The organism is Nonomuraea sp. NPDC001636 (assembly GCF_040298265.1).
In the GTDB taxonomy this organism is placed as follows: Bacteria; Actinomycetota; Actinomycetes; order Streptosporangiales; family Streptosporangiaceae; genus Nonomuraea.
This window is the reverse complement of sequence record NZ_JBEOZT010000040.1, coordinates 1-57,671: the sequence shown is the minus strand read 5'-3', so window position 1 is coordinate 57,671 and position 57,671 is coordinate 1. Positions and strand designations below refer to the sequence as shown.

Annotated in this window: 26 protein-coding genes and 1 pseudogene (1 of these 27 running past the window's edge); 21 read left to right on the top strand and 6 right to left on the bottom strand. The window is 74.0% G+C overall.

Annotated elements, in window-relative coordinates; all coding sequences use genetic code 11:
* Positions 1-676: the beginning of a carbamoyltransferase family protein gene (locus tag ABT158_RS45865; RefSeq protein WP_352364848.1), read on the bottom strand. Its footprint begins 1,121 nt before the window's first position; the window shows 676 of its 1,797 coding nt (coding positions 1-676); its start codon is at positions 674-676; its stop codon lies beyond the left edge, outside the window.
* A gap of 199 nt (positions 677-875) precedes the next feature.
* On the opposite strand from ABT158_RS45865, the gene ABT158_RS45860 reads away from it, so the two are divergent.
* The 5 genes from ABT158_RS45860 to ABT158_RS45840 are packed head-to-tail and all read left to right on the top strand — an operon-like array spanning position 876 to position 6,799.
* A complete protein-coding gene (locus ABT158_RS45860; RefSeq protein WP_352364846.1) occupies positions 876-1,817 on the top strand; it encodes a glycosyltransferase family 2 protein in 942 nt (313 codons plus the stop codon).
* Positions 1,814-3,016, top strand: coding sequence for an ATP-grasp domain-containing protein (locus ABT158_RS45855; protein ID WP_352364844.1), 1,203 nt, complete (start codon positions 1,814-1,816; stop codon positions 3,014-3,016). The genes ABT158_RS45860 and ABT158_RS45855 overlap by 4 nt, the downstream gene beginning before the upstream one ends.
* Positions 3,013-4,296: a phenylacetate--CoA ligase family protein gene (locus tag ABT158_RS45850; protein ID WP_352364843.1), complete on the top strand. Its 1,284-nt coding sequence runs from the start codon at positions 3,013-3,015 to the stop codon at positions 4,294-4,296. The genes ABT158_RS45855 and ABT158_RS45850 overlap by 4 nt, the downstream gene beginning before the upstream one ends.
* The gene (locus ABT158_RS45845; RefSeq protein ID WP_352364841.1) at positions 4,293-5,504 is read left to right on the top strand and encodes a polysaccharide biosynthesis protein; all 1,212 of its coding nucleotides are present in this window, start codon (positions 4,293-4,295) and stop codon (positions 5,502-5,504) included. Before ABT158_RS45850 ends, ABT158_RS45845 begins: the two co-directional genes overlap by 4 nt.
* Positions 5,501-6,799, top strand: a complete 1,299-nt coding sequence (locus ABT158_RS45840; protein WP_352364839.1) for a phenylacetate--CoA ligase family protein — start codon at positions 5,501-5,503, stop codon at positions 6,797-6,799. Before ABT158_RS45845 ends, ABT158_RS45840 begins: the two co-directional genes overlap by 4 nt.
* 137 nt (positions 6,800-6,936) lie before the next feature.
* Here the strand turns inward: ABT158_RS45840 and ABT158_RS51370 are convergent.
* From ABT158_RS51370 to ABT158_RS45830, 3 genes and pseudogenes are all read right to left on the bottom strand, one after another.
* A pseudogene (locus tag ABT158_RS51370) lies at positions 6,937-7,248 on the bottom strand (DUF8817 family protein); the annotation flags it as partial.
* A 499-nt stretch (positions 7,249-7,747) separates the two neighbouring features.
* Positions 7,748-8,809, bottom strand: coding sequence for an alkene reductase (locus ABT158_RS45835; protein WP_352364838.1), 1,062 nt, complete (start codon positions 8,807-8,809; stop codon positions 7,748-7,750).
* A 27-nt stretch (positions 8,810-8,836) separates the two neighbouring features.
* On the bottom strand, positions 8,837-10,234 hold the full coding sequence (locus tag ABT158_RS45830) for an MFS transporter (RefSeq protein WP_352364836.1): 1,398 nt from the start codon (positions 10,232-10,234) through the stop codon (positions 8,837-8,839).
* Positions 10,235-10,391: 157 nt separating this feature from the next.
* On the opposite strand from ABT158_RS45830, the gene ABT158_RS45825 reads away from it, so the two are divergent.
* Positions 10,392-11,309, top strand: coding sequence for a nitroreductase/quinone reductase family protein (locus ABT158_RS45825; RefSeq protein WP_352364834.1), 918 nt, complete (start codon positions 10,392-10,394; stop codon positions 11,307-11,309).
* 59 nt (positions 11,310-11,368) lie between these two features.
* A complete protein-coding gene (locus ABT158_RS45820) occupies positions 11,369-12,007 on the top strand; it encodes a 4'-phosphopantetheinyl transferase family protein (RefSeq protein ID WP_352364832.1) in 639 nt (212 codons plus the stop codon).
* 1 nt (position 12,008) lies between these two features.
* On the opposite strand, the gene ABT158_RS45815 is transcribed toward ABT158_RS45820, so the two are convergent.
* Positions 12,009-13,292, bottom strand: a complete 1,284-nt coding sequence (locus tag ABT158_RS45815; protein WP_352364830.1) for a cation:proton antiporter — start codon at positions 13,290-13,292, stop codon at positions 12,009-12,011.
* A gap of 134 nt (positions 13,293-13,426) precedes the next feature.
* Here ABT158_RS45815 and ABT158_RS45810 point away from each other — a divergent pair, with 134 nt between their 5' ends.
* Genes ABT158_RS45810 through fabD form a run of 4 tightly spaced genes read left to right on the top strand, consistent with a single transcriptional unit; the run spans position 13,427 to position 18,459 of the window.
* A complete protein-coding gene (locus ABT158_RS45810) occupies positions 13,427-14,260 on the top strand; it encodes a DUF6039 family protein (protein WP_352364828.1) in 834 nt (277 codons plus the stop codon).
* Between the two features lie 3 nt (positions 14,261-14,263).
* Entirely contained in the window at positions 14,264-15,481 is a 1,218-nt protein-coding gene (locus tag ABT158_RS45805) for a hydroxymethylglutaryl-CoA synthase family protein (protein ID WP_352364826.1), read from the top strand.
* Positions 15,472-16,194 (top strand): enoyl-CoA hydratase-related protein, encoded by a 723-nt coding sequence (locus ABT158_RS45800; RefSeq protein ID WP_352364824.1) that lies wholly within the window; start codon positions 15,472-15,474, stop codon positions 16,192-16,194. Before ABT158_RS45805 ends, ABT158_RS45800 begins: the two co-directional genes overlap by 10 nt.
* A gap of 15 nt (positions 16,195-16,209) precedes the next feature.
* The gene (gene fabD, locus ABT158_RS45795; RefSeq protein WP_352364822.1) at positions 16,210-18,459 is read left to right on the top strand and encodes an ACP S-malonyltransferase; all 2,250 of its coding nucleotides are present in this window, start codon (positions 16,210-16,212) and stop codon (positions 18,457-18,459) included.
* Here the strand turns inward: fabD and ABT158_RS45790 are convergent.
* On the bottom strand, positions 18,456-19,190 hold the full coding sequence (locus ABT158_RS45790) for a thioesterase II family protein (protein ID WP_352364820.1): 735 nt from the start codon (positions 19,188-19,190) through the stop codon (positions 18,456-18,458). The genes fabD and ABT158_RS45790 overlap by 4 nt on opposite strands.
* A gap of 98 nt (positions 19,191-19,288) precedes the next feature.
* On the opposite strand from ABT158_RS45790, the gene ABT158_RS45785 reads away from it, so the two are divergent.
* From ABT158_RS45785 to ABT158_RS45740, 10 genes are all read left to right on the top strand, one after another.
* Complete coding sequence (locus ABT158_RS45785) at positions 19,289-31,486, top strand: amino acid adenylation domain-containing protein (RefSeq protein WP_352364818.1); 12,198 nt, start codon at positions 19,289-19,291, stop codon at positions 31,484-31,486.
* A gap of 4 nt (positions 31,487-31,490) precedes the next feature.
* A complete protein-coding gene (locus tag ABT158_RS45780) occupies positions 31,491-51,569 on the top strand; it encodes an SDR family NAD(P)-dependent oxidoreductase (RefSeq protein ID WP_352364816.1) in 20,079 nt (6,692 codons plus the stop codon).
* Positions 51,553-52,476, top strand: a complete 924-nt coding sequence (locus ABT158_RS45775; RefSeq protein WP_352364814.1) for an LnmK family bifunctional acyltransferase/decarboxylase — start codon at positions 51,553-51,555, stop codon at positions 52,474-52,476. The genes ABT158_RS45780 and ABT158_RS45775 overlap by 17 nt, the downstream gene beginning before the upstream one ends.
* On the top strand, positions 52,463-52,699 hold the full coding sequence (locus ABT158_RS45770; RefSeq protein ID WP_352327369.1) for a phosphopantetheine-binding protein: 237 nt from the start codon (positions 52,463-52,465) through the stop codon (positions 52,697-52,699). Before ABT158_RS45775 ends, ABT158_RS45770 begins: the two co-directional genes overlap by 14 nt.
* Positions 52,696-53,913, top strand: a complete 1,218-nt coding sequence (locus tag ABT158_RS45765) for a hydroxymethylglutaryl-CoA synthase family protein (RefSeq protein WP_352364812.1) — start codon at positions 52,696-52,698, stop codon at positions 53,911-53,913. Before ABT158_RS45770 ends, ABT158_RS45765 begins: the two co-directional genes overlap by 4 nt.
* Positions 53,910-54,149 carry a phosphopantetheine-binding protein gene (locus ABT158_RS45760; RefSeq protein WP_352364810.1) on the top strand — a complete coding sequence of 80 codons (240 nt, stop codon included), beginning with the start codon at positions 53,910-53,912 and terminating at the stop codon, positions 54,147-54,149. The genes ABT158_RS45765 and ABT158_RS45760 overlap by 4 nt, the downstream gene beginning before the upstream one ends.
* On the top strand, positions 54,146-55,399 hold the full coding sequence (locus ABT158_RS45755; protein WP_352364808.1) for a beta-ketoacyl synthase N-terminal-like domain-containing protein: 1,254 nt from the start codon (positions 54,146-54,148) through the stop codon (positions 55,397-55,399). The genes ABT158_RS45760 and ABT158_RS45755 overlap by 4 nt, the downstream gene beginning before the upstream one ends.
* A gap of 66 nt (positions 55,400-55,465) precedes the next feature.
* Positions 55,466-55,864 carry a DUF3224 domain-containing protein gene (locus ABT158_RS45750; RefSeq protein ID WP_352364806.1) on the top strand — a complete coding sequence of 133 codons (399 nt, stop codon included), beginning with the start codon at positions 55,466-55,468 and terminating at the stop codon, positions 55,862-55,864.
* A 108-nt stretch (positions 55,865-55,972) separates the two neighbouring features.
* Positions 55,973-57,034 carry a flavin-containing monooxygenase gene (locus tag ABT158_RS45745; RefSeq protein ID WP_352364804.1) on the top strand — a complete coding sequence of 354 codons (1,062 nt, stop codon included), beginning with the start codon at positions 55,973-55,975 and terminating at the stop codon, positions 57,032-57,034.
* 5 nt (positions 57,035-57,039) lie between these two features.
* Positions 57,040-57,579: a DUF1697 domain-containing protein gene (locus tag ABT158_RS45740; protein ID WP_352364802.1), complete on the top strand. Its 540-nt coding sequence runs from the start codon at positions 57,040-57,042 to the stop codon at positions 57,577-57,579.
* Positions 57,580-57,671: the final 92 nt, after the last annotated feature.

Sequence of the window (57,671 nt, the reverse complement as noted above, 5' to 3'; positions counted from 1 at the left end):
AGCCGAGGTAGCCGGTGACGCCGGCGTACATGGCGCCCAGCGAGTGCGGGAACTTGACCCGGCGGATGTCGTGGATCCGGCCGCCCTTGCCCAGCCCGAGGTAGGTGGAGGTGCCGTCGCTGCCGATGCCGTCCCAGGTGATGATCGCCGACTCCTGGTACGGCGAGATGAAGAAGGCGCTGGCGGCGTGGGCGCGGTGGTGGTCCATCAGGTGGACCTTGAACTTCGTCGGGCCCCGGAAGTTCTGCGACTCGCGCAGGATCTTCTCCAGCGTGAACCCGCGCCGCAGGTGCAGCAGCAGCGCGCCGCCGACGTTGTAGTCGTCCGGGTGGGCCTGGCCCTTCTGGTCGGACAGCGTCTCCAGCAGGCCGCTGGCCTTGTCGCCGTAGTCGCCGGCGTCGTTGCGGAAGACGGCCAGCGTGTGGGGCAGGTGCCGGGCGAAGTGGCCGAGCGCGTGCAACGTCTCGCGGGGCGCCTGCCAGTAGTAGGCGACGTGGTCGACGTCGGCCAGCGTGATGCCGGCCTCCTCCAGGCAGTAGCGCACGGCCTGCGCGGGAAACCGGCCGTCGTGCTTGACCCTGGTGAACCGCTCCTCCTCGGCGAAGGCCACGATCTTCCCGTCGGCCACCAGGGCCGCCGCCGAGTCGTGGACCTGGCTGATGCCGAGCACATACATGAATGCCCCCTGACAATGCGCATGACCCAGCGGCCCCGCGTCGGAGATCTTCCTAACAAACCGTCCGGAAAGAAATCAATACCTAGCTTTTGTCTGACGCGTATGGATATATTCCGCAACCGGGGTCGTAGCCGGGTGGGAATGCCCGGGCCCTGTCACAGGGTGAACCGGGGTTGATACACGTGGTGAAGACCGTTCCATGAATGAACATCCGCTTCCGGTTCCGCCGGACGGCCTGGCACTCACCGTGGTCGTTCCGTGCCTGAACGAGGCCGACAACATCCCTGACACCTATCGCGAAATCGCAGACGCGCTGGGTGACCAGGGCGAACTCGAAATTCTCTTCGTCGATGACGGCAGTACGGACGACACGCTCGCGCGCATTCGCCTGCTCGCCGAGAGTGACAATCGCGTGTCGTTCATATCGTTGTCGAAGAATTTCGGCGTGGAGGCCGCCTTCTCGGCCGGTTATCGGTACGCCCGAAACCCATGGGTGCTGCACCTGGACGCCGACCTGCAGTTCCCGCCCACCGAGGCCAAGCGGCTGATCGAGCGGGCGGCCGACGGGTACGACGCGGTGTTCGGCATCCGGGTGGACCGCAAGGACCCCTGGCCGCGGCGGACCGCGTCGATCGTGCACGACTGGCTGGCGCGGCGGCTGCTGGGCATCGAGATCCCGCCGCGCGCCACGACGTTCCGCCTGGTCCGCACGGAGATCGCACGCCGGATCGTGGACCTGCGGCTCGGCACGCCGTACTTCCTGGCCACGCTGCCGCGCCTGACGCGCGCCTGGACGACCGTGCCCACCGCGCACCGGCCGCGGGTGCACGGCTCGTCCAAGGTGACCGTGCGCGGGCTGGCCAGGCACTCGCTGGACCTGTTCTTCGGCTTCTCGTCGCGGCCCATCTCGGCCGCGGTGTGGGCGGGCCTGATCGGCCTGCCCGTGGCGCTGCTGGCCGGGATCACCGGCAGCGCAATGCTGTTCGGGCTGGCGCTGGCCGCCGCCCTGTTCGGGCTGAGCATGATGGCCCGCACGCTTCTGCACATCTCTCGCGGTCAGGCCCGTCCGCCGCTGTTCCTCGTACGGGAGGCCAACGTGCCGGTCGATTCCGCTGACCTGCTCGCCGGGAGGCTCACGTGACCCGCGCCCGCCGCACCATCGCGGTCCTCGGCGGCGCGGACGGCGCCATCAGCACCATCCGCGCCGCGGCCCGCCTCGGCGTGCGCACGATCTGCGTGGACATGCGGGCCGACGCCCCCGGCGTCGCGCACGCCGACGAGTTCCTCGACCTCAGCACCCGCGACGTGCCGCGGGTCGCGCGGGCCCTGGCCGAGCGCGACGACCTGGCCGGCGTGGTCTCCCCGGCCAGCGACGTCAACCTGCCCTCGCAGCTCGCCCTGGCCGCCCGGCTGGGCCTGCCGTGCGGGCTGTCGGAGGGCGCGGTGCGCGGCTCGGTCGACAAGGGCTGGTTCCGCGCGATGTGCGCCCGGCTCGGCCTGCCCGGCCCCCGCCACGTCAGCGGCGCCGCGGAGGAGGTGCTGCGCGACGCCCCCGACCTGGGCTTCCCGCTCATGGTCAAGCCGGTGGACTCCTCCGGCAGCCGCGGCGTGTCGCTGTGCCGCGCGCCGGACGAGCTGCCCGAGGCCGTGGGGCTGGCCAGGGAGTGGTCGCTGTCCGGCCGCGTCGTGGCCGAGGAGTTCCTGGAGGGCGCCCACTACACGGCCGAGGCGTTCGTGATCGGCGGCAAGGTGGCGCTGATCGGCCTGGCCGAACGGGAGCTGACCCCGCCGCCGCTGTTCATCACCGTCCAGCACACCATGCCGGGCCCCGGCCACGTCACCGACGCCGTGCGCCCGATGCTCGACGCGATCTGCGCCGAGACCGGGCTGCGCGAAGGACCGCTCAGCGCCGACGTGCTGGTCACCGGGACGGGCGAGGTCGTGCTCGTCGAGATGGGCGCCCGCCTGGGCGGCAACGGCCTGGCCGAGCTGCTGGGCCTGGTGCACGGCGTGGACGTGGTCGAGCAGTACGTGCTGTCGGCCATGGGCGAGACGCCGTCCCTGACCCCGGCGGCGACCCGGTACGGCGCGGTCCGCGTGCTCAACGCCGAACGCGACGGGAAGCTGGTCAGGGTGGACGGCGAGGAGCAGGTCAGGGCGCTGCCCGGCGTCGTCGACCTGGTGCTGGCCGCCGCCCCCGGCGACCACGTGGAGCGCTACACGCGGGCGGGCGCCAAGCTCGGCTACCTGACCGTCGCCGCCTCCGGCCGGGACGCCCTGGCCGGCGTGCTGGCCGAGGCCACCGGGCTGCTCCGCTTCGAGATCGGGGACGGCCTGTGAGCCATGGACTGGGCGTCGCCGTGCGGGAGGTGCGGCACGTCGTGGACGCCTTCCGCGCCATCCGCCGCCCGCGCGCCGAGACCGACCGGCTCACCCTCGACGGCCTGCGCGACCTGCTGGCCTTCGCCCGCGCGCACGTGCCGCACTACGCCGACCCGCGCTACGACGTGCCCCTGCACAGCCTGGCCGACCTGGCGAAACTGCCGATCCTGGACAAGGCCACCGTGCTGGACGGCGACCTGTCCCGCTTCCACACGCCCGGCCTGAGCACCAAGGACTACCGGCTGGACCGTACGAGCGGGACCACGGGCCGCGTCCTGGAGGTGCGGCACGACGTGGCCGCCTACGGCTACCACGGCGCGACCATCTTCCGCCGCTTCCTGCTGTCGGGCTACCGGCCGTGGTGGCGGATCGCGCACATCAAGCCGTTCCCCCGCCCGCTGCGCTGGTTCCAGCGGCTCGGCCTGTTCCCGCGCACGGTCATCGGCGCCGGGCAGGGCGACGCGAAGATCCTGGCCGACGTGCTGAAGGTGCGCCCGCACCTGATCATGGGCTACCCGGTGGTGCTGCGCGGGCTGCTGCGCGCCGCCTCCCCCGCCGACGTGGCCCGGCTGCGGCGCACGCTGCGCATGGTCATGACCGACTCCGAACTGCTCACCGACGAGGTGCGCGAGCTGCTGCAGAACGGCTTCGGCGTCCCGGTGTTCGACGAGTACTCGGCCTACGAGGTGCTGACCGTCTCCACCCAGTGCGACCGGGGCGCGATGCACGTGGACGAGGACCGCGTCCGCCTGGAGATCGTGGGCGACGACGGCAGGCCGGTGCCCGACGGCCAGGACGGCGCGGTCGTGGTGACCCACTTCAGGGAACGGGCGATGCCGCTGATCCGCTACCGCCTGGGCGACCGCGGCATGATCGTGCCGGGGGAGTGCGGCTGCGGCAACCGGTTCATGCGCATGCGGGTGACCGGCGGCCGGTCCGACGACTACATCACCTTCCCCGGCGGCCACCGCGTCTACACGGCCACGTTCCTGTCGCTGGCCATGTGGACGCCGGGCGTGGCCGAGAGCATGGTCCGCCAGGACGCCGACGGCAACGTCACCGTCCACCTGGTCCCCGAGGCGGGCCGGGACTTCGACGAGGTGGCCGCGGCCTACCGGGACGGGCTGGCCAAGCAGGTGGGCGGCCCGGTCGAGGTGCGCTTCGAGCAGGCCGAACGGGTCACGCTCACCCCCGGCGGCAAGGGCAGGTTCGTCGAGTCGGCACAGGCCGGCCCGTGACCGTGAGCCTGCGCCGCAGGCCCCCGCCACGCCTCGTGGCGGTGACGGCGGCCCTGTTCGCCGGGCGCGGCGCGTTCCGCGCCGCCCTGTGGACCGCCAACCTGGTGCTGCTCGGCCTCTGGGGCGCCGAGGAGTTCGCCCTGTACGCCACCGCCAACGGCGTGTCCGGCTGGCTGCTGGCGCTGACGTCCAGCGGCATCGAGAAGGCGGCGCTCGCGCTGGTGCCGCGGCGCGGCGGGCAGACGCTGCGGCCGCTGTTCATGCTGCTGGCGGCCACGCCGTTCGCGCTGGCCGTGCCCGTGTGGCTGGCTTTGGTGGCGGCCGACCCCGGCGGCGCGCCCGCCCGGTACGCGGCCGCCGCCGCCTACGCCTGCGGGCTGGGCTGCTGCGCGGTCATGGCGGCGCTGAACCGGCTGCGCGGGCGAGCGCGGGCCGACGTGTTCGCCTACCTGACGCTCGCCGTCGCGCAGGCGTCCGGCGTGGGGCTGGTGGCCCTGACCGGGATGCGGGCCAATGCGCTGCTGGCCCTGCACGTCGGCGTGCTGGCCGTGCTGAACGCCGTGCTGGCGGCTGGGCTGATCCGCGGGCGCTCCGGCAAGGCGGACAAGGGCGCCTACCGGCCGGCCGTACGCGCGGCGGCGCTGCTCAGCGTCGGCGAGGTGACCGCGGTCGCGGCCACCTCGGTGACGTTCGCGTACTTCGCGCACCTGGACGACGCGCACAAGACCAGCGTCTTCTACGTGTGGTCGGTGGCGCTGTCGGTGGTCGTGATGGGCGTGTCGTACCTGCTGCGCATCCTCCAGCCGCGGGTGGCGGTCTGGATCGAGGGCACGGGCGAGGCCGGCGCCCGCCGGATGGCGCGGCGCATCCTCGCGCCCGCCGTGCCGGCCGGCGCCCTGGCGGTGGTCGTGCTCGGGGTGGTGCTGGCGGGCGGCCAGCGGGGCATGGTGGCGACCGGCGCGGCGCTGCTGGCCGAGGCGGCCCTGACGGTGGCCGTGCTGCCCGCGTTCCTGCTGGTGGAGAACACCGACGACCGGGGACGGCGGCTGGCCGCGGTGGCCGCGTGCCTGCAGTTCGCGGTGGTCGCCGCCGCCGGATGGTTCCTGGTGCCCGCCGCGGCGGCGTTCGGCGCGCTGCTGGCGTACTGCGCGGGCGAGGTGGTCAAGGGCGGCGTCATGCTGGCCACGCTGAAGAAGGAGACCTCATGAAGGGCTTGCCCAGCACGATCCCGGTGGTGCCGGTGGTGCGGAACCTGTACCTGGCGCGCTCGCGGGACCGGATGGACCCGGCCCGGCTCCAGGTCGTGCAGGACCGGCTGCTGACGGGGCTCGTCCGCCACGCGCACGCCAACGTGCCGTACTACCGCCGCGTGTTCCCGGCCGACGCCGTGGCGGCGCTGTCCACCGCCGCCGACCTGGCCGCCCTGCCGATGCTGAACCGGACGACGCTGCGGGACCTGCCGCCCGCCGAGCTGATGGCCACCGGGTTCACCCCCGACAACACCCGCGAGGCGCCCACCAGCGGCTCCTCCGGCGTGCCCATCCGTCCCTTCTACTCCGAGGGCGACCTCGGCTACCTGCGCGCCACCTACCTCCAGGACCTGCTGGCCTCGGGCCTGCGCCCCTGGGACCGGATCGGCTACTTCCGGGTGGGCGAGTTCCGGCCGCACCGGCTGCAGCGGCTCGGCCTGGCCCGCACGGTCCACGTCAACACCAGCCGGAGCCTGGACGAGCAGGTCGAGGCGTTCCTGCGCGGACGGCCGACGTTCCTGTGGGGCTTCCCCGGCTGCATCGTCACCCTGGTGGACGAGCTGCGCCGCAGGAAGATCGCCTACCGTCGCGTGCACACCGTCATCTTCGCCGGCGAGACGCTCACCCCCGAGGCCCGCGAGCACGTGCTGAACTACTTCGGGGCGCGCGGTCACGAGGTGTACGCCTCGGTGGAGGCGTACACGATCGGCCGCACCTGCCCCGAGGGCGCGATGCACCTGCGCTCGGCCGACGTGGTGGTGGAGGTGCTGCACGACGACGGCAGCGTGTCGCTGGCCGACGGCGAGGGCGAGGTGCTGGTGACCCGGCTGCACGCCGAGGCGATGCCGCTGATCCGCTACCGGCTCGGCGACCGCGTGCTCATCGAGCCGGACGACTGCCCGTGCCGCGCCTTCCACACCCCGATCATCCGCCGGATCCAGGGACGGACCGAGGACCGCGTCGTGGCCGCCGACGGGCGTACGGTGCACGCCAACTTCCTCACCAACCCGGCCGTGATGCCGACGGCGGGGGTGCGCGGCGTGCAGGTGCTCCAGTACCGGCCGGGCGCGGTGGAGATCCTGCTGGTGCCCTCGCCGTCGGCCCCCGCCGACCTGGCCGGGCGGGTCCGCGACGCCGTGGCCGCCGTCGCCACGGACTTCGAGGTGACCGCGCGCACGGTGGACAGCATCACCCCGGAGCCCAACGGCAAGGTGCGGATGGTCAAGATCATGCACAACACCCCCGCCTCCTGACGCCCTCCCCGGCCCGGGGAGCTTGCCGCAGGTCCTCCGGCCGTCAGCTGGGCCCGAGCCATTCGCGCAGGCCGGCGAGGTGGCCGAGCTCGGACTCGACGCGCCGCCGGTCGTCGGGGGTGAGCTCGGCGCCGCGGCAGGCCCGAGCTCAGCACCTTGCCGTAGGCCCGGCGCATGGCCGCGACCAGCGCGGCGTGGTACGGCGCCACGGCGTCGACCAGGACCAGGCACGCCCCGGTCGCCTCCCGGGCGGGGTCGAAGTCCTGCGGCGCGGGGCCGAAATGCAGGTCGAACCCGCTCCAGCGCATCGCCAGATAGACGTAGGGCCGGGTCTGCCGGTGGGTGACGGTGAACCCCAGCGCCTCGAAGAACTCCAGGGTCTGCTCGGGGGAAGGACAGGGCAGCACCGGAACCGTCGTCTCGTTGGGCCGGATCGCGGGCTCGCTCATGGATTCCACCTCTCGGGTCATCCGCCGATGCCGGCAGCTCCGGCGGCCTCCCGCATATGGATCGTTCCATGACGGTTCCGCGGCCCCATCTGCTGAATTCCGAGCCGCAATCGATCGGACAATGTGATTTTCCCGATGCATTCGAATGACGGGCGGTCGGAGGCGAATTTCCGGCGATCCGCCCGCCCTGAATTCGCCGTGGAATTGTTTTCCACTGAATCACGCACGGGACGAAGAATGCGCGGGAAAAGGGCGCTGATCACATTTCGGTGACTACGGCGGCCGGAGGCGGGCATCGGGGCTGGTGGCGTCCTGTTCGCGCGGGTCCGGGCCGATCGCCGCCGGGGCGTGACGCGCGGACCTTCCTTGACATCGCCTCCGACCGTCTTCTCCGCAAGGAGGCCGCTTTATCGGCCGACCGAAATTCCGGCCGGCCGCATCCTTGAAGATCAAAAAGGATGGCGTCGCCTGATCGGGTCCGCGGCCCGCGGCCGGCCGGTCAGGGCAGGGCCGGGTAGTCGGTGTAGCCCGCGGCGTCGCCGCCGTAGAAGGTGGCCGGGTCCGGGGCGTTGAGCGGCGCGCCGGTCGCCAGACGGCGGGGCAGGTCGGGGTTGGCGAGGAAGAGCCGGCCGAAGGCGATCAGGTCCGCGGTGCCGTCCTCGATCAGCGCGAGCTCCTCCGGGCCGGTCGGGCGGTCGCCGGTGTGCGGGTTCAGGACGAGCGGGCCGGGGAAGAGCCGCCGCAGGGCGCGCGTCAGCTCCCGGTCGGCGGCCTCCATGACGTGCAGGTACGCCAGCCCCAGCCCGGACGTCCGGCCCAGCAGCTCCTCGTAGACCGGCCGCGGGTCGGGCTCGTGCATGTCGTTGTTCGGCATCCCGGGGGAGATCCGCAACGCGGTGCGGTCGCCGCCGATCGCGCCGGCCACGGCGGAGACGACCGCCACGGCGAACCGGGCGTGCCCGGCCGCCGAGCCGCCCCAGCCGTCGGTGCGCCGGTTGGTGCCGGGGGCGAGGAACTGGTGGATCAGGTAGCCGTTGGCGCCGTGCAGCTCCACGCCGTCGAAACCGGCCTCGACGGCGTTGCGGGCGGCGTTCGCGAAGTCGGCGACGGTCCGCTCGATCTCGGGCTCCGTCAGCTCGCGCGGGGTGACGAACTCCTTGACGCCGTCGGGGGTGAACAGCCGCCCGCGCGCGGCCACCGGCGACGGCGCGACCGGGACCGCCCCCTCGGGCAGCAGCACCGGATGGCCGATCCGGCCGGTGTGCAGGAGCTGGGCGAAGATCCTGCCGCCCGCCGCGTGCACCGCGCCGGTGACCTCGCGCCAGGCGGCGACCTGCGCGGCGCTGTGCAGGCCGGGCGTGAAGGGATAGCCCTGGCCGAGCACCGACGGCTGGACGCCCTCCGTGACGATCAGCCCGGCGGAGGCGCGCTGGGCGTAGTACCGGGCCGTCAGGCTCGTCACCAGCCCGTCGCGGGCGCGGCTGCGGGTCATCGGGGCCATGACGACCCGGTTGGCCAGCTTCGTGCCGCCCACGGCGATCGGATCGAAGGCGATGGACATGGAGATCTCCTTGGTGGAAGGGGTGGGTCAGGCGCGGCGCGGCAGCAGGAAGCCGCCCGCCGCGAGGGCCAGGCCGAGCCCGGCCGCGATGAGGAAGACCAGGCCGTAGCCGTCGGCGAGGGCTTCGGGGGAGCCCGCCGTGCCGGCGGCCGTCGCGAGGACCGCCAGGCCGATCGACGAGCCCACCTGGCTGGTGGTGTTGGCCAGGCCCCCGACGACGCCCGCCGCGCCTTCGGGCGCCTCGGCGGTCGCCGCGGCCATGAGGGTGGGGAAGGTCAGCCCGATGCCGGCCGCGACGAGCAGCGTGGGCCCGAGGACACCGGTGAGGTAGCCGCTGCCGGCCTGGGCCAGGGACAGCCAGCCGAACCCGGCCGCGAAGAGCGCGCCGCCGCCGAGCGTAAGCGCCCGCGCCCCGGCCCGCGGCAGCAGCGCGGCGGACGTCCGGGCGACCAGCATGAACGCCACCGCCGCGGGCGTCTGCCCGAGCCCCGCGAGCAGCGCGCTGAAGCCCAGGACGTTCTGCAGGAACAGCGACGTGAAGTACCACATCGCGATGGTGATCCCGCCGAACAGCAGCAGCATGCCGTTCCCGACGGCCACGCCCCGGATCCGGAGCAGCCGCAGGGGCAGCATGGGCCGCCCGGCGAAGCGCGCCTCGACCACGACGAAGACGGCGAGCAGCAGCAGGCCGGCGAGCACCGGCACGAGCACCCGGCCGGACGACCAGGCGTGGTCGGCGCTCTGCATGACCCCGTACACCAGCGCCGCCAGGCCGGCGGTTCCGGTGACCGCGCCGGCCAGGTCGAGCGGCTCGCGCCGCGCGCCGCGCACGGGGACCAGCGCCGCGAGGGCCACGGCGATCAGCAGCGCGCCGACCGGCACGTTGATCAGGAAGACCCAGCGCCACGACAGGCCGGTGGTGATGGCGCCGCCGGCCACCGCGCCGATCAGCCCGCCGACGCCGCCCGCGGACGACCAGGCGCCGAACGCCCTGGCACGCGCGCCCGGCTCGGTGAAGTACGTGTTGATCACGGCCAGCGTGGCGGGGGCCGTCATGGCGGCTCCGGCGCCCTGTGCCACGCGCGCCGCGACCAGGACCTCCGCCGCGGTGGCCAGGCCGGCGGCCAGGCTGGCGGCGGAGAACAGCAGCAGCCCGGCGACCAGCGTCCGGCGCGGGCCGAACAGGTCGGCGGCCCGGCCGCCCAGCAGCATGAAGCCGGCGAAGGCGAGCAGGTAGCCGTTCACCACCCAGGCGAGCCCGGTGGGGGTGAAGCCGAGCTCCGCGCGGACGGCGGGGAGGGCGACGTTCACGATGGAGGCGTCCAGGATGACCATGAACTGGCCGGCGCAGGCCAGCGCCAGGATCAGCCAGGACGGGACGGTCCGTGGGGTGGCCCGCCGGGCGGCGGCGCCGATGCTCGTCATGGGTTCTTCCGTTCTTGTCTGCTTCGCCGTGGACGCGCGGCGTGCGTGCGCCGCGTCAGGGAGGATCCCGGCTCCTGCGGGCCGTGCCCCGGCCGTGTAGGATTTGGTTACGCGGATAACTATTATGCAGATAACTAATTTCCGTCAAGGAGCGATCATGGACTTCGCGCAAGCCGACGCCGTCAACCAGGCGATCCGCCTGCTGAGCCTGCGCCACCGGGCCAGGGCCGCCGCCCTGCTGGCCCCCCTCGGCCTGCATCCCGGGCAGGAGGCGCTCCTGCTCGAACTCGCCCGCACCGGGCCGAGGATCCAGGCGCAGCTCAGCGAGGCGCTCGGGTGCGAGCCGCCCAGCGTGACGCTCATGACCCGCAAGCTGGAGGCGTCCGGCCACATCCGCCGCACGCCGGCGCCGTCCGACAAGCGGGCCAGCGTGGTCGAGCTCACCGACAGCGGCCGGGCCCTGGCCGACCAGGTGAAGCGGCTCTGGGTCGACCTGGCCGAGGAGACCGTGGCCGGGCTGCCGGCCGAGACGGTGGCCGGGCTGCCCGCCCTGCTCAACACCCTCACCGACAACGTCGACAAACGCCCCGGCCGGCGGCCCGGCCCGGCGGAGGCGCGGCGGGCCGGGCAAGCACTGACCGGCGAGTACGAGCCCAGCACGTCGGACTGGGTCCGCGAGCACGTCGAGCAGATCATGCGCACCGGCACGACCGACGGCGTCACGATCAAGGACCGGCCCGTCGTGCTGATGACCTACCGGGGCGCGAAGACCGGCAAACTGCGCAGGACGCCGGTCATGCGGGTCGAGCACGAGGGGCGCTACGCGGCCGTCGCGTCCCTGGGCGGCGCGCCGGTCAACCCGCAGTGGTACGCCGGCGTGCTCGCCGAGCCCGTCGTCGAGCTCCAGGACGGCGCGGCGACCGGCGTGTACCGGGCGCGCGAGGTGTCGGGGGAGGAGAAGGACGCCTGGTGGCGGCGGGCGGTGGCGGCCTACCCCGACTACGCCGACTACCAGGCCAGGACCGAGCGCCGGATCCCCGTCCTCGTCCTCGAACCGCTCACCGGCGAGCGGTGACGACGGCGGCCCGTGGGTAGACGGAAGGGCACCCGCCGGCCCAGGAGGAGGGACAGCCGATGATCGAGACGCTCGTCCCGGACAACGTCGCCGTCTCCACCGCGTACGGCGACCCGCCCGGCGTGCGGCTGTTCCCCGAGGAGCGGCACGCCGTCAGGAAGGCGGTCGCCAAACGCCGGCGCGAGTTCGCCACCGTCCGCCACTGCGCCCGCGAGGCGCTGGCGGCCCTCGGCATCCCACCCGCGCCCATCGTCCCCGGCCGGCGCGGCGCGCCGCGCTGGCCGGCGGGCGCGGTGGGCAGCATGACGCACTGCGCCGGGTTCCGCGCGGCGGCCGTGGCCGCCGCCGGCGACGTGCGCAGCATCGGCATCGACGCCGAACCGCACGAACCGCTCCCCGAAGGCGTCTTCCGCATGGTGGCCCGGCCCGAGGAGGCCGCGATGGTCCGCGAGCTGCGCGACCTGCGGCCCGGCACCTGCTGGGACCGGCTGCTGTTCAGCGCCAAGGAGTCGGTCTACAAGGCGTGGTTCCCGCTGACCGGCGAGTGGCTGGGCTTCCACGACGGCTCACTCGCCTTCTCCCTCGACGGCCGCTTCCGCGCCAGGCTGCTGCCGCCGGACGCGCCGCTGGCGGAGTTCGCGGGCCGCTGGACGGCCGCCCCCGGGCTGCTGGCCACGGCGATCGTCGTCCCCCGATAGGTCAGCCGCGGCGGCCGGGCTCGACCAGCTGCTCGTGCTCGGCCCGGCGCAGGCGTTCCTCGGCGGTGAGCTCGACGCGTCTCATCGCGACGCGCAGGATCGGCGGCGCCATGAGCGAGGTGACGATAGCGACGACGATCACGATCGTGTACATCGCCGTGTCGATGATGCCGATGCGCAGCCCGACCATCGCCACGATCACCTCGATGACGCCGCGCGCGTTCATGCCCGCCCCCAGCGCGAACGCCTCCCACGCGCCCATCCGGCTCAGCAGCGCCCCCAGGTACGCGCCCAGGAACTTGCCGACGATCGCCACCCCCAGCACGACCCCGGCCGCCGCCAGCACGTCCGGCCTGGCCAGCAGCGTGAGGTCCATGCGCAGGCCGGCCGTCGCGAAGAACAGGGGAGCCAGCACGCTGAGGACGATCGTGCGCAGCGGGGCCAGCCACGCGGCGTCGGCGTGGCCGGACCGCCCGATCAGCGCGCCGCAGACGAACGCGCCCAGGATGGCCTCCAGGCCGAGCGCGTGCGTGCCGGCGGCGGCCAGCAGCACCAGCACCACGGCGGCGGCCACGGCCGGGCCCGGCTCGTCCGAGCGGGTGGCCGCCCGCATCGTCCAGCGGACCAGCGGCCGGCCCACCCACAGCGCGAACGGCACCAGCGCGGCCAGGTAGACCAGCGACAACACGATCTGCCCGGTGCGCACGCCGGTGGTCGCCATGGCCGAGACGACCGAGAGCATGAACCAGCCGAACGCGTCGTCCACCATCCCCGCGGTCAGGCAGAGCTGGCCGACGTCGCGGTGCAGCAGCTTCATGTCCGTCAGCGTCTTGGCGATCACCGGGATGGCGCTGACGCACGTCGCCACGCCCAGGAACAGCGCGAAGACCGTCACGCTGGTGCCCTCGACGAGCAGCGAGGCGGGCAGCAGGAAACCGGCGGCCACGCCGAGCCCCAGCGGCACCACCAGACCGGCGACGCTCACCTTGACGGCCGTCGCGCCGCGCCGGCGGACCAGGCCGAAGTCGAGCTGGACGCCGGTGATGGCGACCAGCAGCAGGACGCCGACCTGGCCCACCGCGTCCAGCAGGTGGAGCTGGGTGAACTTCAGGGCGGGGGCGAGATGGCCCAGCAGCGACGGGCCGAGCAGCACGCCCACGGTCAGCTCGCCGACGATGGCGGGCATGCGCAGGCGCACGGCCAGCCGGCCCAGCAGGACGGCGAGACCGAGGAGCAGGCCCAGCTGCAGCATGAAGACCAGCAGTTCGTGGGCTCCCAGAGGCATGTCAGGCACAGGAGAGGCTAGGCCGATCGGGCCGCCGTCCTGCTGCTCAATATTGAGCCCGCCCGCGACGGGCACGCCGGGGGCCTGCTCAATATTGAGCGGAGCTTCCCGCCCCCGTGGGCGACATTCGGGGCATGACCAAGCCGGCGCAGTATCAGACCACCCTGCCCCCCGACCAGTTGCTGCACTCGGGCAACGCGGGCCTGATCATCCACCGCGTGGGGATGCTGGAGTACGGCATGGCCCGCGAGGGCCGCGACTTCAGCGTGGACCTGCTCGACTACATGAACCGCGCCCAGGCCGGCGTCGCCACGACCTTCTGCTACGAGGAGGTCTTCGGCGTACGCGAGCGGCTGCACTGGTTCGTGCACATGAAGTCCCCCGAGAAGTACAGCAAGCTCATCGAGATGGTGGACCACGACGAGGCGTTCCAGCAGATCTCGCTCAAGGACCGGCTGCCCAAGAAGGGCGGCGGCAACTGGGAGAAGATGTTCGTCCACGGCAGTCTCCAGGAGACCGTCATGTGCCCGCAGCACGGGTTCACCGACGACGTGCACGACGTGCCCGGCACGTTCGTGCCGCCCGCGACGTACCAGACCACGCAGCGGGAGCAGCTCAACTCGGCGACCGCCGGCGCGATCGTGCTGCGCACCGCCGACGCGCGCTACGAGCTGCGCGAGGAGGGACGGCAGTTCCTCTACGACTGGTCCCGCTATCTCAACGCCAACCTCGAAGGCCGCGCCACCGCCTTCATCTACGAGCAGACGTGGGGCCGGCAGGACCGCCTGCACGCCCTCATCCACCTGCGCGAGCTGGACGACTACCAGGCCGTGCAGGAGGTGGACCGCGGCGAGGGCATGCGCAAGGAGGTCTACGACGTGGAACGGGTCCCGGAACGGCACGGCGGCGGGCAGTGGGACCGGCTGTTCGTGCCGACCAGCATCCACGACGTCCTGATGGTGCCCTAGGCCATGGCTCTCGGGATCGAGGCGATCAACGCGTACGTCGGCAGGGCGTACACGGACGTCCGCGCGCTGTTCGACGCGCGCGGCCTGGACGTGAACCGCTTCGGCAACCTGATGATGGAGCAGCGCTCGGTCAACCTGCCCTGCGAGGACCCGGTCACCAACGCGGTCAACGCCGCCCGCCCGCTGCTGGACGCGCTCGCCCCGGAGGAGAAGGACCGGATCGAGCTGCTGGTGGTCGGCACCGAGTCGGGGCTCGACTTCGGCAAGCCGATCAGCACCTACATCCACCACCACCTCGGGCTGAACCCGGCGTGCCGCTCGTTCGAGGTCAAGCACGCCTGCTACGGCGGGACGGCCGCGCTGCAGTGCGCCGCCGCCGTCGTCGGCGCGAGCCCGATCCCCGGCGTGAAGGCGCTGGCCATCGCCACGGACGCGGCCAGCGGCACCGCCAAGTCCACCTACTGGGAGCCCTCCGAGGGCGCCGGGGCGGTGGCGATGCTGGTCGGCGAGGACGCGCGGGTGCTGCGGCTCGACCCCGGCGCCAGCGGCTACCACACCTTCGAGGTGATGGACACGGCCCGGCCGCGCCACGACACCGACGCGGTCGATCCGGACCTGTCGCTGCTGGCGTACATGCGCTGCGCCGAGGAGTGCTTCGCGGCCTACGGGCGGCGGGTGGCCGGGGCCGACATCGTGGACACCTTCGACTACCTGGCGCTGCACACGCCGTTCGCCGGGATGGTGAAGGGCGCGCACCGGATGTTGCTGCGCAAGCTCAAGGGCATGGGGGCGCGGGAGATCGAGGCCGACTTCGCGGCCCGGGTCGCGCCGTCCCTGGCCTACGGCGTGCGGGTGGGCAACACCTACTCGGCCGCGCTCTACCTGGCGCTGTGCTCGCTCATCGACCACGGCGCGTTCGACGCGCCGAAACGGGCGGGGCTGTTCTCGTACGGGTCGGGCTGCGCGTCGGAGTTCTACAGCGGCGTGATCCCGGCCCAGGGGCGCAGCGGCATCGGCCGGGCGCTGGACGAGCGGCGCGAGATCGGCGTCGAGGAGCTGGACGCGCTGACCGAGCTGAGCGCCGACCGCGCCTTCGGGGTGCGGGACGCCGTGCTCGACCCCAAACCGTACGGCGACCTGTACGAGGACGCCTTCGGCGGTCGCGGCCTGCTGGTGCTGGACCGCATCGCGGACTTCCACCGGGAGTACAGATGGAGCTGACCTCGGCGACCCTGCGGCACCGGCTGCGCGGCCGCACGATCGACGACCGCGCCATCGACGAGCTGGGCGCCGCCCTGGACGCGGCCGAGCGCGCGCCCGGCTGCCGCATCCTGCTGCTGGAGGGCGGCGACGGCGTCTTCTGCACCGGCATGGACCTGGAGGAGGCGGCCGGCAGCGACGTCGCCGACGGCGGCCGGGCCTTCTACGGCCTGCTGCGCCGCTTCACCGAGACGCCCGTGACGGTGGTGGCCCGGGTGGACGGCCGGGTGGCCGGCGGCGGCGTCGGCCTGGCCGCGGCCAGCGACTTCGTCTTCGCCAGCGGGCGCAGCACCTTCAGCCTCCCCGAGGCGCTGTGGGGGCTGCTGCCGTGCTGCGTGCTGCCGTTCCTGATCCGGCGCACGGGCTTTCAGAAGGCGTACGCGATGACGCTGAGCACCCAGCCGGTGAGCGCCGCAGAGGCCGCCGCCTTCCACCTGGTGGACGAGGTGTCGGACGACCCGGAGGCGCTCGTGCGGCGGCTGGCCTACCGGCTGACCAAGCTGGACCGGTCGATCGTCACGGACATGAAGCGCTACTTCCGCGAGCTGTGGATCCTGTCGGACGAGACCGAGCAGGTGGCGGTCAAGGAGTTCGGCCGGCTCATGTCCAGCCCCGAGGTGCGCCGCAGGCTCGTCGACTACGCGACCGAGAAGAGATTCCCCTGGGAACGCTAGAGAGGAACGCGCCTGATGTCCGTCGTGTGGGTTTTCCCCGGGCAGGGGTCGCAGCGCAAGGGCATGGGCGCGGGCGTCCTGGAGCGGTACCCCGACCTGTGCGCCCGCGCCGACGAGATCCTCGGCTACTCCGTCGCCGAGCTGTGCGACGACCCCAGGCGGCTGCGGGAGACCCGCTACGTGCAGCCCGCCCTGTTCACGGTCAACGCGCTGAGCTTCCTCGCCCGGCAGGAGGACGGCGGCCGGCCCGACTACCTGGCCGGGCACAGCCTGGGCGAGTACGCGGCGCTGTTCGCGGCCGGCTGCTTCGACTTCGAGACCGCGCTCGGCCTGGTCAGGCGGCGCGGCGAGCTGATGTCCGCGGCGGGCGGCGGCGCCATGGCGGCGGTGCTCGGCGCCGACCGTGAACAGCTGGAGGAGCTGGTGGCGGGCACCGGCGTCGACATCGCCAACTACAACTCCCCGGAACAGGTCGTCCTGGCCGGGCCCAAGGACGAGCTGGACGCGCTCAGCCGCGGCGGCCCCGGCAAGTGGGTGCCGCTGAGCGTGAGCGTGCCCTCGCACTCGCGCTACATGGAACCGGCCGCCGACGCCTTCGCCGAGGCGCTGGAGGGCGTCCGCATCGAGGAGCCGCGGGTGCCCGTCATCTCCAACGTGACCGGACGCCCGTACCGGGCCGGCGAGGCGGCCGAGCTGCTGCGCCGCCAGATCTGCAACCCGGTGCGCTGGGTGGACGGCCTGCGCTACCTGATGGACCAGGGCGTGTCCGAGCTGGAGGAGATCGGCCCCGGCGACGTGCTCACCAAACTGTGGACGGTCACCCGCCGCCACCCGCCCGAGCCGCCTGCCGCTCAGAAGCCGGTCGAGCAGCCCGCCGCCCGGAAGCCGGTCGAGGCACCCGCCTCCCGGGAGGCCGGGATCGCGCTCGGCTCGGCCGAGTTCCGCGCCGACTACCGCGTCCGCCACGCCTACCTGGCCGGGTCGATGTTCAAGGGCATCGCCTCGGCCGAGCTCGTGATCAGGATGGGCCGGGCCGGGCTGATGGGCTTCCTCGGCGCGGGCGGCCTCACCCTGGACCAGATCTCCGACGCGCTCGACACCGTCCAGTCCGCCCTCGGCCCGGACGGCGCCTACGGCGTGAACCTGCTCTACGGCTTCGACGAGGAGGGCCTGGAGCGCGAGACGGTCGACCTGCTGCTCCGCCGCGACGTGCGGTACGTCGAGGCCGCCGCCTACCCGCACATCACCGCGCCCCTCGTCCGCTACCGCTGCAGCGGCGCGCACCGCGACCCGGCCGGGCGTCCGGTCGCCGTCCGGCACGTGGTGGCCAAGGTCTCCAGGCCCGAGGTCGCCGCCGCGTTCATGCGGCCCGCCCCGCAGGCCGTCCTTGACCGGCTCGTCCGGGAGGGGGCGCTCAGCGCGGCCGAGGCTGAGGTCGCCGCCGAGCTGCCGGTCAGCGCGGACGTCTGCGTCGAGGCCGACTCGGCCGGGCACACCGACGGGCGCTCGCCGTACGCGCTGATGCCGGCGATCCTGCGGCTGCGCGACGAGGAGATGGCCGCCCACGGCTACGCCCGGCGCATCAGGGTCGGGGCGTCCGGCGGCATCGGCGCGCCGGAGGCGGCCGCCGCGGCGTTCGTGCTCGGCGCCGACTTCATCGTCACCGGCAGCGTCAACCAGTGCACCCCGCAGGCCGGGACGTCCGATGCCGTCAAGGACCTGCTGGCCGGGCTCGACGTGCAGGACACCGCCTACGCCCCGGCCGGCGACATGTTCGAGATGGGCGCGCAGGTGCAGGTCGCCAGGAAGGGCACGCTGTTCCCGGCCCGCGCCAACAAGCTGTACCAGCTCTACCGCCAGTACGGCTCGCTGGAGGAGATCGACGAGCGGACCAGGCGGACGATCCAGGACAAGTTCTTCCGCCGCTCCTTCGAGGAGGTGTGGGAGGAGACCCGGGCGTTCCTGGCCGCGCGCCGGCCGGCCGAGCTGGCCCGCGCCGAGCGCGACCCCAAGCACCGGATGGCGCTCGTCTTCCGCTGGTACTTCGTGCACACGATCAGGCTGGCGCTGCGCGGCGAGGCCGGGCGGCAGGTGGACTACCAGGTCCACTGCGGGCCGGCGATGGGCGCGTTCAACCGGTGGGTGGCGGGCACGGAGCTGGCCGACTGGCGGGCCAGGCACGTGGACGTCATCGCCGACCGGCTGATGGAGGCCGCCGCCGGGCTGCTCGAAGCCCGGCTGCGCGACCTGTCCAAGGACGGTTAGACGTTGAGGAGATGGCGGTTCAGGTCCTCCTGGACCGCCGTCAGCACCTCGGGCCGCGGGCCCTTGAGGTAGAAGTGGTCGCCGTCGAACACGCGCAGCGTGAAACCGCCGCCGGCGGCCTCGGCCCAGGCGCTGATCTCGTCCGGGTCCACCTCCGGGTCGGCGTCGCCGGTCAGCGCCGAGATCGGGCACTCCGGACGCGGGCCGGGCAGCGGCGTGTACGACTCGTTCAGCTCGAAGTCGGCGCGCAGGCCCGGCAGGAACACCTCCAGCAGGCTGCGCTGGTCCATCACCTCCGACGGCGTGCCGTTCAGCTTGCCCAGCTCGCTCAGCAGCTCGTCCTCCGACAGGTCGGTGAAGCGGCGGCGGCGGGTGGGCAGGTGCGGCGCGCGGCGTCCGGACACGAACAGCACCGCGGGCGGGAGGCGGCGGGCCGTCTCCCAGGCCACCACGGCCCCCATGCTGTGCCCGAACAGCGCGAACGGCCGGTCGGTGTACGGCTCGATGGCCTCCGACAGCGGCCCTGCGAGCTGCTCCATGCGGTTGTAGGGCCGCTCGCGCAGGCGTGACTCGCGCCCCGGCAGCACCACCGGGCAGACGTCGACGTCCGGCGACAGGTGGTCGTCCCATTTGCGGAACAGCGCCGACCCGCCTCCCGCGTGCGCGAAGCAGAACAGTCTGATGCGGGCGTCGGCTCTGGGCTCGCCGCCCGCTATCCAGGAACCAGGCATGGTCAGAAAGTTACGGCCGATCGCCTTGCGCTGCCTGCTCAGTCTTGAGCAGGCAGCGCGCGCCGTCCTCACTAGCGTCGCAGTGAGGGAGGAGGCCCATGGAGCACGACGAGCGCGTGACGGAGACGGTCATCCGCCTGCTGGCCGAGGTGCTGCCCGGCGGTGCGGAGCTGACCCCCGACGCTTCACTCAAGGACAGCGGACTCGACTCGATCTCCGCGGTACGGGTGTGGTTCGAGATCCAGCGGGAGTTCTCGCTGGACCTCCCCGTCGAGCGGCTGGGCGGCTGCGCGACGCCGGCCGAGCTGGCCGCGCGGATCGCCGAGCTGGCCGGGACGGCCGAGCACGACATCCCCGTGACCGCGGCCGAGATCAGCCCGGCCCCCGGCGACCGGCACGAGCCGTTCCCCCTGACGCCCCTGCAACAGGCGTACGTCATGGGCGCGGACGAGGACGCCACCCCCGACCCGGTCGGCTGCCAGGTCTACCGCGAATTCGAGGTGCCCGGCGTGGACCCCGGCCGCCTGCGCGCGGCCTGGCAGCGCGTCGTCGACCACCACGACGCCCTGCGCCTGGAGCTGGGCGAGGACGGCACCCAGCGGATCCTGGAGCGGGCCCCCTCCTGGGACCTGCCGGTGGACCAGCCCGGCGCCCGCGAACGCCTCGCGCACCGGCGTTACGAGCCCGGCGTCTGGCCGCCGTTCGCCGTCGAGGTCACCACGCCCGGGACCGTGCACTTCGGCATCGACGCCAGCGTGACCGACGGCCGCGGGCTCGACGTGCTGCTGCGCGACTGGTGGCGCTGCTACCGCGACCCCGGCCACGAGCTGGAGGAGAGCGGCCTGTCCGTCCGCGACTGCCTGCTGGCGCTGGACGCCCGGCGGGGCGGCCCCCGCCACCAGGAGGACCTGGACTACTGGCGGGAACGCCTGGCCGACCTGCCGCCCGGCCCCGCAGCCGGCGTGCCCGACGGGTCGCCGCGCTCCGCGCTGACCGGCTCGCTGACCGCCGCCCAGTGGGGCGCCCTGCGCGCCAGGGCCGCCGAGCTGGACGTCTCGCCGACCGCCCTGGTGCTGACCCTGTTCGCCGAGACGGTCGGCAGGAGCGAGGACTGCTCCCTGGCCGTGACCACGACCGGCCGGGCCTGGCTGCCGCGCGAGGTGGACGAGGTGGTCGGGCCGTTCACCGGCACCGCCGTGTTCGCCGCCGAGAGCACGCTCGGCGAGCCGCTCCCGGAGGCGGTCCAGGAGGTGCACCGGCGGTTGTGGCGCGACCTCGGCCACGCGGGCGTCCCCGGCGTGACCGTCATGCGGGAGCTGCGCGAGCGCACGGCGCTGCCCGTCGTCTTCACCAGCCTGCTGGACGCCCGGCCGGACGAGGCCGTGCCGCCGGTGACGTACGCGCTGAGCCAGACCTCCGGCGTCGCGCTCGACCACCAGATGTGGGAGCACGACGGCGAGCTGCGGGTGCGCTGGGACCTGGTGCCCGGCTGCTTCGCACCCGGCGAGCCGGAGACTATGTTCGCCCGCTTCACCAACGCGCTGCGCGCCCTGGCCGCCGACACCGGCGAGGAGGAGATCCGGCCGCTCAACGAGCTGCAGAAGGCGTACTACGTGGCCCGCGCGGGCGGCTCGCACCCGTACGACGGCTGCCAGGTCCACCACAGCTTCCACGTCCGCGACCTGGACCGGGACCGGCTCGAACGAGCCTGGCTGCGCCTGGTGGCCGCGCACGACGCGCTGCGCTCGGAGGTCACCTACGACGGGACGCTGCGGGTCAGGCCGCACGCGCCGGAGAACTGGCACATACCCGACATCCCCGACGCCGAGCCCGGCGAGACGGCCGCGGAGATGGCCGGGCGGGCGTTCCCGCTGGGCCGCTGGCCGCACTGGGAGCTGCGGGTCAGCGGCGAGACGGTGCACGCGGCCGTCGACCTCGCCGTGCTGGACGGCCGGAGCATCCACATCGTGCTGCGCGAGCTGTTCAGGCTGTACGCCGACCCGGCCACCGAGCCGCGGCCGCCCGCCGAGGCCCCGGCCGCCCTGGAACGTCCGCACGAAGGGGGCTATTGGGACGAGCGGTTCCGCGACCTGCCGCCGGGGCCTGAGCTGGCCACGACGCCCGCGCGCCGCGTCCGGCTGAGCGGCAGCGTCGCCGCGGTGTCCGACGAGACCGTCTTCGCCGCCCTGGCCGGCGCGCTGCGCGGGCGCTTCGCCGACCCCTTCAGCGTGTCCGTGGTGCGCTGGACCGCCGAGTCCGAGCCGCGGCGTCCCGGCGAGCACACCGCCCTGAGCTGGGTCACCGACGCGGAGTCCTACCCCGACCGGATCGCCGCCGACGCCGCGAACGGCGCCCTGACAGGCCTGGCCACGCTGCGCGGCCACGTCATGAAGGAGCGCCGCCGCCGCGCCTACGCCTTCCCCGTCGTCTACACCAGCACCCTCGACCTGACCGACCACCCCCTGCCGGACGGCGTCGAGGCCGGGCCCTGGATGACCTACACCCCGGACGTCGCGCTCGACTGCATCGTCATCCGGGAGGGCGACCGGCTGCACTACCACTGGGACGCGCTGGCGCCGGAGTTCCCCGACCTCGCCGAGCTGTTCGCGGCCTTCGAGGACCGGCTGCGCCCCGCGCACCGGCTGTTCGAGCGGCAGGCCGCCGCCCGTCCCGACGCGGTCGCGCTGCGGCACGCCGGCGGCACCATGACGTACGGGGAGCTGAACCGGCGTGCCAACGCCGTCGCCTGGCGGCTGAAGGAGCTGGACGTGGGGCCGGGGACGGTGGTCGCCGTGCGCCTGTGCCGCGGGCCCGACATGGTGGCCGCCGTCCTCGGGATACACAAGGCGGGCGGCGCCTACCTGCCGGTGGAGCCGTCCCTGCCGGACGAGCGGGCCGCCGTCATGCTGGACGACGCCGCCGCCGGGATCGTGCTGACCTGCGCGCAGACGCCCGGCTGGGCCGTGCCCGAGGGCGTGCGCGCCGTCGAGCTGGACGCCGGCGGCGACGACCGCGGCGACCCGCCCCTCGCCGGCACCGTGGACGACCTCGCGTACGTGATCTTCACCTCGGGCAGCACCGGCAAGCCCAAGGGCGTCGAGGTCAGCCACCGGCCGCTGCTCAACCTGCTCGACTGGTGCTACCGCACCTTCGACTTCGACGCCTCCGACGTCGGGCTGTGCGTCACCTCGCTCGGCTTCGACCTGTCGGTGTTCGACATCTTCGGCCTGCTCGGCCGGGGCGCCTCGCTCTACATCGCCGACGAGGGCCAGCAGCGCGACCCCGAACTGCTGCTGGACGTGCTCATCGACGAGCCGATCACGTTCTGGAACTCCGCGCCCACCACGCTCAACCAGCTCGCCCCGCTGCTGGCCGAGCGGCAGGGCGGGGAGGGCACCGGCGACCTGCGGCTGGTCTTCCTCAGCGGCGACTACACGCCGCTGCCGCTGCCGGACGCCGTGCGCGCGACCTTCCCGCGGGCGCGGGTGGTCAGCCTGGGCGGCGCCACCGAGGCCACCGTCTGGTCGAACTGGTTCGAGGTGGGCGAGATCGACCCGTCGTGGCGGAGCATCCCGTACGGGCGGCCGATCGACGACGCCCTCTACCACATCCTCGACGAGGACCGGCGGCCCTGCCCCGAAGGCGAGGAGGGCGACCTGTACATCGGCGGCAGGTGCCTGAGCCTCGGCTACCGCAACCAGCCCGAGCTGACCGCCGAGCGGTTCGTGCCGGACCCGTTCGCGGGCGGGCGCATGTACCTGACCGGCGACCGGGCCGCGCTGCTGCCCGACGGGAACATCACGTTCCTCGGGCGGGCCGACAACCAGGTGAAGATCCGCGGGTTCCGGGTGGAGCTGGGCGAGATCGAGCACCGGCTGCGGCAGCATCCGGGCGTGCGGGACGTCGTCGTCCTGGCCCGCGACGACCGGTCGGGGGAGCGGAAGCTGGTCGCGTACGTGATGGCCGAGGGCGCGGAGCCGGACGTGGGGGAGCTGCGGGCGCACGCGGCCGGGACGCTGCCGGCGTACATGGTGCCCAACCACGTGGCGTTCGTCAGCACGTTCCCGGCCACCGCCAACGGCAAGCTGGACCGGGACGCCCTCCCGTGGCCGCTCACCGACCGCGCCCCCGAGCCCGAGCCCGAGCCCGAGCCGGAGCCCGCGCCCGAGGTGGCGGGGCGGACGGTGACGGAGATCGCCGAGCTGTTCGCCGAGCTGATCGGGGTCGAGGAGGTCGATCCCGATCAGGACCTGTGGGACCAGGGCGTCACCTCCTTCACCATGGTCCAGGTCTCCAAGGCGCTGCGGAAGCGGTACGGCAGGCGGGTGCCGGTGGCGCTGCTGCTGGAGAACCCGACCGTCACCGGCATCGCCACCGTCGTCGGCGCCCCCGCCGACGAGCCCGCGCCGAAGAAGCCCGCCACCGAGAAGCCCGTTGAGCAGCCTGTGCGGGCCGACGCCGAGGCGGACGGGCCGGGGGAGGTCGACTTCTTCTCGCCCGAGGACCGGGAGGCGTTCAAGGCGGGCCGCTGGAACCTGCGCCCGCTGGAGCCCGACGCCAGCCTCATCCGCCTCGACCGCCTGGACGTGCCCGAGGAGCACTTCGCCTGGCGGGCCAGCGTGCGCGACTTCGCGCCCGGCGCGCTGCCGTACCGGTCGTTGTGCCGGCTGCTCGGGCTGCTGCGCGAACGGCGGCTCGGCGACCGCGCGCGCCACCTGTACCCGTCGGCCGGGGACACCTACGCCGTGCAGGCGTACCTGCACGTCACCAAGGGCGCGATCGGCGGCGTCGCCGAGGGGATCTACTACTACAACCCGGTCGAGCACGCGCTCCAGCTCGTGAACGGCCGCCCCGAGCTCGACCGTACGGCCCACTTCGTCTACAACCGCGACCTGTACGACCGCGCCGGCTTCAGCCTCTACCTGATCGGCCAGACCAAGGGCATCGAGCCCCTGTACGGCGAGCAGAGCCTGCGCTACCTGACCCTGGAGGCGGGCTACCTCGGCCAGCTCCTGATGACCGGCCAGGCGGCCTGCGGCATCGGGCTCTGCCCCATCGGCGAGGTCGCCTTCGACCAGGTGCGCGACCAGTTCGACCTGGACGACGGCCACCGCTTCCTCCAGGCGTTCCTGGGCGGCCCCGCCGAGTACGCGACCGGCGACGCCACCCCCGTGTTCGCCACGCCGGTGCTCTCCGCCCCCGCGCTCTCCACCCCCGCGCTCTCCACCCCGGAGACGGAACCGGCCCTCCGCACCGAGCCCGCCCGGCCCGAGGAGCGGGCGGCCGGGCTCGCCGTGATCGGCATGGCCGGCCGCTACCCCGGGGCCGACGACCTGGACGGCTTCTGGCGCAACCTCAGCACCGGCACCCGCAGCCTGGGCCCGAGCCCGAGAGGCGAGCGTCCCGGCGGCTACCTGGAGCACATCGACCGCTTCGACAGCCTGCTCTTCCACGTCTCGCCGAAGGAGGCCGCGACGCTCGACCCGCAGCTCCGGCTCCTGCTGCACAGTGTCTGGGAGTGCCTGGAGCACGCCGGTCACACCCCTGACTCCCTGCACGCGACCGCCCCCAGGGTGGGCGTCTTCGTCGGCTCGATGTGGCACGACTACCAGCACGCGGGGGCCGCCGCCTGGCGCGCGGGCGGGCCGGCCGTGGTCTCGGCGACCGCGTCCGACATGGTCAACCGCGTCTCGTACTTCTTCGGCTTCACCGGGCCGAGCATCGCCGTGGACACGTCGTGCTCGTCCACGCTGACCGCCCTGCACCTGGCCGCCCAGGCCATCCGTACGGGCGACTGCGACGCGGCCGTGGTCGCGGGCGTCAACCTGCTCGCCGACCCCTACCACGCCGGGCTGCTGGCCGGGCTCGGCCTGCTGGCCGAGGAGGCCGGCGCCGCCGCCTTCGACCCCGACCGGCCCGGCTGGACGGTCGGCGAGGGCGTCGGCTCCTTCCTGCTGCGGCCCGTCGCGGACGCCGTCCGGGCGGGGGACGCCGTCCACGGCGTGGTCGAGGCCACCTGGGTCGCGCACACCGGGCGTACCGGGCGCTTCACCGCGCCGAGCGCCGACGCCATGGCGGCGTCCATGCGCCGCGCCCTGGAGCGGGCCGGCGCCGGGCCCGGGGACGTCTCCTACGTCGAGTGCGCGGCGGCCGGCGCCGCCCTGGCCGACGCGGCCGAGGCCGAGGCGCTGGCCGAGGTCTTCGGCGAGCGCTCCGAGCCCGTCGCGGCGGGCACGCTCAAGCCGAACATCGGCCATCTCGAAGCCGCGTCCGGCGCCTCCCAGCTCGCCAAGGTGCTGCTGCAGCTCCGGCACGGACGGCTGGCGCCCACTCTGCTCGCCGAGCCGCCCACCGACGCGGTCACCGTGCCGGAGCAGCCGCAGCCGTGGACCGGCGAGCGGCGGGCGCTGATCAACGCCTTCGGGGCGACCGGCACGCACGCCCACGCCGTCGTCCGCGCGCCCCTTCCCGAGGAGACCCCGGGCAGCTCGGCCGAGGACGGCCGGGAGCACGCCGTCCTGGTCTCCGCCGCGACCCCGGAACGGCTGGTCACCGCCGCCCGCCGCCTGGCCGAGGCCGGGGAGCGGGACGTGCGCCGGATGGCCTACACCACCCAGACCGGGCGCGCCGCCCTCGCGCACCGGCTCGCCGTCGTCTGCCGTGACGCGGCCGGGCTGCGGGAGGGGCTGGCGGCGTTCGCGTCCGGCAGGACGCACCCGTCCGTGCTCGCCGCAGGCTCCGGCGGGCGTCCGAGCGGCGGGGAGGCCGAGGCGGCGGCCGCCTGGGTGGCCGGTCAGGACGTCGACTGGGCCCGGTTCTGGCCGGAGCCGCCCGGACGGGTCGCGCTGCCCGCCTACCCGTTCGAGGCCGAGCCGTACTGGATCGAACGGGCGGAGCCGGTCGCGCCGGAGGCCGCCGCCGGGGACATGGAGGACTACCTCAAGGGCGTCTACGCCGAGGTCTCGGGCATCGACGCCGACCGGCTGGGGACGCGGGTGCCGCTGGAGCAGTACGGGCTGACGTCGTCCCAGATCGTGGAGCTCAACGCGCGGCTGGAGCGCGACCTGGGCGAGCGGTCGCGCACGCTCTTCTTCGAGCACAAGGACCTGGCCGGGGTCGCCGCCGCCCTGTCCGCCAGAACCCCCGCCCCGCCCCCGACGAACCGGACCGAACCGCGCTCCGCCCGGACGGAAAGCGCCGATGACGGCGCGATCGCCGTCATCGGGATCGCCGGGCGCTACCCCGACGCCCCCGACCTGGGCACGTTCTGGGAGAACCTGGCCGCCGGGCGGCACTCGCTCTCCCGCGTGCCCGCCGACAGGACGCGCGACGGCTGGCCCGTGGACCTCATGTGGGGCGGCTTCCTCGACGGCGTCACCGACTTCGACCCGCTGCTGTTCGGCATCACCCCGCGCGACGCGGCCCTCATGGACCCGCAGGAGCGCGTCTTCCTGGAGGTCACCTGGGAGGCCCTGGAGGACGCCGGCTACCCGCGCACCCGCCTGCGCGAGCGGCACGGTTCGAACGTCGCCGTCTACGCGGGCGTGATGTACAACGAGTACCCCTTCTTCGGCGTCGAGCAGAGCCTGAGCGGCACGCCCCAGGACACCGGCGCGACGCTCGGCGGCGTGGCCAACCGCGTCTCCTACCACCTGGACCTCAAGGGGCCCAGCATGTCGGTCGACACGATGTGCTCGTCGTCGCTGGCCGCGCTGCACCTCGCGGTCCGGTCGCTGCGCCAGGGGGAGTGCGAGCTGGCGATCGCCGGCGGCGTCAACCTCAACCTGCATCCGAACAAGTTCGTCCAGCACGCCCGCATGCGGCTCACCGCCGGTGACCGGCGCTGCCACAGCTTCGGGGCGGGCGGCGACGGCTTCGTGCCCGCCGAGGGCGCCGGGGTCGTCCTGCTCAAGCCGCTGTCCAGGGCCAAGGCGGACGGCGACCGCATCCACGCCGTGATCAGGGGCACCGCCGTCGTGCACTCGGGCCGGACGAACGGCTGGGTGGTGCCGAGCCCCGTCGAGGAGGGCGAGCTCGTCGCCCGCGCGCTCGCCGACGCGGGCGTGGACCCCGCCGGGATCGGCTACCTGGAATGCCACGGCGCGGGCACCGCGCTCGGCGACCCCATCGAGATCAACGCCCTCATGCGGGTGTTCGGGCAGGTGGGGGCAGCGCCGGGCAGCATCCCGATCGGGTCGGTCAAGTCCAACCTCGGGCACGTCGAGTCGGGCGCCGGCATCGCCGGGCTCACCAAGATCGTGCTCCAGCTCCGGCACCGGCGCCTCGTGCCCTCCCTGCACGCCGACGAGCTCAACCCGGACATCGCCTGGGACGAGATCCCCTTCCGCGTGCAGCGCGAGGCGGCCGACTGGCCCGAGGGACCCGGCGGCGCGCCCCGGCGAGCGGGCCTCAGCTCGTTCGGCGCCGGCGGGACGATCGCCCACGCAGTGATCGAAGAGCCCCCGCCCACCTCGACCGGTACCCCCGCCTCGACCGGCACGCCTGCCGCGACCGGTATGCCCGCCTCGACCGGCGCGCCCGGCGGCGGACCGCAGCTGATCGTGCTGTCGGCCCACGACGAGCGGCGGCTGCGGGCCATGGCGGGCCGGCTGGCCGGACACCTGCGCGCGACGCCCGAGAGCCTCGCCGACGTCGCCCACACCCTCCGCATCGGACGCGAACCGCTGCGCGAACGGCTCGCCCTGGTCGTCGCGGACGTGGCCGAGCTGTGCGAACGGCTGGACCGGTTCGCCCGGTCGGAGCCCGCCGACGTGCTGCGCGGCCGGACCCGTCCCGGCGTCCCGCCGTCCGGGTGGTCCGGCGACCAGCTGTCCGGACGGCCCGGCGACCTGCTGGAGCTGGGACGGCACTGGGTGGACGGCGGCCACGTGGACTGGACGCCGCCGCCGGGCGCGCGGCTGGTGGGGCTGCCGTCGTACCCGTTCGACCGGATGCGCTGCTGGCCGTTCGAACCCGCCTCCGGCGCCCCGGGACCGGCCTCCGGCGTCCCGGGACCGGCCGCCGCCGAGCGGGAAACCGCTTCTGGCGGCAGGGAGCCCGCTTCCGGCGTGCCGGGACCGGCCGCCGTCGAGCGGGAGCGCGCCTTCGGTGAGCGGGAAGCGGCCGTCGGCGAGACGCCGCTCTTCGAGCGGACCTGGGCGCCGTCCGGGCAGCCTCCCCATGACCCCGGGACGCTCGGCGGCGGGACCGTGGTGTGCCTGTTCGGCGACGCCTCCGAGGAGCTGGCGCGCTCGCTCGGCGACCAGGTCGTGCCCGTGGGCGCGGGCGACCCCGTCCCGGAGGAGTTCACCGGCTGGATCGACCTGCGCGACCTGGGCGAGGCCGACCCGGCGGGCGAGCTGGACCGGCTCGCCCTCCTGCGGGAGGCCCTGGCCCGGCGTCGCCCGCTCCGGAGCCTGCACGTCACGAGCGGCCTGCTGGACCTCGGCGGCGCGTCGCCGAGCCTGGCGGGGGCGCGGATGGCGGGGTTCGTCCGGATGCTCGCCGCCGAGTACCCGGCGGTCACGGCCACCGTGCTGGACAGCGACCGGCCAACGGCCGCGCAGATCCGCGCCGAATGGGCGGCCGCCGAGCCGTACGGGGAGGTCTGTTACCGCGACGGCGAGCGGTTCCGTCCCGATCTGCGGGAGTTGTCCGCGCCGTACGCCGAGCCGCGGCTCGATCCCGCGGCCGTCTACGTCGTGAGCGGCGGCACCAGGGGGCTGGGCGCGCTGGTGGCCCGCCACCTGGCCGATCGCGGCGCGCGCCGGCTCGCCCTGCTCGCCGCGCGTCCGCTGCCGCCGCGCGAGCAGTGGGACGGCTCCGGCGAGGAGGCCGTCGCCACCGTCCTCGACCTGGAACGCGCGGGCGCCCGGGTGGTCGTGCACACCGGGCCGCCGTCCGGGGTGGCCGCCTTCCTGGACGGCGTGCGGCGCGAGCTGGGCCCGATCGGCGGCGTCGTCCACTGCGCGGGACGCTCCAGCCAGGGCCGTCCGTCGCTGGCCCACAAGTCCGAGGACGACCTGCGGGCCGTGCTCGCGCCCAAGGCCGACCTCCTGGAGGCGCTGGACGAGGCGTGCGCCGGGGACCGTCCGGCCTTCTTCGTCACCTTCTCCTCCGTGTGCGCCGCGGTGCCCGCGCTGGCCGCCGGGGTCGCCGACTACGCGGCCGCCAACGCCTTCCTCGACTACTGCACCGGGGTCAGGCGGCGGTCCGGGCGGACCGAGTTCCGGTCGGTCGACTGGCCGCAGTGGCACGAGTCCGGCGGGGCGCGCGGCAAGCCGAACGTCGGCGAGGCCGTCGGGCTCGCGTCCCTCGGCGATCGGGAGGGGCTGCGGGTGCTGGACCGGGTGATCGGGTTGCCGCGCGGCGCGACCGTGCTGCCGTGCCCGCCGTCCGGTACGTCCGGTGTGTCCGTGGACGTCCCGGCGCTGATCCGGCTCCCCGAGCGGGCGGACCGCCGCCCGGCCCCCGCCCGCCCGGCTCCCGAGCCGGCGCGGGCCGCTGAGGGGCCCGACTGGCTGGCCGTGCTGTTCTCCGAGACGATCGGCATCCCCGTGGACGCGCTGGACCCGACGGCGGAGTTCGGGGACCTCGGCGTCGAGTCGGTGATGCTGGCCGAGCTGGTGCAGCGCATCGAGGAACGGCTCGGGGAGAGCCTGGAACCGTCGCTGCTGCTCGACCACCCGACGCTGGAGCAACTCCGCGACCGCCTCGACCTCCCCGAGCCGGACGCCGCCCGCCCGGACGCCCCGGAGCCGGACACCGACCGCCCCGACGCTCCCGAGCCGGCCCTTCGCGGTGTCGCCGAGGATCGCAGGATCGCGATCGTCGGCATGGCCTGCCGGTTCCCCGGCGCCCCGAACGTGGCCGCGTTCTGGCGGAACCTCACCGAGGGCCGGTGCGACGTGCGCGAGGTGCCCGCCTCCCGCTGGGACCACCGCGAGCTGTACTCGCCCGAACCGGCCCTCGGCCGCAGCATCAGCAAGTGGGGCGGCTTCGTCGACGGCATCGAGGACTTCGACAACGACTACTTCGGCCTGGGTGAGGACGAGGCCCGCGCCCTCGACCCGGCCATCCGCATGTTCCTGGAGTGCTGCGCGGCCTGCCTGGCCGACGCCGGTTACGACCCCGCCGAGCTGCGCGGACGCCGGGCCGGCGTGTTCGCCGGAGCCCGCATGTCCGACTACGGGCGCCGGGTCGGCGTCCGGCCGGGCGGGCTGGCCTCGGACCAGAACTTCATCGCGGCCAGGGTCGCCCACCACTTCGACCTGCGCGGCCCCAACCTCGTCGTGGACAGCGCCTGCTCCTCCTCGCTGGTCGGCGTGCAGCTCGCCGCGCAGAGCCTGCTCGCCGGGGAGGCCGAGGTCGCCCTGGCGGGCGGGGTGGAGGTGCTCCTGGACGAGAACGACTACCTCCAGCTCAGCGCGGCCAAGGCGCTGTCGCCCACCGGACGGTGTCACACGTTCGACGAGCGCGCCGACGGGTTCGTGCCGGGGGAGGGGTGCGGGGTCGTCCTGCTCAAGCCGTTGCGCGCGGCGCTGGCCGACGGCGACCGGGTGCACGCGGTCATCGAGGCGGTCGCGGTGAACAACGACGGCCGCACGATGGGCGTCACCACGCCCAACCCCGAGGCCCAGGCCGACGTGGTCCGCCGGGCTCTGGCGGCGGCCGGCCGCACGCCGGGCGAGATCGGCCTGATCGAGGCGCACGGCACCGGCACGCTGATCGGCGACCCCATCGAGCTGCGCGCCCTGACGCGGGTGTTCGCCGAGGGCGGCGGCGATCCGGGAACGTGCGCGATCGGCAGCGTGAAGACCAACATCGGGCACACGCTCAGCGCGGCCGGGATCGCCGGGTTGATCAAGGCGGCGCTGGCCGTCGAGCACGGGCGGATCCCGCCGACGTTGTCCTGCGAGCGGCCCAACCCGCGCTTCGACTTCGCCGCCTCGCCCTTCGAGCCTGCCACCGAGCCGCGGGACTGGCCCTCGCCCAGGGTCGCGGGCGTGAGCTCGTTCGGGCTCGGCGGCACCAACGCGCACCTCGTGCTGAGCGAGCCGCCGCCGGGCGTGCGGCCGGCACGCGAGCCCGCCCCCGCGCCGGTCTTCCGGCGCAGGCGCCTGTGGCTGGAACGCGACCCGGCCCCGGCCCGTGACCCGGCCCGTGACCCCGCCCGTGACCCCGCCCGTGACCCGGTTCCGGCCGGCGCCTCCGGCACCGGCGCCGGTCCCGATCCCGGTCCGCCGGACGACGCCAGCTCGCTGCTCGACCTGAACATCACCACGGGGAGGCGCTGACTCCATGCCCGCGATCGAGTGTCACACCACGCTGAAGCACACCGACTTCATCATGCGGAACCACCGGGTGCACGACGTGTCCGTCATGCCCGGGGTGACGTTCCTCGATCTGGTGTTCCGCACGCTGATGGCGACCGGGCGCGACCCGGGGGAGATCGTCCTGCGCGAGGTGCTGTTCACGGAGGCGATCGTCACCAAGCCGGAGGCCGACCGGGAGATCCGCGTCACCGTCGACGGCTCCGACGTGCGGGCGGAGAGCCGCTGGAGCAGGGACGGGACGCCGCTGTCCGGCTGGCGGCGGAACTTCACCGGCAAGGTGGGCACGCCGAGCGGCCCCGAGCCCGGCCCGATCGACCTGGACGCCCTCCGCCGCGGCGCCCGGCGGCACGGCGACATGGAGGACCTGTACGCCCGCGCCAGGGCCGAGGACATCAGCCACGGCGCCCCGATGAAATGCGCAGGACGGCTGCACCACGGCGACGGCTACCTGCTCGCCGAGCTGCGGCAGGACGCGCCCGCCCCCGGCCACGAGGGCTTCCACCTGCACCCCGCCCGCCTGGACGCGGCCACCCTGGCCGGGCTGGGCCAGACGCAGGCGTCGGGGCGGGAGCCGTTCATCCCGGTCTACATCGCCGAGTTCCGCGCGCCCCGGCGGCTCGGCGCGAACTTCCACGTGTACGCGCCGCGCCCGGAGAGCATCGCGCCGTCCGGCGACGTGATCACCAACGACTTCGGCCTCTACGACGAGCGGGGGCGCTTCGTCGCCGGGTTCGGCGGGCTGTCGTGCAAGCGCATCAGGTCGCCGCGGCTGATCGAGCGGCTGCTCGACGACCCGGCACGTCCGGAGCAGCCGTCCGCCACCGGCCACAATGGTTCCGGCGACCTGGTCGGCCGCCTGCGCGAGCTCGTCGCCGGGCCGCTCGGCCGCCCGCCCGGCGAGGTGCCCACCGGGACCGGCTTCTACGACCTCGGCCTGGACTCGGTCACGCTCGTGGACCTCAGCGAACGGCTGGAGAAGATCGTCGGGCGGCGGCTCTACCCGACCCTGCTGTTCGAGTACGGCGACATCGACAGCCTCGCCGCCCACCTCTCCTCCGCCTACGACCTCGCCCCGGGGGAGCCGGAGCCCGAGCCGGGCGAGACGCGCTGCTTCCGCGACGTGTGGGTGCCCCGGCCCGAGGACGGCGACGACCCCGGCGAGTACCGCGAGATCACCCCCGGCGCCCGGTACGACGGTTCCCGGCACCTGGTGATCCGGGCCACGCCGGGGGAGCCCGCCGACCCGTGCCTGGCCGTCTGGGAGACCGCGAAGGCCGTCCTCGCCGCGAAGCCGGAGCGGCCGGTCACCCTGACCTACGTCCACACCGGCGACGACCCCGCCCACGAGGCCGTCGGCGCGCTGGCCAGGACGATCACCGCCGAGACCCCGCTGATCCGCTGCCGCAGCATCCGCCTGAACCCCGCCGACGCCCCCGCCTCCTCCGACGTCCCCGCCTCCGCCGACCCGCTGCGGGACGCCTCCGCCGAGCCCGAGATCCGCTACGAGCGCGGCGAACGCCTGGTGCGCCGCTGGCTCCCGGTCGAGCCGCCCGAGCCGTCCGAGCAGGCCGAGTCCGGCGGATGTATCCCGATCAGGAAGGGCGGCGTGTACGTGATCGCCGGCGGGACGGGCGGCATCGGCCGCCTCCTCGCCGAGCACCTGGACCGCCGCCACCAGGCCACGGCCGTGCCCGTCAGCAGGAACGCGGAGATCTCCGCCGACCTGACCGACCCGGACCAGGTCGAGCGCGCCCTCGCCACGGTCCGGGCGCGCCACGGCCGCATCGACGGCGTCGTCCACTGCGCGGGCGTCAACCGCGACGGGCTCTACCCGGGCAAACGGGCCGCCGACATCGAGGCCGTGGTGGCGGCCAAGGCCCTGAGCGTGCGCCACCTGGACGCCGCGACCAAGGACGACGATCTGGACTGCTTCGTGGTGTTCTCGTCGGTGTCGGCGTCGCTGGCCAACCCGGGGCAGGCCGACTACGCCTTCGCGAACGCGTACCTGGAGGAGTTCGCCCGGCGGCGGGCGGCGCGGCGGGACCGGCCGGGCCGCACCCTGGCGATCGCGTGGCCGTACTGGGCCGAGGGCGGGATGCGGGTCGGGCCGGAGACGGTCGAGCGCGCCCGCACGGCCACCGGGATGGTCCCGCTGCCCACCGAGGCCGCACTCGACGTGTTCGACCGCGCCCTGAGCGGGACCGAGGACGTCCTGACGGTGCTGCACGGCGACGCGGACCGCATCCCCGCGCTGCTGCCGCCCGCCCCGCCGCAGCCGTCGCCCCGCCCGGCGTCCCGGCCCGCGGCCGCCACGCCCCGCGCGGAGGCGCGGGCGGCGGGCGACGACGAGCCCGGCGGGGTGCGCGGCGACGAGCCCATCGCGGTCGTCGGGCTGGCCGGACGTTACCCGCAGGCCCCCGACCTGCGCGCCTTCTGGCGCAACCTGGCCGAGGGACGCGACTGCATCGAGGAGGTCCCGGACGACCGCTGGAACCACGACGAGATCTACGACCCCGAGAAGGGCGCCCGCGGCAGGACGTACGGCAAGTGGGGCGGCTTCCTCGACGGCGTCGACCGCTTCGACCCCGCCTTCTTCGGCATCTCCCGCCGCGACGCCGAACGCATGGACCCGCAGGAACGGCTGTTCCTCCAGACCTGCTGGCACGCGCTGGAGGACGCCGGCCACCCGCCGGAGTCGCTGTCGGCGCAGAACGTCGGCGTGTTCGCGGGCGTGATGTGGAACCACTACCAGCTCGTCGAGGGCGGGGAGGGCGGCGTCGCGCCCACGGCCATGCACGCCTCCATCGCCAACCGCGTCTCCTACACCCTCGACCTGCACGGACCGAGCATCGCGCTGGACACCGCCTGCTCCTCCTCGCTGACCGCCGTGCACCTGGCCGTCGAGAGCCTGCGGCGCGGCGAGTGCGACCTCGCCCTGGCCGGCGGCGTGAACGCGACCGTCCACCCGCAGAAGTACCTGCAGCTCGCCCAGGGACACTGGCTGTCGGAGGACGGCCGGTGCCGCGCCTTCGGCGCCGGCGGCAGCGGGTACGTGCCCGGCGAGGGCGTCGGAGCCGTCCTGCTCAGGCCGCTCTCGCGGGCCCTGGCGGACGGCGACCACGTCTACGGCGTCATCGCCGCCACCGCCGTCAACCACACCGGCCGGACCAGCGGCGCCACGGTCCCGAGCCCGCGCTCGCAGGCCCAGCTCATCGGCACGGCGATCCGCAGGTCCGGCTGGGACCCGGCGAGCATCGGCTACATCGAGGCGCACGGCACCGGCACCTCGCTCGGCGACCCGATCGAGGTCGAGGGCATGCGCCAGGCCCTGCCGGAGGGCGCGGACTGCGCGATCGGCTCGGTCAAGTCCAACATCGGCCACCTGGAGGGTGCGGCCGGGATCGCCGGGCTGACCAAGGTGCTGCTCCAGCTCCAGCACGGGCAGCTGGTGCCGTCCCTGCACGCCGACGAGCTCAACCCGAAGATCGACTTCGCCGCCACGCCCTTCCACGTCCAGCGCGCGCTCGAACCCTGGCACCGCGCGGACGGCACACCCCGGCGGGCCGGGGTCAGCGCGTTCGGCGCGGGCGGCACGAACGCGCACGTCCTGGTCGAGGAGGCGCCCGAGCCCGCTCCCGGGCCGGGCGCGGACGGGCCCTGCCTGGTCGTGCTCTCCGCCCGTACGCCCGAGGCGCTGCGCGACTACGCCCGCGCCTGGACCCGCTTCCTGGCGGAGACCGCCGCCACGGACGGCTCCCGGCCAGGCTCCCGGGGCGGCGTCGAACGGGTGGCCGCGCTGCTCGGCATCCCCGCCGACCAGCTCGACCCGGCCGACTCCCTCGGCGACCTCGGCCTCGACCCGGCCGCGCTGATCCAGCTCGGACCGGGCCTCTCGCTGGACGACACCGTCGCCGACCTGGCCGGCCCCGGCACGGCCCTGGCCGACCTCGCCTACACCTCGCAGGTCGGCCGGACCGGCATGGCGGAGCGGCTGGCGCTCGTCGTGCGCGACGTGGCCGAGCTGCGGGACGGGCTGGAGGCGTACGCGGCGGGCGCGAACCCCGGCCCCGGCGTCTTCACCGGCTCCGGCGGCGGGGACGGCACGCCGTCGGCGGCGGACTGCGTCCGGCTGTTCCGGGCCGGACGGCTGGAAGAGGTGGCGGCCGCCTGGGCCGGCGGAGCCGAGGTGCCGTGGCGCGAGTGCCACGACGGCGGGCGGCTGGTGTCGCTGCCGGTCTACCCGTTCCAGGAGGAGAGCTGCTGGCTCGGCCGCTGGCAGCGCGCCACCACGACCCCCGAGCCACCCGTCGAGCCGCCCGCCGTGGACACGGCGGAGGAGCCGGCCGTGGAGCTCGTGCCGGACGGGGAAGGGCTGCGGTTCGAGGTGCTGCCCGACGGGGTGGCGCTGGTGGTGATGGGGTCCGGGGCGTCCATGTTCACCAGGGAGCTGATCGACGACCTCCAGGCCGCGTTCGCCGAGATCGCCGGGCGCGAGGACGTCAAGGCGGTCGTGCTCACCGGCAGCGGCAACGTCTTCAGCATGGGCGCCACCCCGGAGGCCCTGCGCACCCTCGCGGGCGGCGCGGGACGCTTCACCGACGTGCCCTTCCTGTACGAGGGGCTGCTGCGGTGCGACCGGCCGGTCATCGCCGCCGTCCAGGGGCACGCGTCGGGCGGCGGGCTGGCCTTCGGGCTGTTCGCCGACCTCGTCATCATGGCGGCCGAGGGCGTCTACAGCGCCAACTTCATGAAGTTCGGCTTCACGCCCGGGATGGGCGCGACGTACATCCTGGAGGAGCGGCTCGGCCGGTCGGCGGCGCACGAGATGCTCTACACCGGCCGGTCCGTCACGGGTGAGGAGCTGGCCCGGCGGGGGGCCGGGGTGACCGTCCTGCCGCAGGGCGCGGTGCTGAAGGCGGCGCTCAGGCACGCCCGCTCGATCGCCGCGCTGCCGCTGCCCGCCCTGCGGGCGCTCAAGTCCGAGCTGGCCGGACGGGTGCTCGACCGGCTGACCGGCGTCATCGCGGGGGAGTCGGGGATGCACGAGCGTGTGCTGGGGGAGGAGTCGCTGGCCCGCGTCGACGACTACTTCGCCAAGGTGGACACCTTCAGAGGCGACTCCCCGAAGGCGGACACGGGCGGAAGCGCGTCACCGAAGGCCGGCGCCGCCGGAGGCGGGCCTGAGCCGGGGGAGGTGCGGCGGGTCATCGAGGGCACGCTCATGAGCCACCTCTACCTCCAGGCCCACGAGGTGGACGACTCGCTGAGCTTCAGCGAGATGGGGCTGGACTCGATCGGGGCCGTGGAGATCGTCCGGGACCTGAACCGGAGCTTCGGGCTCGACCTGGACTCCGTCGCCGTCTACGACCATCCGACCGTCCCCGCGCTGGTGGAGGCCGTACGGGAGGCCGTGGCCGCCGACGGGCTGATCGTGCCTCCGCCGCGTCCCTCCCCCGAGCAGCAGGTTCCGGAGGAGCGGCCGTCCGTACCCGAACAACCCACCCCCGCCGAGCGGGACGAGACGCCCGAACCGGACGATCCGCAGGAGCGGGCGGGCCAGGTCCGGCTGCCCTCGCTCGACGGCGACCGCGCCGAGCCGGACCGCACGGCCGCCCGGCGCACCGGCACGGTCACCCTGGAGGCGGTGCGGCCCCCCGAGGAGCCCCCCGCCCGGCAGGAGACGCCCGTCCGGGAGGGGGACGTCGCCGTCATCGGCATGGCCGGGCGGTTCCCGGACGCGCCCGACCTCCGGACGTTCTGGCGGAACCTGGCGGACGGCCGGTGCAGCATCCGCGAGGTGCCCCCCGAGCGGTTCGACGTGTCGCGGGTGTACGACGACGACCGCATGGCGCCGGGCCGGACGTACAGCAAGTGGGCCGCCATGCTCACCGACGTGGACGCCTTCGACGCGGCCTTCTTCAACATCTCGCCCCTGGAGGCCGAGACGATGGACCCGCAGCAGCGGCTGTTCCTCCAGGAGGCGTGGCACGCCCTGGAGGACGCCGGCTACGCCGCCAGGTCCGGCCGCAGGCCGTGGGGGTGCTTCGTCGGCTGCGGCGCGGGCGACTACGCCGGCCTGCTGGCGGCGGCCGGACGCGACGACACCGGGCACGCCTTCCTCGGCAACGCCTCCTCGGTGCTGCCCGCGCGGATCGCGTACCTGCTGGACTTCGGCGGACCGACCATGGCCGTGGACACCGCGTGCTCGTCCTCGCTGGTGGCCGTGCACCTGGCCTGCGAGAGCATCCGGCGCGGCGAGTGCGAGGCGGCGGTCGCGGGTGGGGTGGCGGTGATGAACACCCCGAGGATGCACATCTGGTGCAGCAAGGCCGGGATGCTCTCGCCCACCGGCACCTGCGCGCCCTTCGACGAGTCTGCCGACGGCATCGTGCTGGGCGAGGGCGTCGGCGTGGTCGTGCTGAAGCGGCTGGACCGGGCGCTGGCGGACGGCGACCACGTCCACGGCGTCATCCGGGCCAGCGGCGTCAACGGCGACGGCGCGAGCAACGGCATCACCGCGCCCAGCGCCTCCTCCCAGGCGGAACTGCTGACCGAGGTGCACCGGCGGGCCGGGATCCGTCCCGGCGCGGTGGACTACGTCGAGACGCACGGCACCGGGACCGAGCTGGGCGACCCGATCGAGGTCAAGGCGCTGGCGAAGGTGTTCGGCGCGGACCGCGAACGCCCGTGCCGCATCGGCTCGCTCAAGGCGAACGTCGGCCACACCACCATGGCGGCCGGGATCGGCGGGCTGCTCAAGACGCTGCTGGCGTTGCGGCATCGGCAGTTGCCGCCATCGCCGGGGTTCGTCCGGGCCAACCCGAAGATCGACTTCGCGGACGGCGCGCTCGAAGTGGTCACGGAGCTGTCGCCCTGGACGCCCGGCCCCTCCGGCGAGCGGGTCGCGGCGGTGAGCAGCTTCGGCTTCAGCGGGACGAACTGCCACGTCGTGGTCGCCGAACCGCCCTCCCGCGAACCGCGGGCCGGCGGGCGCGAGGACGTCGTCGTCCCCCTGTCGGCCGCGGACGAGCAGGCCCTGGACCGGCTGCGCACCGGCCTGGCCGGCCACCTCGACGCCCACCCGGACCTGGACGTGCGCGACGTCGCCCGCACGCTCGCCGTGGGCAGGCCGCACCTGGCCGGGGCCCGGTGCGCGTACGTGGCCGGGGACCTCGCCGACCTGCGCGGCCAGCTGCGCGACGGCGCCCGCCCGGCACGCGGCGAGGCGGGACGCCTCGCCGAGCGGTACACCGGCGGCGACGACCTCCCCTGGGACGACCTGACGGCGGGCGGCCGGCGGGTGCCGCTGCCGGGATACCCGTTCGCGGACGACCGGCGCCACTGGATCGGCGGCGACGGCCACCCCGGCGGGCCCGCCCCCGGGACGCGGATCCGCCCCGACGACCGGCTCGTCGCCGACCACCGGATCGGCGGCACCCCCGTGCTGCCCGGCGTGGCCCTCCTGACGATCGCCGCCGACCGCGGCGGACTGTCCGGTCCGGTGCGCTTCGAGCGGGTACGGTGGCTGCGCCCGTTCGAGGTGCGCGAGGTCCGCCCCCTGGACGTGGTCGTGCGCGACGACGGCGGCTTCGAGCTGGACGGGCACGCCCGCGGCACCCTGCGGACCGGCGACGGCGCGCTCGGGCGGCTGGACGTCGCCCAGGTCGAGGCCCGGTGCGCGGACAGCCGTCCGGCCGACGGCCTCTACCGCGCCTTCGACCGCGCCGGGCTGCACTACGGGCCCGGGTTCCGGGTGCTGCGCGAGGTCCGCGTCGGCGACGGCGAGGTGCTGGGCGTTCTGCGCGACGGCGCGCGCTGGGAGGCGCTGCTGGACGGCGCGCTCCAGACCGTCGCGGCGCTGCGTCCCGAGGGCGGTGAGCCCGCGATGCCGTTCAGCGTGGAGTCGGCCGAGCTGGACGGCCCGATCACCGGCCCCGCCCACGCCCACGTGACCGACGAGGGCCGGGACGGGTACACGGTCCGCCTCGCCGACGCCGCGGGGCGGGTCAGGGCCGAGTTCCGGGGGGTCGTCCTGCGCACCCGGCCGGGCCGCCCGGCGGACGGCATGATCTTCGCCCCCGTCTGGCGCCGGACCGAACCCGCCGCCGGGTCCGGTGCGGGCGGCGGGCGGGCGCTCGTGCTGCACACCCCGGCCGCCGAGCCGCTGGCCCGCGCCCTCCTGGACACCCACGACGACGGCCGCCTGGCCCCGCTCGCCTCGCCCGCGGCGCCGGAGGGCCGGTACGACACCGTGTACGTCCTCGCCCTGCCCGACCGGAGCGGCCCGCCCGCCGGCGACCCCACCACCCAAGACGTGTTCCGCCTGGTCAAACGGCTTTCCGAGCAGGGGCGCGGCGGCTGGAGGCCCACGGTGAAGGTGGTCGTCGCCGGAGCCGTGCGGGTCGGGGACGAGGAGATCGTCCCGCACGCGGCCGGCGTGATCGGACTGACCAGGGCGGTGGCCGCCGAGCACCCGCACTGGACCGTCGCCGTCATCGACGTCGGCGCCGCGCCGCAGCCGCCCGCCGACCTCGCCCGCCTGGTGCGCGCCGAGAGCTGCGCCGACGAGCTGGTCGCCCTCCGCGACGGCCACCGCCACCTCCGCACCCTGGAACCCCTGCCCCTGCCCCTGACCGCCGGTCGCAGCCCGTACCGGGACGGCGGGGCCTACCTGATCGTGGGCGGGACCGGCGGGCTCGGACGCACCCTGAGCAGGCATCTGGCCGCCACCGCAGGGGCGCGGCTGGCCCTGGTCGGGCGGCGCGAGATCAGCCCCGGGATCCGCGAGCAGCTGGCCGAGATCGAGTCGCTCGGCGGCCAGGCCGTGTACCTGCGGGCCGACGTGGCCGACCGGGCCGCGTTCGGCAGGGCCGTCGAGGCGGCGCGGCAGCGGTTCGGCGAGCTCCACGGCGCCTTCCACGCCGCTCTGGTGCTGCGCGACATGACGCTCGCCAACATGGACGACGACGCGTTCGCCCAGGTGCTCGCGCCCAAGGTGGCCGGCGCCGCCGTCTTCGCCGAGGCGCTGGCGGGCCTGCCGCTCGACTTCCTGGCCTACTTCTCCTCGGCGGCCTCGTTCGTCGAGGTGGGCGGGCAGGCGAACTACGCGGCCGCCAGCACGTTCGAGGACGCCTACGCGTTGAGCCTGCCCGACCGGCCGGTCAGCGTGATCAACTGGGGCTACTGGGGCAGCGTCGGCGCGGTCTCCGGCGGCGGCTACGACGGCCGGTTCGCCGAGCTGGGCATCGGCTCGATCGAGCCGGAGGAGGGCATGGCGGCGCTGGCGTCCGTCCTGGGCTCGGGCGCGCGGCAGGCGCTCGTCGTCAAGGCGGAGCCGAAGGGCCTGGCCCACATCGGCGTCCGCACCCCGGACGCCGCGACCGAGCCCGGCCGGACCGGCGAGCTCGGCGAGCTGGAACGGGCGCGGACGGCGTTCGGCGCGCTGGACGACCTGGCCCGCGGGCTGCTGCACCGCTCGGCCGACCGGGTCAGGGCCGTCGAGAACGTGCGCGCGGACCGCGGACGGCTGCGCGCCGCCGTGCTCGACCTGCTGGACGGGCCCGCGCCGCAGACGTCGCCGGCGGACGTGCTGGCCCGCTTCCCCGACCTGGAGCCGCACGTCAAGCTGCTGACCGCCTGCGTCGAGGCGCTGCCCGGTGTGCTGGCGGGCGAGCGCGACCCCATGGAGGTGCTGTTCCCCGGCGGCTCGATGAGCCTGGTCGAGCAGGTCTACAAGGGGCAGGCGGTCTCGGACCACTTCAACCGGCTGCTGGCCGGGGAGGTCGCCCGCGGCGGCCCCCGCCGCGTCCTGGAGATCGGCGCCGGTACGGGCGCGAGCACCGGCTTCGTGCTGGACGCCCTCGAAGGCCAGGACGTCGAGTACACCTACACCGACGTCTCGCCCGGATTCCTGCGCCACGGCGAGCGGGAGTTCGGCGCGCGCCGCCCGGACCTCGTCCTCGCCCTCTTCGACGTGGAACGCGACCCGGCCGAGCAGGGCTTCGAACCCGGGACCTACGACGTCGTGCTGGCCACGAACGTCCTGCACGCCACCGCCGACGTCGGCCGGACGCTGCGCAACGCCGCCGCGCTGCTGCGTCCCGGCGGACGGCTGCTGGTCAACGAGGTGACCAGGGCGGCCGACTTCCTGACCCTCACGTTCGGGCTGACCCCGGGCTGGTGGCGCTTCACCGACGAGGAGCTGCGCCTGCCGCACAGCCCGCTGCTCGGCGCGCCGCAATGGCAGCGGGCGTTCAGGGACGCCGGCCTCACCCCCGCCCGCACCCTGGGCATCCCCGGCACGCCCGTCGCGGAGCTCGACCAGTGCGTCCTGGTGGGCGAGACGGCGCCCGCCACAGCTACCGGCCCAGCCACCGGCACCGGCGCCCGCGGCTACGTCAAGCGGGTGTTCGCCGAGGTGCTCAAGTACGGGACGACCGACCTGGACGAGCGCGCCACGTTCGAGACGTTCGGCATCGACTCGCTGGTGAGCCAGAACGTCATCCACCGGTTCGAGCAGGACCTGGGGCCGCTGCCGTCCACCCTGCTGTTCGAGAACCTGACGATCGAGGAGCTGGCCGCGTACCTGGAGGACGAGCACGGCGAGCGCCTGCGCGCGGCCCTGGGCCAGGAACCCGAGCCGGAGGAGCCGGCGCGGCCCGCGCCGCGCCGCGAGCCCGCCGCGCAGGCCCTCGACATCGCCGTGGTCGCGATGACCGGCCGCTACCCGGCCTCCCCCGACCTGGACGCCTTCTGGAGCAACCTGGCGAAGGGCGCGAACTGCATCACCGAGGCGGACCGCTTCGACCTGGACGCCCTCTACGATCCCAAACGCGGACGCAAGCAGCGCACCTACAGCAAGTGGGGCGGCTTCATCGAGGGCGTGGAGCAGTTCGACGCGCCGTTCTTCGGCATCCTGCCGCGCGACGCCGAGATCACCGACCCGCAGGAACGCCTGTTCCTGGAGACCGCCTGGACCCTGCTCGAAGACGCCGGCTACCTGAGCGAGCACACCAGGCAACCGAGCACCGGCGTCTTCGTCGGCACCATGTACGGCTCCTACGGGCGCATGGCGGCGGCCGAGGGCTGGCCGGAGGGCAGGTTCGCGGGGGCGCACTCGGCGTACTGGTCGATCGCCAACCGGGTGTCGTACTTCTTCGACCTGCGCGGGCCGAGCCTCGCCGTCGACTCGGCCTGCTCGTCGTCGCTGACCGCGGTCCAGCTCGCCTGCGAGAGCCTGCGGCGCGGCGAGTGCGCCCAGGCCATCGCGGGCGGCGTGAACCTGATCCTGCACCCCGCCCACTTCGTGGCGCTCTGCTCGCTGAACATGCTCGCCGCCGACGGCGCCTGCAAGGTGTTCGACGAGGCGGCGGACGGGTTCGTGCCGGGGGAGGGCGTCGGGGCGGTGCTGCTCAAGCCCCTGGCCGACGCCGAGCGGGACGGCGACCGGATCTACGGCGTCATCAAGGGCGCCTTCGCCAACGCCGGAGGCAAGACCGCCGGGTACACCGTGCCCAACCCGAGCGCCCAGGCCGACCTGGTCTCCGAGGCGGTCCGGCGGGCCGGGCTGGACCCGCGGACCATCTCGTACGTCGAGGCCCACGGCACCGGCACCGCGCTCGGCGACCCCATCGAGATCGCCAGCCTGACCCGGGCCTTCGCCTCCCAGGGCATCGCGGACGCGGGCCGCGTGGACCGGATGGTCGGCTCCGTCAAGGCCAACATCGGGCACCTGGAGGGGGCGGCGGGCATCGCCGGGCTGACCAAGGTGCTGCTGCAGTTCCAGCACGGCCAGGTGGCTCCCTGCGCGAACCTGAGGACGCCCAACTCCAAGATCGACTTCACCGCGTCCCCCTTCCGGCCGCCGGACCGGCTGACCGACTGGCAGCGCCCCTTCCTGGACGGCGAGACGTTCCCGCGCCGGGCCGGGGTCAGCTCGTTCGGCGCCGGCGGGGCCAACGTGCACGTCGTCCTGGAGGAGTACGTGCCCACCGCCGGGACGCCGCCGGAGCCCGCCGACGCGGGGGAGCAGGTGATCCTGCTCTCGGCGCGGACCCGCGACCAGCTGCGCGCCATGGCGGGCCAGGTCGCCGACGTCGCGGCGAGCGGGCGGGCGGGGCTGACCGAGCTCGCCTACACCACCCAGGTGGGCCGCGCCGAGCTGCCCGAACGGCTCGCCGTCCGGGCGGCCACCCTGGACGAGCTGGCCGCCCGGCTGCGTTCGTTCGCGGGCGACGGCGAGGCCGAGGGCGTCCTCGTGGGGACGGCGGAGCCCGGCGCCGGCCAGGCTCCGCCGGAGGACGGCGCGGAGGGGCTCGGGGCCGGATGGGTCACGGGGGCCCGGGTGGACTGGGCCGCCAACTGGCCCACCCCCCACCCGCGTCGCGTGACCCTCCCGCCCTACCCCTTCGACCGCCGCCCCTACTGGCTCCCCACCACTCCCGCCACCGACCAGATCAGCGGCGCCCCCGCCGGCAAGCCCGCCGACCGGCCCAGCCCCATGCCCCGACCTCCGGCCCCTCAGCCGACGCCCGCCGACGCGGCCGCACCTCAGGCGGGCGCCGAGCCGGCCTCCGAGCAGGGAGCGGGGGAGGCCGCCGACGGGCGTTGCACCTACCTGCGGCCCCGCTGGACACCCGCCGCACTCCCCGAAGGACCCCGGGAACCGGAAGCCCTCCTGGTGATCACCGACGACGACCGGCTCGCCGAAGCGCTCGGCGGCACCCAGCTCCACCCCGGCGACGCCTTCCCACCGGCCGATGCCCCCGAGCAGGCCGCCCGACAGCTCGGCGACTCGGACGTTCCTCCCGAGCAGGTCACCCGGCAGTTCGGCGGTCTGGACCGGGCCCCCGACGCCGTCGTGATCGCCCCCTCCGACCCGTTCCCCGGGACCGCCGCCTTCGACGCCCTCCTGCGCACGGCCACCGCCGTCCTGCGCGACGGGGGCCCGCTCAGGGTGGTGGTGTCCGCCGCGACCGGCGAGCCGCACCACACCGCCCTGGCCGCCGCCCTGAGGACGCTGGCCCTTGAGCACACGGCGTTCAGCGGCGTGTGCGTCACCGGCGCCACCCCGGCGCAGGTCGCGGCCGAGCTGCGGGCGCCCGCCGCCGGAACCGCTCCCGAGCAGCGGGTCTCCGAGGTCGCCTACCGCGACGGCGCCCGCCTGGTGAAGGGCATGGAGCCGTACGAGCCGCCGCCACCCGGGCTGGACGTCCGGCCGGACGGCACGTACCTGATCACCGGCGGCGCCGGGGCCATCGGGCTGGCGTTCGCCCGCTTCCTCGCCGGGCGCGGGGCGGCGAAACTGGTCCTGACCGGACGTTCCGAGCCCGGCGACGACATCGAGCGCCGGATCGCCGGGCTGCCCGCCGTCTACGTGCGCGCCGACGTGTGCTCGGCCGCCGACCTGCGTCACCTGCGCGACCGGTACGGCCCCTTCCACGGCGTCATCCACGCCGCCGGGATCCACCGGGACGCGCGGGCCGTGCGCAAACGTCCCGAGGACACGCGGGCCGTGCTGGAGCCCAAGGTCCTGGGCACCGTCCGGCTGGACGAGGCCCTGCGCGGCCAGCCGCTGGACTTCCTGGCGCTGTTCTCGTCGGTGGCGGCCGAGACCGGCAACATCGGCCAGATCGACTACGCCTACGCCAACGCCTTCCTCAACCACTTCGCCGAGCGGCGCGAGCGGCTCGGGCACGGCAGGACGCTCGCCGTCGGCTGGCCGCTGTGGGAGGAGGGCGGCATGAAGGTGGACGACGCCACCCGCCGGCTGTTCGAACGCCGCTGGGGCAGCGTCCCGATGAGCACCGCCGCCGGGCTCGCCGCCTTCGCCCGAGGACTGGCCGGAGCCGAGACGAGCTTCGCCGTGGTCGAAGGCCCCGCCGAGCCCGTCACCGAACGGTCCCAGCCGCCCGCGAACCCCGAATCCGAGGTTATGGAGATGAGTGAGCCCATGTCCGCGACGGAGACGACCGGGTCCGACGACCATCTGATCGAGGCGGTCCGGGCGGAGCTGCGTCGCGCGGCGGCCGGATTCCTGCTGGTGGGCGAGGAGCACGTGGACCTCGACGCCGAGCTGATGGACATGGGGTTCGACTCGATCTCCATGGCAGAGCTGGTGGACCAGGTCAACGAGCGGTACAAGCTGGACCTGCTGCCGACCGTGCTCTTCGAGGCCACCGACCTGACCACCTTCTGCGACCACCTGCTCGCCGAGCACCGGGCCGAGATCGCCGCCGCCCACACCCCACCCGCCCCCGCCACTCCACCCGCCTCCGCCACCACCCCGTCCACCCCCGCCGCAGAACCTCTCGCCGCCCCCGCCGGGCGGCAGGAGGACGCCGAGCCAGGCCCGGCGCCGGAGACCGTGACCTCGCCCCCACGGCCCGGCGCCGGGACCTCCCCTCCACCGGACTCCCCGCCGACCGGCACGACGGCTGGGACCGCGACGGACACCCCCGCGACGGACACCCCCGCGACGGATGGCATCGCGATCGTCGGCATGGCGGGCATGCTGCCCGGCTCCGCCGACCTGGACGACTTCTGGCGCCACCTGGCCGAAGGCCACGACCTGACCCGCCCGGTCCCCGAGGACCGGCGTGAGCTGCGCGAGAACCCCGAGACGGCGAACGTCCGCGCCGGCTTCCTCGACGACGTTCGCTCCTTCGACGCCGCGCTGTTCGGCATCTCGCCCAAGGAGGCGGCGATGATGGACCCGCAGCAGCGGCTGTTCCTGCAGACCGTCTGGCGGGCCGTCGAGGACGCCGGTTACCGCCCCGCCGACCTGGCCGGCACCAGGACGGGCCTGTTCGCGGGCGTGTCCGCGTGCGACTACGACGACCTGCTGCGCGAGCACGGCGTGCCGGTCGAGGCCCACACGGCCAGCGGCGTGGCCGACTGCATCCTGGCCAACCGCGTCTCCCACCTGCTGGACCTGCGCGGCCCCAGCGAGGCGGTCGACACCGCCTGCTCCAGCTCCCTCGTCGCCCTGCACCACGCGGTACGGGCCATCGAGGACGGCGAGTGCGACGCGGCCATCGCCGGCGGCGTCAACCTGACGCTCAGCCCGGGGCTCTACATCGCCTTCGCCAAGTCCGGCATGATCAGCGAGGACGGCGTCTGCAAGACGTTCGACGAGCGCGCCGACGGCTACGGCCGGGGCGAGGGCTGCGGAGCCGTCCTGCTCAAACCGCTGCGGACGGCGCTGGCGGACGGCGACCAGATCCTCGCCGTGATCAGGGGCAGCGCGGTCAACCACGGGGGCCGGGCCAGCTCGCTCACCGCGCCCAACCCCGAGGCGCAGGCGCGCGTGCTGGTCGACGCCTACCGCAAGGCGGACGTCGACCCCGCCCGCGTCACCTACATCGAGGCGCACGGCACCGGCACCAGACTCGGCGACCCGATCGAGATCGAGGGCATGAAGAAGGCGTTCGCCCGGCTGTACGCCGACCGGGGGCGGCCCGCGCCGGACGCCCCGCACGTGGCGCTCGCCACCGTGAAGACCAACATCGGCCACCTGGAGGCGGCGGCCGGCATCGCCGGGCTGCTCAAGGTGCTGCTCTGCATGCGTCACGGCGCGCTGCCGCCGACGATCCACTACGAGCGCCCCAACCCGTACGTGCGGCTGGAGGGCAGCCCGTTCACCATCAACATGCGGCTCACGCCGTGGGACGGGCCGGACCGGGTGGCGGGGGTCAGCTCGTTCGGCTTCGGCGGCACGAACGCGCACGTGGTGCTGGAGGCGTACCGGCAGCAGGTCCCGCCGGACAAGCCGGGGGAGCCACGGGTGCTGGTGCTGTCGGCGGCCGGCCGGGAGGCCCTGGAGGAGTACGCGCGGAACGTCGCCCGGTACATCCGGGAACATCCGGAGATCGGCCTCGACCGCATCGCCTGGACCCTCCAGAACGGACGCCGTCACCTGTCCGAACGGCTCGCCGTGGTGGTCAGCGATCGCGAGCAGGCGGTACGGGCGCTGAGCGGCGAACCGGCGGGCGTGCACAGGGGCACCGCCCGAAGGGACGCCCCGGCGCCGTGGGGCACCGGGCCGGAGGACCTCGCCGAGGCGTGGGTCTCCGGCAGCGAGGTGGACTGGCAGGGGCTGTGGCAGGGGCCGCACCCGGTACGGGTCTCGCTGCCCGGCCCGCCCTTCGCCCGCGTCGAGCACTGGTTCACCGCGCCCGAGCCGTCCCGCGCCGCCGCGCCGTCCACCGTGTCGGCCACCGCGCCTTCGGACGGCGGGGTCGTGCGGCGGACCAGCGACGGGAAGGTCCGCCTGCGCGCCGCCAAGGGCGGCCGGACGCCGGACGCCCCCACTCCCGCCCCCGCCGCCGAGCGGGCGGAGGCCGCGCGCCTGGACGAGACGCCGGTCGCGCCCGCCGGAAGCGCCGGCGGGCCCGCCGGAGTGGAGGAGATGCTGCGCGAACGGCTCTCCACGATCCTGGACGCCGACCCCGCCGGCGTGGACGTGGACACCCCCTTCGAGGAACTGGGACTCGACTCCATCTTCCGGATGGAACTGGTCAAGGCGATCAACACCGCCTTCTCCCTCGACCTCCAGGCAGCCGAGCTGTACGAGTACGACACGGTGGACCGGCTCGCCCGCGCCGTCGAATCAGCCATCACCGACTCCACCCCCACCCAAAAACCGAAACCGAAACCCGCCCCGAAGCGCACGCCCGAGCAGGCGCAGGAGCCCAGCCCAGCGCGAGCCAAGGCCCCGCAGCAGGCGCAAGGGCAGGCAGGCACCCTGGAGGACCAGCTCGCGGACCTGGTCGGCGCGATCATCGAACGCCCGCTCGACCCCGCCCGCAGCTTCGCCGACAACGGCCTGACCTCCTTCGAGATGCTGCGCGTGGTGAGCGTCCTGGAGAAGCAGGTCGGCGCGCTGCGCAAGACCCTCCTGTTCGACCACCCCACGCCCGCCGACCTGGCCGCGCACCTGCGCGACGAGCGCGGCACACAGTCCGTGCAGCCCCCGGAGCAGCCGGACGGGCCGGCCCCGTTCGAGACGAGGACGCGCGACGGCGAGCCGGCCGTGCTGCTGAAGCGGGACCTGCACCGGCACCCGGACCTGCGGGACCTGGTCGCGGGTATCGACCGCCGCCACGCCAAGGAGGGCGGCCTGGCCGGACGCGACATCGCGCCGCTGGCCTTCATCGGCTCGGCGCGCAAGGGCTACCTGCACGTCTCCGAGAACGGCGGCAACCTGCTGGCCTGGAGCTACGCCGGCTCGGAGGAGTACTTCCAGGAGCTGGTCGAGGAGTACACCGCCTACGCGCGGGCGCGCGGCCTGCGGCCCAACTTCCTGTCCCTCCTCCCGGTGCGCGAGGTGGCCGGGGAGCCGTACAGCGCGACGCCGTTCGGGGCCGTGCAGCGGCTCGACGACCTGGGCTCCTTCACGCTGAAGGGCGGCCGGATGGAACGCCTGCGCTACATGGTGCGGCGCTTCTGCAAGGCGGGCGAGTGCCGGACGGTCGAGTACCGCTCGGGCGAGGACCCCGCGATGGACCGCAGGCTGGCCGGGCTGGTGGACGAGTGGGCCGGCCGCAAGCAGATGGTCAACCCGTACGTGTCGGTCGTCCGGCGGGAGATCGAGCAGGGCCGCCTGGACGGCAGGCACCGCGTCTTCGTCACCTACCTGGACGACGAGGTGGCCAACGCCGTCGTCATCACGAAGATCCCGTCGGAGAACGGCTACCTGCTGGACGTCGAGTTCTATCCCAAGGGCATGCCGCTCGGCGGGCTGGAGTACGCGATCGTGCAGATCATCGAGCAGCTCGTGGAGGAGGGCTGCACGATGTTCAGCTTCGGCGCCAGCTTCGGCGTGGAGACGGAGGAGTCGGCCAACGCCGCCCCGGACGTGCGCCAGGCGCTGGACGAGCTGCGTTCGGCGGGCATCTTCGGCGAGGGGAACTTCCAGTTCAAGAACAAGTTCCGGCCGGTGAACGTGCCCATTTACCTGTGCCAGCCGGAGGGGGAGGACCGCACCCCGGTCTCGGAGATCATCCTCATGATCGCCGACCCGGACCTGCGCCCCGCCACCGCCGAGGAGTCGGCAGAAGCCAAGCCGGCCGAGGGCAAGCCGGACGAAAACAAGCCGTCCGAAAACCAGCCGGACATGGCCGACCTGCTGCACCGGTACGGCGGCGAGCCGGCCCGCGTTCCCGCCCACCACGTCACCACCGACCTGATCACCGACTCCTGGGCCGAGCTGGACGCCCCCTGGATCGCCGAGCGGCTGCGGCGCCTGACGGAACGGTCGGCCGCCCGCCCGGACACGGAGATCGAGGGTTTGCCGTTCCCCTTCGTCGTCCCGACCGGCTCCGGCCGGGCGGCCGAGGCGCTGCTGTGCCGGTCGTGGCCGGGCCGGCGCGGTCGGGTGCTGCACAACGGCCTGTTCCCCACCTGGTTCCTGAGCCTTGCCGACAACGGCTTCAAGCCGGTCGAGCTGCCCGGCGGCCCGGAGATCGACGTCGAGGCGCTGGAGGCGGAGCTGGCCGGGGGCGAGCCGGTGTCGTTCGTCTGCGTGGAGGTGGCCAACAACGCGGCCGGCGGCGCGCCGACCTCCCTGGCGAGCCTGCGCGCGGTCAAGGAGGCCGCGGCCCGGCACGGCGTCCCGCTGGTGATCGACGGCGCCCGCGTGGTGGACAACGCCGTGGCGGTCGCCGACGGCCGGGACGTGTGGGACGTCGTCGGCGAGCTGCTCGAACTGGCCGACACCGCCACGATCAGCCTGTCCAAGGACTTCGGGGTGCCGTTCGGCGGCCTGCTCGCCACCCGCGACGACGCCCTGCGCGAGCGGGTCGCCGAGCGGCTGGAGACCTGGGGCAGCGACGTCGGCCTGGCCAACCGCCGGATCATCGCGGCCGCCCTGGAGGACCGCGAGACGGTGGCCGAGCAGGTGCGCGCCCGGACGGATGCGGTGGCGGCGCTCCGGCAGGGCCTGTCGGAGGCGGGCGTCGCGCTGGAGGGCCCGCCCGGCGGTCACTGCGTGCTGCTGAAGGACGCCGACCACGTGCGCATCTTCCGCGAGACGGGCATCAGGGGCGCTCCGCACTTCGGCCGCGAGGGCGTGGTGCGCCTGGCGGTGCCGGTCGGCCTGAGCGTCGAGGAGGCCAAGGACGCCGCCGCCCGCCTGGGCGCCCTCCTCGGCGCCGACGCCCGTCAAGCCGCCCGAGGGAAGGCCGACGCCCCGCAAACCGCCCGTCCCGAAGGCCGGAAGAACGAGACCCGGAGGAGCCCCGACAACCCCAACCTGGCGATCCTGCGCGAACACCAGCCCGACGTCGAGCACGAGATCCTCACCACCGCGGACGGCGACGTCGAGCTGTTCAGCGCCGGCTCGGGACCGGCCCTGCTGCTCATGCACCCGTTCAACATCGGCGCCGGCGTCTACGCCCGCCAGTTCGAGGGCCTGGCCCACCGCTACCGGGTGACGAGCGTGCACCATCCGGGCGTCGGCGCGACCACGGCCGCCGCCGACCTGTCGCTCAGCGGCCTGGCCCGGCTCTGCCACGACGTGGCGGGCGGCCCGGCGCACGTGGCCGGGGCGTCGTTCGGCGGGCTGGTCGCCCTGGCGTACGCGCTCGACCACCCCGATGACACCGAGTCGCTGATCCTGATCGGCAGCTCCTGCCGCATCGGCAACCGGGTCGGCGACATCGACAAGCTGGAGGTGGTGGCCACCCAGGACTTCGACCGGGTCATCGAGGGCAGCGGGTCCAAGCGGCTGCGCAAGCGGCGGGAGGCCCTGATGCGGCTGCTGCTGCGCGCCGAGAGCATGGCCCCGCAGGTCGGCCTGCGCTACCTGGACGTGTTCGCCGAACGCCCGGACCTGGGCGGCCGGCTGCCGGAGGTCCGGGCGCGCACGCTGATCGTCCAGGGCCGGTACGACACCGTCATCCCGGCCAAGACCGCGCACCTGCTGCACGCCCTGATCCCCGACTCCCGGTACGAGGAGATCCCCGACGCGGGTCACTTCCCGCAGCTCACCAGCCCCGACCACGTCAACCGGCTGATCTGCGAGTTCCATGATGAACAGAATTGACGACAGCACCGTGACCAGGACCGAGCTGGTCAAGCCAGGGATGTGCGGGCCCAGCTCGCTGTTCATGGGCGAGGTCGGCGACTGGACCTGGGACGCGGTCAGCGCGCTGTGCGGCACGAACGCCTTCGACGCGCGCAACGCCGCCGGCGACCCGACGTACCTGTCGTTCTACTACTTCCACGTCAGGGGCAGCCGCGACCTGCACGTCAACGCGCTGACGTTCGGCGACGAGCTGGAGGTCACCTCCCGGCTGTTCGGCTTCGGCAGCGAGTCGGTGCTGGCCCTGCACCGGATCGGCCGCGGCGGCGGCCGGACGGGCGAGCTGGACCCCGACCGGTTCTACGCCTTCGACGACCCCGGCTGCATCTACGTCGAGACCTTCAACCGCTGGATCTCGCGCAGCGCGCCCGGCAGCAACGAGGGGCTGGTCAAGTCTTCGCCGGTGGACTTCAGGCACGAGCACCTGCCGGCGCTGCCCGGCGCGTACTCGCCGCGGAAGGTCTACGGCCATGCGCGGAGCACCGGCACGTTCCTGGCCCGCAAACCGGACGACCCGGTCACGTTCACCGCCGACTACCCGGTGGAGCCGTCCAGGGACCTCAACGGCGTGGGCCTGCTCTACTTCGCCTCCTACTTCGCGATCGTCGACTGGGTGCTGCTGCGCTTCTGGCGCAGCCGGGGGATCGGCGTCGCCGACTTCCTCCGGCGGGTCGTGCTCGACCAGCGGCTGTGCTACCTGGGCAACGCGAACGCCGACTCGGTGCTGCGGGTGAGCCTGGAGTGCTGGCCGGCGCCGGAGGACGAGAACGAGGAGATCGTCAACCTCGTCATGGAGGACCGGGGCCGCACGATCGCGGTCAGCACCCTGCGCGTGCTCAGGAGGGGAGACACCGATGACGACGCGTGAACACGTCGAGGGCGTCGTGCACAAGACGATCGACGAGATCCTGCCCGGCGTCGAGATCGACGGGCGGGCGCACCTGAAGGACCTGGGCGCGGACTCCGTGGACCGGGTCGAGATCATCCTGGCCGTGCTCGACCGGCTCGGCGTGCGCGAGCCGCTGTCCTCCTTCGGCGGCGTGCCCAGCATCGACGCCCTGGTCGACTTCCTGTGGGAGCGTGTGAGGTGAACGTCGGAATCGAGGCACTCAACGTCTACTGCGGCCTGGCCCAGATCCCGGTGCCGGAGCTGTTCGAGGGGCGCGGGCTCGACGCCGAGCGCCTGGGCAACCTGATGATGCGCAACCGCTCGGTCGGCCTGCCCTTCGAGGACCCGGTGACCAATGCCGTCAACGCCGCCCGGCCGATCGCCGGCGACGACCGGATCGAGATCCTGATCACCTCCACCGAGTCCGGCCTCGACTACAGCAAGTCGGTGGCCTCCTACGTGCACGAGTACCTGGGGCTGCCGAGGAGCTGCCGGGTCGTGGAGGTCAAGCAGGCGTGCTACGCGGCCACGGCGGCCGTCCAGCTCGCCGCCGCGTACGTCGCCTCGGGCGTGTCGCCCGGCGCGAAGGCGCTGGTCATCGCGACGGACGTGGCGCTGGTGGACGAGCGCGCCGCCTACGCCGAGCCCGCCATGGGGGCCGGGGCGGCGGCTGTGCTGATCAGCGACCGGCCGCGCGTCCTGGACCTGGATCTGGGGGCGTTCGGCAACCACAGCTACGAGACGATGGACTCGGCCCGGCCGGGGCCGACGTTCGACATCGCCGACTCCGACCGCTCGCTGTTCGCCTACCTCGACTGCCTGACGAGCTGCCTGGCCGGCTACCGGTCCAGGGTCGAGGACGCCGACTTCGCCACCACCTTCGACCATCTGGCCATGCACACCCCGTTCGCCGGGATGGTCAAGGCCGCGCACCGCAAGCTGATGCGCGAGTCGGGCGGCGGCACGGCGTCGGTCGAGGAGGACTTCGAGCGGCGGGTGCTGCCCTCGCTCGCCTACCCCAGACGGGTGGGCAACCTCTGCTCCGGCTCGGTCTACCTGGCCCTGGCCAGCCTGATCGACCACGCCACCCTGGACGGCCCGGCCCGGGTCGGCCTCTACTCCTACGGCTCGGGCTGCTCCTCGGAGTTCTTCAGCGGCCTGGTCGACGAGGAGTCGGCGAGCACGCTGGCCGCGATGCGGATCGGCGAGCACCTGGACGGCCGCTGCGAGCTCGGCTTCGACGAGTACGCGGCGCTGCTGCCCGAGACCCTGACCTGCCTCGTGCCGGAGCGGGACAGGCAGGTCGACGTGGGCGCGTACGAGCACCTGCTCGGCCGTGCCCGCTTCGACCGCGACCTCCTGGTGAACACCGGGACGAAGGACTACCACCGAACCTACGAATGGCTGGCACCATGACAAATGCGGAGATTTTCGAGACCGTCAAGCAGAACGTCCTGAAGGTGCTGCCGGACCTGCGGCCCGGCGACGTCACGACCGAGGGCACCCTGACCGACCTGGGCGCGAACAGCGTCGACCGGGCCGACGTGGTCACCATGAGCATGGAGGACCTCGGGCTGACCGTGCCGGTGTCGGAGTTCCAGGAGGTGCACGACATCCGGTCCCTGGTGGACCTGCTGGCGAGGCATTCATGAAGGTCGTCGTCACCGGCATGGGCATCGTCTGCTCGATCGCCTCCACCGTCCCGTCGTTCACCAGGGCGCTGCGGGCCGGACGGTGCGGGATCGGGCCGGTGCCCGACCCCGGCGACGGCGGGCCGCGCCTGGCCGCCCTGGTCAAGGGCTTCCGCTTCCGGGAGGCGGTGGCGGCCCGCCGCCGCCTGCCCGAGGAGATCGTGCGCAGCGCGCTGCGGGCGGCCAACCGCTCGCCGCAGCCGCTGCAGATGGACCTGGTCGCCGCCATGCAGGCGTACGAGCAGGCCGGGCTGCACGAGGCGCGGGCCGACCCCGAGCGGATGGGCCTGGTCGTGGCCGGGCACAACCTCAGCTCCGGCTACGCCCACGACCTGCACCCCAAGTACGAGGACAACCCCGCCCACCTGCCGGCCAGGTTCGCGCTGCACTTCATGGACACCGACCGGGTGGGCACGCTCAGCCAGGTGTTCGGCATCAGGGGCGAGGGCTACACCGTGGGCGGCGCCTCGGCCAGCGGCAACGTCGGCATCATCAACGGCAGCCGGCTGGTGGAGTCGGGGGCGGTGGACGTCTGCCTGGTGGTGGGCGCCATGACCGACCTGTCGCCGATGGAGAAGCGCGGCCTGGCCACGCTCGGGGCGGTCGCCGGCGTCGAGGAGCCGCAGCAGGCCAGGTGCCGGCCGTTCGACGAGGAGCACGAGGGGTTCGTGCCCGGCCAGGGCGCCGGCTGCGTCGTGCTGGAGAGCGCCCGCTCGGCCGCCGCGCGCGGCGCGACGGCGCTGGCCGAGCTGTGCGGCTACGACCTGAAGCTGGATGCCAACAGCCTGCCCGACCCGCGCGAGGAGGGCGAGGCCAAGGTGATGGTCAACGCCATGGCCAACGCGGGCGTCGGGCCGCGCGACATCGACTACGTCAACGCCCACGCCACGGCGACGCCCAGCGGCGACGTGGCCGAGCTGGCCGCGCTGCGCAGGGCGCTGGGCGACAGCTTCGGCCGGCCGTGGGTCAACTCCACCAAGGGGCTGGTCGGCCACTGCATGTGCGCGGCCGGCGTGGTGGAGGCGATCGCGACCGTGGTGCAGATGCGCCGCGGCTTCGTCCATCCCAACCTGAACCTGCGCCATCCGATCAACCGCGACTGCCGGCTCGCACCCGGCAGGCTGCGGGCCGCCGACATCCGTTACGCGCTGTCCAACAGCTTCGGGTTCGGCGGCTTCAACACCTGCATCGTCCTCGGACGCGAGCGTTGACCGACGGCCGACGCATAGCGCCCAGGGTCAGGGGTAGCGAAAAAGAGAGCAAAAAAGGGAGCTGACATGACCACCCAAGGTAAGGGCTCGTACCAGATCACCGGTTGGGACGAGAAGCCCTACGAGGAGAAGAAGGGCCAGCCCAAGCTCACTCAGGCCCACGTCACCAACGCCTGGACCGGCGACATCGAAGGCGAGGGGCAGGCCGAGTACCTGATGGCCTACGCCAGCGACACCGAGGCCAGCTTCGTCGGCCTGCAGAAGGTCGTCGGGAGCGTCCGCGGCAAGAAGGGCTCCTTCGTGCTGCAGGCGACGGGCACCTTCGACGGCGGCGTGGCCAAGGCCGACTGGTCCGTCGTGCCGAACTCCGGCACGGAGGAGCTGAAGGGGCTGAGCGGCAAGGGCGGGTACGTCTCCAAGACCGACGGCTCGGCGGAGGTCACCCTCAACTTCACCCTCAAGTAGGCGCTGCACGCAGCCGAGTACGCGGGGCCGGGGGCTCCGCGTACTCGCATGTCAGGAACTGCTCAGTGTTGAGCAGACCGCCTCGCGCCCGCGCGCGACGATGGCCGCATGGACACTGAAGTGATCGTCGTCGGTGGCGGCCAGAGCGGGCTCGTCGCGGGCTACTACCTGAAACAGGCCGGCATCCCCTTCGTCATCCTCGACGAGGAACCCCGGCTCGGCGAGGCGTGGCGGCAGCGCTGGGACTCCCTGGAGCTGTTCACGATCGCCGAGTACTGTGCCCTGCCCGGCCTGCGCTTCCCCGGCGGGAAGAACCGCTTCCCCACCAAGGAGGAGATGGCCGACTACGTCGAGGCGTACGGCAAGGAGTTCGACCTGCCGGTCCGGCTCGGCACCCGCGTCACCTCCCTGGAGCCGATCGAGGGCGGCTACCGGCTGGAGACCACGAAGGGCACGTACGAGGCGCCGCAGGTGATCATCGCGACCGGCGCCTACCGGGTGCCGAAGGTGCCCGAGCTCGCGGGCAAACTGGACCCCGAGGTCTACCAGGTGCACACCGGCCGCTACCGCAACCCGTCCCAGGTGCCGGGCGGGACCGTCGTCGTGGTCGGCGCGGCGAACTCCGGCGCCCAGATCGCGCCAGAGCTGGCCGCCGGCCGCCGCGTGCTGCTGTCGCAGGGCTCGCCGCTGCCGCACTTCGGCCGCCGGTTCCTGGGCAAGGGCCTGCACTGGTGGGGCGACAAGTTCGGGCTGATCGCCAAGCCGCTGATGGGCGAGCGCGACCGGCTGCACAAGAAGACGATCCTGGTCGGGCCGAGCCTGAAGAAGCTGGCCAAGCGGCACCGCTTCGAGCTCGTGGGCCGTACGGTCGACGCCGAGGGCCGCACGATGCGCTTCGAGGACGGCCGCTCGGCCGACGTCGACGCCGTCGTCTGGGCGACCGGCTTCCGCTACGACTACTCCTGGGTGCACGCGCCCGTCCAGGACGAGGGCGGCGGCATCACGCAGGACCGTGGCGTGACCGCGTCCCCCGGCCTCTACGTCCTGGGCATGCAGTGCCAGCACTCCTACGGTTCGGCGCTCATCTGGTGGGTAAAGGACGACGCGGCTTATCTGGTCGAGCGCATCAGGCAGTTCCGTCCCCAGGCGGTGGCGGGCAGAAGGGGTTGAGCGACATGTCCAGGCAGGTGGCGCTGCTGCGCGGAGTGAACGTCGGCGGCCGGAACATGGTGAGCATGGCCGAGCTCCGCAAGCTGCTGGAGAGCCTCGGCTTCGAGGACGTCAAGACGCACCTGCAGAGCGGCAACGTCGTCTACACCAGCGGGAAGAGCCCCGAGGCGGCGGCGGCCGAGATCGAGGCCGCGCTCGCCCGCGACCTCGGCGTCCCGGTGCCCGTCCTGGCCAGGACGGGCACCGAGCTGGGCGAGATCCTGAAGGCCAACCCGCTCGGGGACGTCGCCGCCGACGACGCCCTGCACCTCGTCACGTTCCTGTCGGACAAGCCCGACGCCGGGCCGATCAAGGCGCTCGACCCCGACGCCTTCAAGCCCGACGTGTTCAAGCACGTCGGCAAGGAGATCTACGTCTGGTGCCCCGACGGGGTGCGCAACACCAAGCTGTCCTACTCCTTCTGGGAGAAGAAGCTCGGCGTCACCGCCACCGCCCGCAACTGGAAGACCGTCTCCAAGCTGCACGAGCTGGCCACCGCCGGTTAGCCCCAATGCCGGGAAGTTAAGGGCTTTGGGCTGCTGTCAACTGGTGTTCGGTGAGGACGTTGATGGTGGTGCTCGCGCGGTGGTTGGTGCGG

Bases quoted from the DNA above. Each gene is read 5' to 3' on its own strand.
- ABT158_RS45755 (WP_352364808.1), top strand. From the start codon at position 54,146: ATGAAGGTCGTCGTCACCGGCATGGGCATCGTCTGCTCGATCGCCTCC.
- ABT158_RS45860 (WP_352364846.1), top strand. From the start codon at position 876: ATGAATGAACATCCGCTTCCGGTTCCGCCGGACGGCCTGGCACTCACC.
- ABT158_RS45825 (WP_352364834.1), top strand. From the start codon at position 10,392: ATGGACTTCGCGCAAGCCGACGCCGTCAACCAGGCGATCCGCCTGCTG.
- fabD (WP_352364822.1), top strand. From the start codon at position 16,210: ATGTCCGTCGTGTGGGTTTTCCCCGGGCAGGGGTCGCAGCGCAAGGGC.
- ABT158_RS45780 (WP_352364816.1), top strand. From the start codon at position 31,491: ATGCCCGCGATCGAGTGTCACACCACGCTGAAGCACACCGACTTCATC.
- ABT158_RS45740 (WP_352364802.1), top strand. From the start codon at position 57,040: ATGTCCAGGCAGGTGGCGCTGCTGCGCGGAGTGAACGTCGGCGGCCGG.
- ABT158_RS45760 (WP_352364810.1), top strand. From the start codon at position 53,910: ATGACAAATGCGGAGATTTTCGAGACCGTCAAGCAGAACGTCCTGAAG.
- ABT158_RS45790 (WP_352364820.1), bottom strand. From the start codon at position 19,190: ATGCCTGGTTCCTGGATAGCGGGCGGCGAGCCCAGAGCCGACGCCCGC.
- ABT158_RS45805 (WP_352364826.1), top strand. From the start codon at position 14,264: ATGGCTCTCGGGATCGAGGCGATCAACGCGTACGTCGGCAGGGCGTAC.
- ABT158_RS45800 (WP_352364824.1), top strand. From the start codon at position 15,472: ATGGAGCTGACCTCGGCGACCCTGCGGCACCGGCTGCGCGGCCGCACG.
- ABT158_RS45810 (WP_352364828.1), top strand. From the start codon at position 13,427: ATGACCAAGCCGGCGCAGTATCAGACCACCCTGCCCCCCGACCAGTTG.
- ABT158_RS45745 (WP_352364804.1), top strand. From the start codon at position 55,973: ATGGACACTGAAGTGATCGTCGTCGGTGGCGGCCAGAGCGGGCTCGTC.
- ABT158_RS45835 (WP_352364838.1), bottom strand. From the start codon at position 8,809: ATGTCCATCGCCTTCGATCCGATCGCCGTGGGCGGCACGAAGCTGGCC.
- ABT158_RS45750 (WP_352364806.1), top strand. From the start codon at position 55,466: ATGACCACCCAAGGTAAGGGCTCGTACCAGATCACCGGTTGGGACGAG.
- ABT158_RS45785 (WP_352364818.1), top strand. From the start codon at position 19,289: ATGGAGCACGACGAGCGCGTGACGGAGACGGTCATCCGCCTGCTGGCC.
- ABT158_RS45830 (WP_352364836.1), bottom strand. From the start codon at position 10,234: ATGACGAGCATCGGCGCCGCCGCCCGGCGGGCCACCCCACGGACCGTC.
- ABT158_RS45770 (WP_352327369.1), top strand. From the start codon at position 52,463: ATGACGACGCGTGAACACGTCGAGGGCGTCGTGCACAAGACGATCGAC.
- ABT158_RS45820 (WP_352364832.1), top strand. From the start codon at position 11,369: ATGATCGAGACGCTCGTCCCGGACAACGTCGCCGTCTCCACCGCGTAC.
- ABT158_RS45840 (WP_352364839.1), top strand. From the start codon at position 5,501: ATGAAGGGCTTGCCCAGCACGATCCCGGTGGTGCCGGTGGTGCGGAAC.
- ABT158_RS45815 (WP_352364830.1), bottom strand. From the start codon at position 13,292: ATGCCTCTGGGAGCCCACGAACTGCTGGTCTTCATGCTGCAGCTGGGC.
- ABT158_RS45775 (WP_352364814.1), top strand. From the start codon at position 51,553: ATGATGAACAGAATTGACGACAGCACCGTGACCAGGACCGAGCTGGTC.